At 64.4% G+C, this 46,811-nt stretch carries 57 protein-coding genes, 2 tRNA genes and 1 pseudogene (1 of these 60 only partly in view); 44 read left to right on the plus strand and 16 right to left on the minus strand.

From position 1 onward, the window contains the following. On the minus strand, nt 1-549 hold the 5' portion of the coding sequence (gene phnF / locus IVB13_RS25310; protein WP_018453077.1) for a phosphonate metabolism transcriptional regulator PhnF. It extends 183 nt beyond the left edge of the window; the window shows 549 of its 732 coding nt (coding positions 1-549); its start codon is at nt 547-549; the stop codon falls past the left edge of the window. 118 nt (nt 550-667) lie between these two features. Between phnF and phnG the strand changes: the two genes are divergently transcribed. The 9 genes from phnG to IVB13_RS25355 are packed head-to-tail and all read left to right on the plus strand — an operon-like array spanning nt 668 to nt 7,665. After that, nucleotides 668-1,132 carry a phosphonate C-P lyase system protein PhnG gene (phnG, locus tag IVB13_RS25315; protein ID WP_018453078.1) on the plus strand — a complete coding sequence of 155 codons (465 nt, stop codon included), beginning with the start codon at nt 668-670 and terminating at the stop codon, nt 1,130-1,132. Between the two features lie 4 nt (nt 1,133-1,136). Then, nucleotides 1,137-1,745, plus strand: a complete 609-nt coding sequence (gene phnH, locus IVB13_RS25320) for a phosphonate C-P lyase system protein PhnH (protein ID WP_018453079.1) — start codon at nt 1,137-1,139, stop codon at nt 1,743-1,745. 2 nt (nt 1,746-1,747) lie between these two features. After that, nucleotides 1,748-2,851 (plus strand): carbon-phosphorus lyase complex subunit PhnI, encoded by a 1,104-nt coding sequence (locus IVB13_RS25325; protein ID WP_018453080.1) that lies wholly within the window; start codon nt 1,748-1,750, stop codon nt 2,849-2,851. Beyond that, nucleotides 2,848-3,744, plus strand: a complete 897-nt coding sequence (locus tag IVB13_RS25330) for an alpha-D-ribose 1-methylphosphonate 5-phosphate C-P-lyase PhnJ (protein ID WP_018453081.1) — start codon at nt 2,848-2,850, stop codon at nt 3,742-3,744. The genes IVB13_RS25325 and IVB13_RS25330 overlap by 4 nt, the downstream gene beginning before the upstream one ends. Continuing rightward, entirely contained in the window at nt 3,737-4,534 is a 798-nt protein-coding gene (gene phnK / locus IVB13_RS25335) for a phosphonate C-P lyase system protein PhnK (RefSeq protein WP_018453082.1), read from the plus strand. The genes IVB13_RS25330 and phnK overlap by 8 nt, the downstream gene beginning before the upstream one ends. Nucleotides 4,535-4,573: 39 nt before the next feature. Further along, complete coding sequence (gene phnL / locus IVB13_RS25340) at nt 4,574-5,272, plus strand: phosphonate C-P lyase system protein PhnL (protein WP_018453083.1); 699 nt, start codon at nt 4,574-4,576, stop codon at nt 5,270-5,272. A gap of 11 nt (nt 5,273-5,283) precedes the next feature. After that, entirely contained in the window at nt 5,284-6,438 is a 1,155-nt protein-coding gene (locus IVB13_RS25345) for an alpha-D-ribose 1-methylphosphonate 5-triphosphate diphosphatase (RefSeq protein ID WP_247299237.1), read from the plus strand. Next, nucleotides 6,435-7,031, plus strand: coding sequence for a phosphonate metabolism protein/1,5-bisphosphokinase (PRPP-forming) PhnN (gene phnN / locus IVB13_RS25350; protein ID WP_018453085.1), 597 nt, complete (start codon nt 6,435-6,437; stop codon nt 7,029-7,031). The genes IVB13_RS25345 and phnN overlap by 4 nt, the downstream gene beginning before the upstream one ends. Nucleotides 7,032-7,053: 22 nt before the next feature. After that, nucleotides 7,054-7,665, plus strand: a complete 612-nt coding sequence (locus IVB13_RS25355) for a pyridoxamine 5'-phosphate oxidase family protein (RefSeq protein WP_247299239.1) — start codon at nt 7,054-7,056, stop codon at nt 7,663-7,665. Between the two features lie 326 nt (nt 7,666-7,991). Here the strand turns inward: IVB13_RS25355 and IVB13_RS25360 are convergent, their stop codons facing one another. Continuing rightward, nucleotides 7,992-8,165 (minus strand): hypothetical protein, encoded by a 174-nt coding sequence (locus IVB13_RS25360; RefSeq protein ID WP_247299241.1) that lies wholly within the window; start codon nt 8,163-8,165, stop codon nt 7,992-7,994. Between IVB13_RS25360 and IVB13_RS25365 the strand changes: the two genes are divergently transcribed. Beyond that, a complete protein-coding gene (locus IVB13_RS25365; protein ID WP_018453086.1) occupies nt 8,164-8,367 on the plus strand; it encodes a hypothetical protein in 204 nt (67 codons plus the stop codon). The genes IVB13_RS25360 and IVB13_RS25365 overlap by 2 nt on opposite strands. Here the strand turns inward: IVB13_RS25365 and IVB13_RS25370 are convergent, their stop codons facing one another. The 4 genes from IVB13_RS25370 to IVB13_RS25385 form a co-directional block, all read right to left on the minus strand. Then, complete coding sequence (locus IVB13_RS25370; protein WP_247490864.1) at nt 8,368-8,871, minus strand: DUF6496 domain-containing protein; 504 nt, start codon at nt 8,869-8,871, stop codon at nt 8,368-8,370. A gap of 67 nt (nt 8,872-8,938) precedes the next feature. Then, nucleotides 8,939-9,721, minus strand: a complete 783-nt coding sequence (locus IVB13_RS25375; RefSeq protein ID WP_018453088.1) for an alpha/beta hydrolase — start codon at nt 9,719-9,721, stop codon at nt 8,939-8,941. Between the two features lie 4 nt (nt 9,722-9,725). Next, nucleotides 9,726-11,021 (minus strand): O-acetylhomoserine aminocarboxypropyltransferase, encoded by a 1,296-nt coding sequence (locus IVB13_RS25380; protein WP_018453089.1) that lies wholly within the window; start codon nt 11,019-11,021, stop codon nt 9,726-9,728. 81 nt (nt 11,022-11,102) lie between these two features. Next, nucleotides 11,103-11,903 carry an IclR family transcriptional regulator gene (locus IVB13_RS25385; protein WP_247490866.1) on the minus strand — a complete coding sequence of 267 codons (801 nt, stop codon included), beginning with the start codon at nt 11,901-11,903 and terminating at the stop codon, nt 11,103-11,105. Nucleotides 11,904-12,034: 131 nt separating this feature from the next. Between IVB13_RS25385 and IVB13_RS25390 the strand changes: the two genes are divergently transcribed. Genes IVB13_RS25390 through IVB13_RS25415 form a run of 6 tightly spaced genes read left to right on the plus strand, consistent with a single transcriptional unit; the run spans nt 12,035 to nt 16,640 of the window. Continuing rightward, a complete protein-coding gene (locus IVB13_RS25390; protein WP_026232459.1) occupies nt 12,035-13,000 on the plus strand; it encodes a tripartite tricarboxylate transporter substrate binding protein in 966 nt (321 codons plus the stop codon). A gap of 3 nt (nt 13,001-13,003) precedes the next feature. After that, the gene (locus IVB13_RS25395) at nt 13,004-13,621 is read left to right on the plus strand and encodes a flavin reductase family protein (RefSeq protein WP_018453091.1); all 618 of its coding nucleotides are present in this window, start codon (nt 13,004-13,006) and stop codon (nt 13,619-13,621) included. Between the two features lie 44 nt (nt 13,622-13,665). After that, on the plus strand, nt 13,666-14,526 hold the full coding sequence (locus IVB13_RS25400) for a fumarylacetoacetate hydrolase family protein (RefSeq protein WP_247490867.1): 861 nt from the start codon (nt 13,666-13,668) through the stop codon (nt 14,524-14,526). Nucleotides 14,527-14,529: 3 nt separating this feature from the next. Beyond that, a complete protein-coding gene (gene hpaH, locus IVB13_RS25405) occupies nt 14,530-15,333 on the plus strand; it encodes a 2-oxo-hept-4-ene-1,7-dioate hydratase (protein WP_018453093.1) in 804 nt (267 codons plus the stop codon). A gap of 25 nt (nt 15,334-15,358) precedes the next feature. After that, nucleotides 15,359-15,751 (plus strand): RidA family protein, encoded by a 393-nt coding sequence (locus IVB13_RS25410; RefSeq protein ID WP_018453094.1) that lies wholly within the window; start codon nt 15,359-15,361, stop codon nt 15,749-15,751. 13 nt (nt 15,752-15,764) lie between these two features. Beyond that, nucleotides 15,765-16,640 (plus strand): amidohydrolase family protein, encoded by an 876-nt coding sequence (locus tag IVB13_RS25415; RefSeq protein ID WP_018453095.1) that lies wholly within the window; start codon nt 15,765-15,767, stop codon nt 16,638-16,640. 54 nt (nt 16,641-16,694) lie between these two features. Here IVB13_RS25415 and IVB13_RS25420 read toward each other — a convergent pair whose 3' ends face one another. Continuing rightward, nucleotides 16,695-17,690 (minus strand): LLM class flavin-dependent oxidoreductase, encoded by a 996-nt coding sequence (locus tag IVB13_RS25420; RefSeq protein WP_026232460.1) that lies wholly within the window; start codon nt 17,688-17,690, stop codon nt 16,695-16,697. A gap of 232 nt (nt 17,691-17,922) precedes the next feature. Here IVB13_RS25420 and IVB13_RS25425 point away from each other — a divergent pair, with 232 nt between their 5' ends. From IVB13_RS25425 to IVB13_RS25445, 5 genes are all read left to right on the plus strand, one after another. Further along, a complete protein-coding gene (locus tag IVB13_RS25425) occupies nt 17,923-18,345 on the plus strand; it encodes an MgtC/SapB family protein (protein ID WP_018453097.1) in 423 nt (140 codons plus the stop codon). 135 nt (nt 18,346-18,480) lie between these two features. After that, nucleotides 18,481-18,984 carry a twin-arginine translocation pathway signal gene (locus IVB13_RS25430; protein ID WP_018453098.1) on the plus strand — a complete coding sequence of 168 codons (504 nt, stop codon included), beginning with the start codon at nt 18,481-18,483 and terminating at the stop codon, nt 18,982-18,984. Nucleotides 18,985-18,995: 11 nt separating this feature from the next. After that, nucleotides 18,996-19,625 carry a ferric reductase-like transmembrane domain-containing protein gene (locus tag IVB13_RS25435; protein WP_026232461.1) on the plus strand — a complete coding sequence of 210 codons (630 nt, stop codon included), beginning with the start codon at nt 18,996-18,998 and terminating at the stop codon, nt 19,623-19,625. Nucleotides 19,626-19,820: 195 nt separating this feature from the next. Beyond that, a complete protein-coding gene (locus tag IVB13_RS25440) occupies nt 19,821-20,297 on the plus strand; it encodes a cyclic nucleotide-binding domain-containing protein (RefSeq protein ID WP_018453100.1) in 477 nt (158 codons plus the stop codon). Between the two features lie 132 nt (nt 20,298-20,429). After that, nucleotides 20,430-20,759 carry a hypothetical protein gene (locus tag IVB13_RS25445; RefSeq protein WP_085361134.1) on the plus strand — a complete coding sequence of 110 codons (330 nt, stop codon included), beginning with the start codon at nt 20,430-20,432 and terminating at the stop codon, nt 20,757-20,759. A gap of 212 nt (nt 20,760-20,971) precedes the next feature. On the opposite strand, the gene IVB13_RS25450 is transcribed toward IVB13_RS25445, so the two are convergent. Next, nucleotides 20,972-21,922, minus strand: coding sequence for a LysR family transcriptional regulator (locus tag IVB13_RS25450; RefSeq protein WP_018453102.1), 951 nt, complete (start codon nt 21,920-21,922; stop codon nt 20,972-20,974). 76 nt (nt 21,923-21,998) lie between these two features. Between IVB13_RS25450 and IVB13_RS25455 the strand changes: the two genes are divergently transcribed. Further along, complete coding sequence (locus IVB13_RS25455; RefSeq protein WP_026232462.1) at nt 21,999-22,553, plus strand: DUF4440 domain-containing protein; 555 nt, start codon at nt 21,999-22,001, stop codon at nt 22,551-22,553. An 824-nt stretch (nt 22,554-23,377) separates the two neighbouring features. On the opposite strand, the gene IVB13_RS25460 is transcribed toward IVB13_RS25455, so the two are convergent. Beyond that, nucleotides 23,378-23,452: transfer RNA gene (locus tag IVB13_RS25460), tRNA-Thr, on the minus strand. Nucleotides 23,453-23,768: 316 nt separating this feature from the next. On the opposite strand from IVB13_RS25460, the gene IVB13_RS25465 reads away from it, so the two are divergent. The 14 genes from IVB13_RS25465 (at nt 23,769) to IVB13_RS25530 (ending at nt 33,384) form a co-directional block, all read left to right on the plus strand. Then, nucleotides 23,769-23,981, plus strand: a complete 213-nt coding sequence (locus IVB13_RS25465; RefSeq protein ID WP_018453104.1) for a hypothetical protein — start codon at nt 23,769-23,771, stop codon at nt 23,979-23,981. 26 nt (nt 23,982-24,007) lie between these two features. Beyond that, the gene (locus tag IVB13_RS25470; protein WP_018453105.1) at nt 24,008-25,714 is read left to right on the plus strand and encodes an FAD-dependent oxidoreductase; all 1,707 of its coding nucleotides are present in this window, start codon (nt 24,008-24,010) and stop codon (nt 25,712-25,714) included. A gap of 237 nt (nt 25,715-25,951) precedes the next feature. After that, nucleotides 25,952-26,260, plus strand: coding sequence for an EthD family reductase (locus IVB13_RS25475; protein ID WP_007615494.1), 309 nt, complete (start codon nt 25,952-25,954; stop codon nt 26,258-26,260). Nucleotides 26,261-26,484: 224 nt separating this feature from the next. Continuing rightward, nucleotides 26,485-26,994 carry a hypothetical protein gene (locus tag IVB13_RS25480; protein WP_247490869.1) on the plus strand — a complete coding sequence of 170 codons (510 nt, stop codon included), beginning with the start codon at nt 26,485-26,487 and terminating at the stop codon, nt 26,992-26,994. Between the two features lie 19 nt (nt 26,995-27,013). Further along, nucleotides 27,014-27,838, plus strand: coding sequence for an alpha/beta hydrolase (locus IVB13_RS25485; RefSeq protein WP_018453107.1), 825 nt, complete (start codon nt 27,014-27,016; stop codon nt 27,836-27,838). Between the two features lie 134 nt (nt 27,839-27,972). Then, the gene (locus IVB13_RS25490) at nt 27,973-28,632 is read left to right on the plus strand and encodes an NAD(P)H-binding protein (protein ID WP_018453108.1); all 660 of its coding nucleotides are present in this window, start codon (nt 27,973-27,975) and stop codon (nt 28,630-28,632) included. 81 nt (nt 28,633-28,713) lie between these two features. Next, nucleotides 28,714-29,151 carry a DUF2948 family protein gene (locus IVB13_RS25495; protein WP_026232464.1) on the plus strand — a complete coding sequence of 146 codons (438 nt, stop codon included), beginning with the start codon at nt 28,714-28,716 and terminating at the stop codon, nt 29,149-29,151. Nucleotides 29,152-29,303: 152 nt separating this feature from the next. After that, nucleotides 29,304-30,599, plus strand: coding sequence for a histidinol dehydrogenase (gene hisD, locus IVB13_RS25500; protein WP_018453110.1), 1,296 nt, complete (start codon nt 29,304-29,306; stop codon nt 30,597-30,599). Then, a complete protein-coding gene (locus IVB13_RS25505; protein ID WP_018453111.1) occupies nt 30,596-31,093 on the plus strand; it encodes a UPF0262 family protein in 498 nt (165 codons plus the stop codon). Before hisD ends, IVB13_RS25505 begins: the two co-directional genes overlap by 4 nt. A gap of 5 nt (nt 31,094-31,098) precedes the next feature. After that, entirely contained in the window at nt 31,099-31,566 is a 468-nt protein-coding gene (locus tag IVB13_RS25510; protein WP_018453112.1) for a low molecular weight phosphatase family protein, read from the plus strand. A gap of 156 nt (nt 31,567-31,722) precedes the next feature. After that, nucleotides 31,723-32,352: a Maf-like protein gene (locus IVB13_RS25515; RefSeq protein WP_007597557.1), complete on the plus strand. Its 630-nt coding sequence runs from the start codon at nt 31,723-31,725 to the stop codon at nt 32,350-32,352. Nucleotides 32,353-32,507: 155 nt separating this feature from the next. Continuing rightward, entirely contained in the window at nt 32,508-32,690 is a 183-nt protein-coding gene (gene yacG, locus IVB13_RS25520) for a DNA gyrase inhibitor YacG (protein WP_007597555.1), read from the plus strand. Nucleotides 32,691-32,875: 185 nt separating this feature from the next. Then, nucleotides 32,876-32,951: transfer RNA gene (locus IVB13_RS25525), tRNA-Phe, on the plus strand. Between the two features lie 184 nt (nt 32,952-33,135). Then, nucleotides 33,136-33,384: a hypothetical protein gene (locus IVB13_RS25530; protein ID WP_007615460.1), complete on the plus strand. Its 249-nt coding sequence runs from the start codon at nt 33,136-33,138 to the stop codon at nt 33,382-33,384. Nucleotides 33,385-33,397: 13 nt separating this feature from the next. On the opposite strand, the gene IVB13_RS25535 is transcribed toward IVB13_RS25530, so the two are convergent. After that, the gene (locus IVB13_RS25535) at nt 33,398-34,540 is read right to left on the minus strand and encodes a helix-turn-helix transcriptional regulator (protein ID WP_018453114.1); all 1,143 of its coding nucleotides are present in this window, start codon (nt 34,538-34,540) and stop codon (nt 33,398-33,400) included. Between the two features lie 625 nt (nt 34,541-35,165). On the opposite strand from IVB13_RS25535, the gene IVB13_RS25540 reads away from it, so the two are divergent. The 3 genes from IVB13_RS25540 to IVB13_RS25550 are packed head-to-tail and all read left to right on the plus strand — an operon-like array spanning nt 35,166 to nt 37,852. Then, nucleotides 35,166-35,840, plus strand: a complete 675-nt coding sequence (locus IVB13_RS25540) for a heme-binding beta-barrel domain-containing protein (protein WP_018453115.1) — start codon at nt 35,166-35,168, stop codon at nt 35,838-35,840. Between the two features lie 19 nt (nt 35,841-35,859). After that, nucleotides 35,860-36,570, plus strand: coding sequence for a dihydrofolate reductase family protein (locus IVB13_RS25545; protein ID WP_026232465.1), 711 nt, complete (start codon nt 35,860-35,862; stop codon nt 36,568-36,570). 10 nt (nt 36,571-36,580) lie between these two features. Then, nucleotides 36,581-37,852, plus strand: coding sequence for an NAD(P)/FAD-dependent oxidoreductase (locus IVB13_RS25550; RefSeq protein WP_018453117.1), 1,272 nt, complete (start codon nt 36,581-36,583; stop codon nt 37,850-37,852). Between the two features lie 58 nt (nt 37,853-37,910). On the opposite strand, the gene IVB13_RS25555 is transcribed toward IVB13_RS25550, so the two are convergent. Next, nucleotides 37,911-38,231 carry a hypothetical protein gene (locus IVB13_RS25555; RefSeq protein ID WP_247490871.1) on the minus strand — a complete coding sequence of 107 codons (321 nt, stop codon included), beginning with the start codon at nt 38,229-38,231 and terminating at the stop codon, nt 37,911-37,913. Between the two features lie 270 nt (nt 38,232-38,501). Here IVB13_RS25555 and IVB13_RS25560 point away from each other — a divergent pair. Further along, nucleotides 38,502-38,635 (plus strand): annotated as a pseudogene (locus IVB13_RS25560) (oleate hydratase); the annotation flags it as partial. 32 nt (nt 38,636-38,667) lie between these two features. Here IVB13_RS25560 and IVB13_RS25565 read toward each other — a convergent pair. The 4 genes from IVB13_RS25565 to IVB13_RS25580 all read right to left on the minus strand — a co-directional run bounded on the left by IVB13_RS25565 (nt 38,668) and on the right by IVB13_RS25580 (nt 42,498). Next, nucleotides 38,668-39,258 (minus strand): hypothetical protein, encoded by a 591-nt coding sequence (locus tag IVB13_RS25565; RefSeq protein WP_018453119.1) that lies wholly within the window; start codon nt 39,256-39,258, stop codon nt 38,668-38,670. A gap of 196 nt (nt 39,259-39,454) precedes the next feature. Next, a complete protein-coding gene (locus IVB13_RS25570; RefSeq protein WP_247490873.1) occupies nt 39,455-40,768 on the minus strand; it encodes a tetratricopeptide repeat protein in 1,314 nt (437 codons plus the stop codon). A 13-nt stretch (nt 40,769-40,781) separates the two neighbouring features. After that, complete coding sequence (locus IVB13_RS25575; protein ID WP_018453120.1) at nt 40,782-41,792, minus strand: aldo/keto reductase; 1,011 nt, start codon at nt 41,790-41,792, stop codon at nt 40,782-40,784. A 280-nt stretch (nt 41,793-42,072) separates the two neighbouring features. Further along, nucleotides 42,073-42,498: a PaaI family thioesterase gene (locus IVB13_RS25580; RefSeq protein WP_026232466.1), complete on the minus strand. Its 426-nt coding sequence runs from the start codon at nt 42,496-42,498 to the stop codon at nt 42,073-42,075. A gap of 66 nt (nt 42,499-42,564) precedes the next feature. On the opposite strand from IVB13_RS25580, the gene IVB13_RS25585 reads away from it, so the two are divergent. After that, nucleotides 42,565-43,194, plus strand: coding sequence for a CoA pyrophosphatase (locus IVB13_RS25585; RefSeq protein WP_018453122.1), 630 nt, complete (start codon nt 42,565-42,567; stop codon nt 43,192-43,194). 70 nt (nt 43,195-43,264) lie between these two features. After that, the gene (locus IVB13_RS25590) at nt 43,265-44,479 is read left to right on the plus strand and encodes a hypothetical protein (RefSeq protein WP_247490875.1); all 1,215 of its coding nucleotides are present in this window, start codon (nt 43,265-43,267) and stop codon (nt 44,477-44,479) included. 159 nt (nt 44,480-44,638) lie between these two features. Here IVB13_RS25590 and IVB13_RS25595 read toward each other — a convergent pair whose 3' ends face one another. Next, nucleotides 44,639-44,941: a hypothetical protein gene (locus IVB13_RS25595; protein WP_026232467.1), complete on the minus strand. Its 303-nt coding sequence runs from the start codon at nt 44,939-44,941 to the stop codon at nt 44,639-44,641. Nucleotides 44,942-45,135: 194 nt separating this feature from the next. Here IVB13_RS25595 and IVB13_RS25600 point away from each other — a divergent pair, with 194 nt between their 5' ends. After that, on the plus strand, nt 45,136-45,615 hold the full coding sequence (locus IVB13_RS25600) for a hypothetical protein (RefSeq protein WP_018453125.1): 480 nt from the start codon (nt 45,136-45,138) through the stop codon (nt 45,613-45,615). A gap of 162 nt (nt 45,616-45,777) precedes the next feature. Beyond that, nucleotides 45,778-46,725 carry a TAXI family TRAP transporter solute-binding subunit gene (locus tag IVB13_RS25605; RefSeq protein ID WP_018453126.1) on the plus strand — a complete coding sequence of 316 codons (948 nt, stop codon included), beginning with the start codon at nt 45,778-45,780 and terminating at the stop codon, nt 46,723-46,725. Nucleotides 46,726-46,811 lie beyond the last annotated feature (86 nt).

Below are 46,811 nucleotides of genomic sequence, written 5' to 3' on the forward strand. Positions count from 1 at the left end.
GCGGCGATAGTCCCGGACGCCGTAATGCTCGAGCAATTTCGTCATCGAGCGGGTCGCGGCAAAGACGTCGCCCGCAGCGGGGAATAGCTGTGCCGATAGCCACGTCGTGGAGACACAGATCGGCGTGCGGTCGGCGAGGCGCATCGCCTCGATCCGGACCAGCGGTGCGCCGGTCTTGAGGCCAAGCTCCCGCGCGAGTTCGCGGGTCGCAACGTCAGCGGACGCCTCGATCAGCCGGCCATGCGGTTCGCGGCCGTCCGCGCCGACGATCTCGGAGAAACGGGTCCGCGAGCGCAGTGGATAAGCGAGCTTCTGCGCCTCGACATAGGTTCCGCTGCCGCGTTCTGCCCGCACGATGCCGCGCTCGGCAAGCGCGGCCAGCGCGCGTCGCACGGTGTGGCGGTTGACGCGATAGGTTTCGGCGATCTCCACCTCGCCCGGCAGCTTGTCGCCCGCCGCAAAGCGGCCGTCGGCGATGCCGCGCTCGATGCCGTCGGCAACGAGGCGCCACAACGCGACGCCGGAGGAGGCTGTGTCCTGCATGCTCATGTGGCCGGGAAGCTACTCCAGAAATCACGCCTTTGTCACGAAACAGTCATGGCGCTCCCGTATCAAGTTGTCTAGTATCATAGACAACTTGGATTCGGCAAGTTCTGCAGAGAAGTCGGTGGATGCGGTGACCCAGCACAATAATCAGCAAGCCCAGCGCAAGGCCGCAATGTCCGTGCTGGCGCACGCGGAGGCGGGCGAGATCGCCGCTCGCCTCCACGCTCTCGCTTTGCCGGCGCATCAGGATCTGCGCGCGCCGGAAAACGGCCTCGTCATGCTGCGCGGCCGGGTCGGCGGCGATGGTGCGCCGTTCAACCTCGGTGAAGCCACGGTGTCGCGCGCCGCGGTGCGGCTTGCGAGCGGCGAGGTCGGTTTCGGCTACACGCTCGGCCGCGACGGCGAGAAGGCGCGGCTGATCGCGCTGTGCGATGCCCTGGTGCAGTCCAGCGATTTCGGCGCCGCGGTGGAGCGGGACATTATCGCGCCGTTGCGTGAGCAGCTGATGGTCAGGCGCAAGCAGGTGGCGGCCCAGACCGCCGCGACGAAGGTTGATTTCTACACCATGGTGCGCGGTGAGGGGTGAGATCATGACCACGATTGCGGAACTGCCGCCGGGGTTCGCCGATAAGGTCTTGTCGGCGCAATCGACCTTTCGCTCGGTCATGGACGCGATGGCGCGGCCGGGATCGGTGCAGCGCATCGTGCCGACATCAGGAGCGCCTCGTGTGATGATGCGCGGGACGGCCGCGATCGCGCTGACGCTGTTCGATCACGACACGCCGCTCTGGCTCGATGCGCGCATGCATGAGACTTCCGACGTCGTGAAATGGCTGAAATTCCATACTGGTGCGCCGGTGGTGCAGGATTCTTCCATCGCCAGCTTCGCGCTGATCAGCGACGGCGGGGCGCTGCCTTCGCTGGAGCGCTTCGCGCTCGGCACCAGCGAATATCCGGATCGGTCGACCACGTTGATCCTGCAGGTCGAGAGTCTCGATTCGGGACGCAGCTTCGAGCTGCGCGGGCCCGGCATCGACGGCGTCGCCACGCTCCAGGCGTCGATCAAGCCGTTCGACGTGTTCGAGCGACTTCGTATTAACGAGGCGCTGTTTCCGCGCGGTATCGATGTGGTGCTGGTCGCCGATGACGCCATGGTTGCGATCCCGCGCACCACGCGTATCGTGAGCAGGGGAAGCTAAGCATGTATGTCGCAGTCAAAGGCGGCGAACGCGCCATCGAGAACGCCCATCGCCTGCTCGCCAGTGCGCGGCGTGGCGACCAAAGCGTTCCGGAAATCTCGCTCGACCAGATCTCCGAGCAGCTTGGTCTCGCCGTGGACCGCGTCATGAGCGAAGGCTCGCTCTATGACCGCGAGCTCGCGGCGCTCGCCATCAAGCAGGCGCGCGGCGATCTGATCGAGGCGATCTTCCTGGTCCGCGCCTTCCGCGCGACGCTGCCCCGCTTCGGCGCCAGCGAGCCGGTCGAGACCGGCGCGATGCGGATACGGCGGCGGGTGTCCTCGACCTTCAAGGACATTCCCGGCGGCCAGATCCTCGGCCCGACCTTCGACTATACCCACCGCCTGCTCGATCCCTCGCTCGCCGAGGGCTTTGTGCCGGAGACACCGGCGACGGCCGAAGCATCGTCTGCGCCAACCCCGCGGGTGACCGACATCCTCGGCCGCGACGGGCTGATCGAATCCTCGCCTCAGGCTGAGGACGGCGCCAGCGTCGGCGATCTCACTCGCGAGCCGCTCAATTTTCCCGCCGATCGTGACCTGCGCCTGCAAAATCTCGCGCGTGGCGACGAAGGTTTTCTGCTGGCGATGGGCTATTCCACCCAGCGCGGCTACGGCCGCAACCATCCCTTCGCCGGCGAGATTCGCTTCGGTGAGGTCGAGGTTGAATTCTCCGCGGAAGACGTCGGCTTCGCCGTGCCGCTCGGCTCGATCGAGCTCACCGAGTGTCAGATGGTCAATCAGTTCAAGGGCTCCGCGACGGAGGCGCCGTGCTTCACCCGCGGCTATGGCCTCGCCTTCGGCCAGAGCGAGCGCAAGACGATGTCGATGGCGCTGGTCGACCGCGCGTTGCGTGCGCGCGAGCTCGGCGAAGAGGCACTCGCCCCCGCGCAAGACGAAGAATTCGTGATGTCGCATTCGGACAACGTCCAGGCTACCGGCTTCGTCGAGCATCTGAAGCTACCGCATTATGTCGACTTCCAGTCTGAGCTCGGCCTGTTGCGCAAGCTGCGGAAGGAATTCACTGAGGCCAATGCGCCCGATGCCATGAAGGAGGCCGCGGAATGAACGCGCCCGCCTACAATTTCGCTTATCTCGACGAACAGACCAAGCGGATGATCCGCCGCGCGATCCTCAAGGCGATCGCGATCCCCGGCTATCAGGTGCCGTTCGCCAGCCGTGAAATGCCGATGCCCTATGGCTGGGGCACCGGCGGCGTGCAGGTGACGGCCGCGATCCTCGGGCCCGAGGACGTGCTGAAGGTGATCGACCAGGGCTCCGACGACACCACCAATGCGATCTCGATCAGGAAGTTCTTTGCCAAGACCGCCGGCGTCGCCACGACGACGGCGACGATCGATGCGACCGTGATCCAGACCCGCCACCGCATTCCGGAGACGTCGCTACACGCAAATCAGGTGCTGGTCTACCAGGTGCCGATCCCGGAGCCGCTGCGCTTCCTCGAGGCGCGCGAGACGGAGACGCGGCGCATGCACGCGCTCGCCGAATACGGCCTGATGCATGTGAAGCTCTACGAGGACATCGCCCGCTTCGGCCACATCGCGACGGCTTACGCCTATCCGGTGAAGATCAATGCGCGCTACGTGATGGACCCGTCGCCGACGCCCAAATTCGACAATCCCAAGATGGACAATTGCCCGGCGCTGCAACTGTTCGGCGCCGGCCGCGAGAAGCGCATCTATGCGATCCCGCCCTATACGCAAGTTGTGTCGCTCGACTTCGAGGACCATCCCTTCGAGCCGTACCGCTTCAACGCGCCGTGCGCGTTGTGCGCCGCTGAAAATTCCTACCTCGACGAGATCGTGACCGACGACAAGGGCGGGCGCATGTTCGTCTGCTCCGACACCGATTATTGCGAGGGACGTCAGGCCGCCGGCCATCACGGCAGCCTCAGCGCCGCGCCGTACAAGGACAAGGCGCAGGAGGCATCGAATGGCTGATCAAGACATGCTCGAGAACGACGAGCCGCTGCTGGTCGCAAAATCCCTCAGTAAGTCCTATGGCCGGATCGCCGCGTGCCGCGACGTGTCCTTTGCGCTCTACCCCGGCGAGGTGCTGGCGATCGTCGGCGAATCCGGCTCGGGCAAATCGACGCTGCTGCAGCTGCTGTCGGGTCAGCTCGCGGCCAGCGGCGGTGAGGTGTCCTACCGGATGCGCGATGGCGTCACCCGCGATCTCACCACGCTGGGCGAGGCCGAGCGGCGCTTCCTGTTTCGTACCGATTGGGGCTTCGTTCATCAGGATCCCGCGCAGGGGCTGCGCATGACCGTCTCGGCCGGCGCCAATGTCGGCGAGCGGCTGATGGCGGTGGGGTGGAATCACTACGGCCGCATCCGCGATACCGCGTCGGACTGGCTGACTCGCGTCGAGATCGACATCGCGCGCATCGACGATGCGCCGCGGACCTATTCCGGCGGCATGCGCCAGCGGCTCCAGATCGCCCGCAACCTCGTCACCGAGCCGCGGCTGGTGTTCATGGACGAGCCGACCGGCGGCCTCGATGTTTCCGTGCAAGCCCGTCTGCTCGACCTCGTGCGCAGCCTGGTCGCGGAGCTGCATCTCGCGGTCATCATCGTCACCCATGATCTCGCGGTCGCGCGCCTGCTGTCGCATCGGGTCATGGTCATGAAGGGCGGCCGAGTCATCGAGACCGGCCTCACCGATCAGGTGCTCGACGACCCCCGCGAGCCCTATACCCAGCTGCTCGTCTCCTCGATCCTGCCGCCATGAGCCTTCCAACGTAATGAGCCTTGCAAGAAGAGTTCTCCAATGACCGCCATGATCGACATCGCCGACGCCAACAAGACCTTCACGATGCACCTGCAAGGTGGCATCGAGCTGCCCGTGGTGCGCGGCGTGACCTTTCACGTCAATCCCGGCGAATGCGTCGTGCTGTCGGGGCCATCAGGCGCCGGAAAATCGTCGATCCTGAAGATGATCTTCGGCAATTATCGTTGCGATTCCGGCCGGATCGGCATCCACCATCGCGGCGCGCTGGTCGATCTCGCCACCGCCGAGCCGCGGCAGGTTCTCAACATCCGCCGCGCGACCATTGGCTATGTCAGCCAGTTCTTGCGCGCGGTGCCGCGCGTCGCGACCCTCGACGTGGTCGCCGAGCCGCTGATCGTCAACGGCCTGGCGCGCGCGGAGGCGCAAGCCCGTGCTGGCGAACTGTTGCATCGCCTCAACATCCCCGAGCGGCTCTGGCAGCTTCCGCCCGCGACCTTTTCCGGCGGCGAGCAGCAGCGCGTCAACATCGCGCGCGGCTTCATCTCGGATCTGCCGATCCTGCTGCTCGACGAGCCGACCGCGTCGCTCGACGCCGCCAACCGCGCCGTCGTGGTCGGGCTGGTAGCCGAAAAGAAGCGCCAGGGCGTCGCCATGGTCGCCATTGTCCATGACGACGAAATCCGTCATCAGATTGCCGACCGCACCGTCGACGTCACCAGCTTCGCCGCCGCGGCCTGAAGGAAATGGACATGAACGCCAAGAAGGACATCGTGATCGCCAACGCCAGGATCGTGCTGGCGGAACGGGTGATCGAGCAGGGCTGGCTTGCCCTCGCCGATGGACGCATTGCCGAGATCGGCGAGGGCAGGGCGCCCGCGGGGGCAGAGGATGCCGGCGGCGATCTGATCATGCCCGGCTTGATCGAGCTCCACACCGATCACCTCGAGGCGCATTACGTGCCGCGACCAAAAGTGTTCTGGAATCCAGTCGCCGCCGTCGTCTCCTATGACGGCCAGCTCGCGACATCAGGCATCACGACGGTGTTCGACTCGCTCCGGGTCTGGCGCGAGGATGGCGCCGAGGAAGTCGACGGCCGCGCCGGCACGCTTGCCGCCGCAATCACGACCGCTCGCGATGCTGACCTGCTCCGCGCCGATCACTTCCTGCATCTGCGCTGCGAAATCCCGATGCCGAGCGTGGTCGAGGAGGCCAGGGAGCTGATCGACCGTCCCGACGTGCGGCTGATGTCGCTGATGGACCACACCCCCGGCCAGCGCCAGTTCCGGGACGAAGGCAAGCTGCGCGACTATTATCGCGGTAAGGGCGGCGGCAAGACCGACGCCGAGCTCGACGAGCTGTTCGCGAAGCGCTTCGAATATCAGAAGGCCTATGCCGCGACCAACATGCGCGAGATCGTGGCGCTGGCCCACAAGTACAAGATCCCGCTGGCGAGCCATGACGACACCACTGAGGAGAACGTCGTGGACGCCGTGCGCGATGGCGTTTCGGTGGCGGAATTTCCGACCACGCTGGAGGCCGCGCGCGGCCTGCACGAGGCCGGCATCGACATCCTGATGGGCGCGCCGAACGTCGTGCGCGGCGGCTCGCATTCCGGCAATATCGCCGCGGTCGATCTCGCCCGCGAGGGCCTGCTCGACATCCTGTCGTCGGACTACATCCCCTCGAGCCTTCTGATGGCCGCGCTGCACTTGCCCGAGCACGTGCCCGCCATCACTCTTCCGGCGGCGATCCGCACCGTGACGAAGGCGCCCGCGGAGGCAGTCGGCCTGTCCGACCGCGGCGAGATCGCGATCGGCAAGCGTGCCGATCTGATCCGCGTGCATGTCGCGGGCCGCGTCCCCGCGGTCCGCAGCGTCTGGCGCGAAGGAAGCCGTGTCGCATGAGCGAGGCCGTCACCGTGGCGGGAAAGACAACGGGTGCGATCGGGCCCGGGCGGCTCGTGCTCGTGGTCGGTCCCAGCGGTGCCGGCAAGGACACGCTGCTGCGGCTGGCGCGGGCAGCCTGCATCGAGGATCACGACATCGTCTTCCCGCGCCGTGTCGTGACGCGGGAATCCTCGGCCGACGAAGACAATATTGCGGTGAGCCCTGACGAATTCCGTCGGGCGCGCGAGCATGGCGAATTCGCCGTGCATTGGGAGGCGCATGGGCATTGTTACGCGCTGCCGCTCGACCTCAACGACGATATTCGTGCCGGACGCGCCGTCGTGGCCAATGTTTCGCGCACGGTGATCGGCGTGCTGCGCCAGACCTATGCAAACGTCGTGGTGGTCGCGATCACGGCGCCTCCGGATGTGCTGGCGCAGCGGCTTGCCGCTCGCGCCCGGCACAGCGACGGCAATATCGCGGAACGGCTGACGCGCAGCGTCGACGACGCATCGACTCAGGCCGACGTCACCATCCTCAACGCCGGCAGCGCTGAGTATCACGGCCGCCAGCTTCTGCGCGTGATCAGGAACCAGGGCTGGCACGAATAGCCCGCACAACAAGGAGACTGGAATGTCGGTGATCGAAACGGTCGAGCAGCTGGAGGCCATCTACGGCGTCACCAACGACGCATCGATCGTGAAAGTCGCCGACCACGTCACCCCGCTCTATCGCGTCTTCATCGAAAAGGCGCCGTTCGCCGCGCTCGCTACCATCGGACCCGAGGGGATCGACTGCTCGCCGCGCGGCGATCTCTCCGGCTTCGTCCGCATTCATGACCCGAAGACGCTGATGCTGCCGGATCGCCGCGGCAACAACCGGGTCGATTCCTTGCGCAACATCGTGCGCGATCCCAGGGTATCGCTGATGTTCCTGATCCCCGGCTCCGGAAATGCGGTTCGGGCCAATGGCCGGGCGCATCTGTCCATCGATTCCGAATTGCTGGCCTCGTTCAAGGTCGACGGCAAGGCGCCGCGCAGCGTCATGGTGATGACGGTCGACGAAATTTACTTCCAGTGCGCCCGCGCCATCGTCCGCTCCGATCTCTGGAATCCCGACAAGCGCATCGACCCCAAGACGCTGCCGACGCCCGGCCAGATCCTCGCCGAGATGAGCGAGAACAAGGTCGGCGGCGCGGAGTATGATCGCGCCTGGCCGGAGCGTGCGGCCGCGACGATGTGGTGAGTTCGTTCTTCCCCTCTCCCCTTGCGGGAGAGGGTGGCTCGCCGCGTAGCGGCGAGACGGGTGAGGTCTCTCTCCGCGTGCGACTCTCTTGAGGATTCGCGGAGGCAAACCCCTCATCCGGCGCTTCGCGCCACCTTCTCCCGCAAGGGGAGAAGGAAGAACCCATCGCGAGATGAATTCGTTTGTCGGCGCTCGCACCCGGAGACGCGCCCCTGCGCGCTCATCGCAATTATGGATAGACATTTCATTGACCGTTCGCGCTAAACGCTCGATATTCGACGCATCGACACTGCTCCTTCGAGCCGAAGCCGCGATATGAGAACCGATCACCCGCGCAGTAACAATGACATGCATGCGTGCATGACGCGCCGCTGTTTCTCGGCGGCCACCGGCGCATGTTGTTGTTGCTGACCGCCGCCTCCTAGCAGCACCTCACCCAGCAAATCCCAAGAAGCAAATCCAAAGACAGGAACGCCGAGACCCGGCGGACGAGCAGTCATGTCCCGAACTCAATCGAATGCCTACGTCATCGAGATCCACGACCGCGCCGCCGGCATCGTCACGAGGGATACGCGCGGCTTCCGCTTCTTCTCCTCCGAGCGTCTGTTCGACAGCCTCGAAGGCCGCCAGTTCCGCTCGGCGCGCGAGGCGGAGCGCGCCGCCCGTGCGGTATTCTCCGAGCGGGGCCGGCGCGCGAACTGATCAGCTCCAGCGGCGCGCCCTGGTGCGTGCCGCCTTCTTTGCGGCGCTGGAGCGGGCCTTGGCGCCCTTGGTGCGGCTCGCCTTGCGCGCGGCGGCTGAACGCGACGCGGCCGTTCGCCGGCTCGCGGCACGTTTGCCCTGCTTCGACAGTGCACTGCGCGAGGCGGTCGAGCGCGGCTCCTTCTTCAAAACCTTTTCGACTGCTTGCGACACGCGCGGCCGGCGCTTCGGGGTGCGCTTGCCCTGACCGACCTCGTAGGCATATTTGGCGCTGCGTCGCGTCGATTTCTTGACGCTTTCCTTGCGCGGTGGCGGCAGATCGATGCCGGCGCGGCGCGCTTCGGAGAGACCGATGGCAATGGCCTGCTTCGTCGAGCGGGCGCCATGCTTGCCCTTGCGGATCTTGTCGATCTGGTCCTTGACGAATTCGCCGGCCTGCGTGCTTGCCGATTTACCGGCACGCTTGTCTTGCCTGGCTTTGCGAATGACTTCCTGTCTTGGCATGGGTCCTGTTCCCTCGATCTTCACAGGGATATCTGACCGCAACGCGCAAGATGGATGATTGATCCTGTCAGTTCCGGAGCGCAGCCAACAACTCATCCGGGCGTTCGGCCATGATCATGTGGCCCGCGCCGGGCACCACGACGGTCTTCGCATGCGGGATCGCGGCGGCAAGTGCCTTGCCGGCCTTCACCGGCGTCATCATGTCCCGTTCGCCGAGGATGAGCGTCGTGGGCACCTTCACGCTTGCGGCTGCTTGCAGCGCATTCGCGTAAGCATTGCAGGCCGACAAATCCCGGAACAGCACGCCCGGCTCGCAGTGTTTCAATACGGCCTGCGCCCCGCCATGCATCCACAGGCCCGGTGCGAGGCTGCCACCGAGCTCGGCGTTGAAGCCGAGGCCCCAGATCGAGACCATGTCGTTTGCATCCTGCGAATTGGCTTCGGCCGCCTTCAGCAGATCCGGGCCGACCGTCATGGTCGCGGCCGTGCCGATCAGGCTGAGCGCGGAAACCTTGTCGGGGTGACGTGCGGCCGTCTCCAGCGAGATCAGCGAGCCCATGGAATGGCCGATCAGATGCGCTTTCGTCACTCCGGCCGCATTGAGCAGGGCCGCCGTCCAGTCGGCCATCTCGGCGATGCTGCCGAGCGAAGGTCCGGGCGAGCGGCCGTGGCCGGGCAGATCCGGCGCCAGCACGCCAAAGCCATGATGGGCGAACCAGCGCGTGTGCAGCGCCCAGGTCGAATGATCGAAGCCGGCGCCGTGGAGGAAGGCGACCGCGGGCAGGGATCTGTCGAAGTCGCGGCCGCCGGTTGCGACCAGCACCTCGGCGCCGTTGACGGAGAGCTTCATGGTGTCAGACCTTTTGCGAGATGCGCAGCGCTTGGGTGAGATCGTCGACGATGTCGCTTGCGGTCTCGATGCCGACCGAGAGTCGCACCAGCTCCTCGCCGATGCCGGAGGCCTTGAGCTGCTCGGCGTCCATCTGCTGGTGTGTGGTCGAGGCGGGGTGGATCACCAGCGTCTTGGCGTCGCCGACATTGGCGAGATGGCTGATCATGCGCAGCGATTCGATGAACTTGCGGCCGGCGGGCCGCCCGCCCTTGATGCCGAAGGAGACGATCGAGCCGGCGCCGCGCGGCAGCAATTGTTTTGCGAGCTGGTAGTCCGCATGATCTTCCAGCGAGGGATGCAGCACCCAATCCACGGCCTTGTTGGACTTCAGTGCTTCCAGCACGAGCTGGGTGTTTTGCATATGGCGGTCCATGCGCACCCCGAGCGTCTCGACGCCCTGCAACAGCTGGAACGCGTTGGTCGGGGATAGACAAGCGCCGAAATCGCGCAGGCCTTCGGTACGCGCGCGCATGATGAAGGCGGCGGTGCCGAACTGCTCGTCGAAGACGATGCCGTGATAGCCGCCATAGGGCTCGGTCAGCACGCCGAATTTTCCGGATGAGCGCCAGTCAAAACGACCGCCGTCGACGATGGCGCCGCCGATCGCGATGCCGTGGCCGCCGATCCATTTGGTCGCCGAATGCATGACGATGTCGGCGCCGAGCTCGATCGGACGGCTGAGATAGGGCGTGGCAAAGGTGTTGTCGATCAGCAGCGGAATCTTCGCGTCATGCGCGATCGAAGCGACTTTCGGAATGTCCAGCACCTCGAGCCCGGGATTGCCGATGGTCTCGCCGATCATCAGCTTCGTGTTCGGCTTGATCGCCGCGCGGAACGCGTCGAGATCGCGCGGCTTGACGAACGTTGTGGTGATGCCGAAGCGCGGCAGCGTGTGCGCCAGCAAATTGATGGTGCCGCCATAGAGCGAGCTCGATGCCACGATATGGTCGCCGGCGTTCAGAAGCGTGGCGATGGCCAGATGCAGCGCCGCCATGCCGCTCGCGGTGCAGATCGCGCCGACGCCGCCTTCCAGCGCCGCAAGCCGTTCTTCCAGCACGCCGGTGGTCGGATTGGAGATGCGCGTATAGATGTGGCCGGCGCGTTCGAGATTGAACAGCGCGGCGGCGTGATCGGAATCCTGGAACACGTAGGACGTGGTCTGGTAGATCGGCACCGCGCGGGCGCCGGTCGCGGGATCCGGATGCTGGCCCGCATGCAGGCTCAGGGTCTCGAAGGCAGGCGGTTTTGGCGCGGGCATGCGGGGCCTCGTTGCTCGGTCGGCGGAGGCGGCTCTTGTGCCATAAAATGGCGCGCTGCGTCAGCCCATTGACAGCGTTGTCTAACCCCGGATCGCCTGCTCGATGATCCGCGCCTCCCGCAGCAGGATCTCCGCGACCTCCTGTTCGCGTCGTGGGCCGAGCCTGGTGCGAACGGCGGAGACGGTCATCGCGGCAGCGGGACGGCCGTCCGGGGTCTCGATCCAGGTCGAGATCGACTTCGTACCCTGCACGAGACCAATTTCCCTCATGCCGTATCCCAGCCGTCTTGCGGCGGTGACCTGGCCCAGCACCGTCGCAACATCGGTCCGGTAGGCCTCCAGTCTCTTCTCGTTGGCTGCGACGATTTTTCGCGCGTCCTGCGCCGGCATCGCGGCGAGGATGGCGACGCCTGCGCTGGAGACGCCGAGCGGTCGGCGCGCGCCGACCTCGATCGACAGCACCTGGATCGGATAGACGCCAATCCGGCGATCAACGCACAGCGTGTCGTTGCCGGTCCGCACCGTCAGGAACAGCGTGTCGCCGATCTCGGCCGAGGCGCGTTGCAGCGACGGATTTGCCGCGATCAGCAGCCGCGACGGCCGAGGCCGTGCGAGCGTGAGCTCCGGCACCTGGTTGCCGATCGCGTAGCGGCCGGTCCGGTCATGCCGTTCGACGATGCCTTCCTCGATCAGCACGTGGACGATGCGGTGCACGGTCGGGCGGGTGAGGCCGGTCGCCCGCACCACCTCGGCCAGCAGCACGCCGTCTTCGCGGCCTGCGGCAAGGATGCGCAGCACCGCGAGCGCGCGCCGGATCGCCTGCGCGCCCTGTCGCGGTCCCGTGATGCGGCGGGTGGATTTCGCGGAAGTCGTCTTGTCCATAATATGGACGAGAACGCCACAATTCACTCGACAGGTAAAGCGCCCATCTGGAGATTGCGCTCCGAATCGACATGCCGTGTACGACGTCAGGCAAATCGACGTAAAATTGGAAGCGCCGCCGGGAGGTTAACATGCGATTAATCTGGATTGCCCTAGCTGCCGCAGCGGCGATGTTGACGGGACCGGCGTCGGGCCAGCAATGGCCGGCGCGCAACGTCAAGCTGATCGTGCCCTATCCGGCCGGCGGCAATGTCGATAGCGCCGCGCGCATCATCGCGGACAAGCTCCAGGAAAAGCTCGGCCAGCCCTTCATCATCGAGAACAAGGCGGGCGCCGGCGGCATGATCGCGGGCGAGGCGTTCGCGAAATCCGCGCCCGACGGCTACACGCTGTTCGTCGGCGCCAACGGCCCGGTGCTGTTCGCGACCGAAATCAACAAGCGCGACGCCTACAATTGGAAGAAGGACTTCCTGCCGATCACGACGATCTCGATGACGTCGTTGGTGCTCGAGGTGCATCCGTCGGTGCAGGCGACCACCTTCAAGGAATTCATCGACCTCGCCAAGCGCGAGCCGGGCAAGCTGACGATGGCCTCGCCCGGCCCCGGCACCACCAATCATCTGCTCAGCGAGCTGATGCAGTCCAGCCTCGACCTGCAATGGGTCACCGCGCATTATCGCGGCAATGCGCCTGCCGTCAACGATCTCTTGGGCGGGCAGGTGCAGTTCGCGTTCGACCAGCTCACGGTCAGCCTGCAGCACATCAAGGCCGGTCTGTTCCGGGCGCTGGCCGTCACCAGCCCGCACCGCCTGAAGTCGCTGCCCGACGTGCCGACCTTCGCCGAGCTTGGTTACAAGGATTTTGACGGCCAGACCTTCACCGGCCTGTTCGCACCGGCAGGCACGCCGGCGCCCGTGATCGACAAGCTGCACGAGGCACTGACCGCGATCCTGAAGGACCCCGCCGTGGTCGACAAGTTCGAGAAGCTCGGCGGTGAAGCCGTCGCGATGACGCCCGACGAATTCAAGGCCTATCTCGCGCGCGAGGACGCCAAATGGATTCCGATCGTGCGCAAGGCCAACATCAAGGCGGATTGATCGATGCGGATCGACCCCAGCGAGCTCGGCGCCGAGCGCATCTACCGGCTGATGACCGGCATCGTGGTGCCGCGTCCGATCGCCTGGGTGACGAGCCTGTCGCGCGCAGGCGTGCTCAACCTCGCGCCGTTCAGCGCCTTCACCTTCGTCTCGCAGAAGCCGCCGATGCTCGCGATCAGCGTCGGCCGCAAGGGCGCGGACTACAAGGACACCGCGCATAACATCCTCGATACCGAGGAATACGTGATCCACATCGCCGATACCCCGCTGATGCAGGCGGTGCACGACTCATCGGTCGAGCATCCGCCCGAGATCAGCGAGGTCGCGGAGCTCGGCCTTGAGACGCTCCCGAGCGAGCGCATCAAGGTGCCGCGGCTCAGCGTTGCACCCGTTGCGATGGAGTGCCGCTTTCGGCAGTGCCTCGAATTCGGCGACGCCCGCAGCCGTCTCATCGTGGGCGAAGTCGTGATGTTCCACCTCCGCGACGGCCTCGTGAACGACGGCAAGGTCGAAACCGTCGCGCTCGATCCGATCGCGCGCATCGGCGGGCCGCGCTACGCCCGGCTCGGCGAGATCGTGACGCTGCACGGCGTGTTCCAGACTCCCAAATCGAAAGACTGAGCGCGCCGCCCCCGCGCGCGCCCCAAGACCATTGGAGAACGACCATGCGACTCCTAAGCTATCTCGTGGACGGAGAGCCGCGCTACGGTGCCGTCATGGAAGGCGGCGTCGTTGATCTGACCCGGCGGATCGGCCGCGACTTCTCCGATGTCAGGGCGCTGATCGCAGCCAACGCGCTGGCCGACGCGCAGGAAGCCGTCGCCGGACAAAAGCCGGACTACGCGCTGGAAGAGCTCGTGCTGCTTCCGCCGGTGCTGGCGCCGGAAAAGCTCTGGTGCATCGGAGTCAATTACGCCGAGCGCAATGCGGAGTATAAGGACAGCTCTGACCTGCCCAAATATCCCAGTCTGTTCGTGCGCAGCATGTCCTCGATGACGGGCTCAGGCCAGCCGCTGGAGAAGCCTCACGTCTCCGAGCAGCTCGACTATGAAGGCGAGCTCGTCATCGTGATTGGCCAGGGCGGCCGCCACATTCCGCGCGAAAAGGCCTGGGCGCACATCTTCGGCATGACGCTGTGCAACGAGGGCACGATCCGCGACTGGCTCCGCCACGGCAAGTTCAACGTCACGCAGGGCAAGAATTTCGACCGCTCCGGCAGCATCGGTCCGTGGATCGTCACCGCGGACGAGCTCGATCCGCGCGGGCCTCATGACATCGTCACGCGCGTCAACGGCGAGGTGCGGCAGCAGGACACCACCGAGCGGCTGATGTTCCCGTTCGATTTCCTGATCTCCTATCTCTCGACCTTCGCAACCCTCAAGCCCGGCGACATGATCGTGACGGGCACGCCGACCGGCGCCGGCGCCCACTTCGACCCGCCGCGCTGGCTCAAAGTCGGTGACGTCGTCGAGGTCGAATCCAGCCGCATCGGCGTGCTGCGCAACACCGTCGCGGCGGAGCAATAGGTCATGCTGGATACTGCCACGATCGAACGTCTTGCCACGCGGCTCGACGAAGCCGAACGCACCAAGACGCTGATCACGATGTTTTCGAAAGACCATCCCGATTTCAGCATCGAGGATGCCTATGCCGTTCAGCGCGCCTGGACCAGACTCCAGCTCGGACGCGGCCGGGTCATCAAGGGCCACAAGATCGGCCTGACCTCGAAAGCGATGCAGAACGCGGTCGGCATTTCCGAACCCGATTACGGCGTGCTGTTCGCCGACATGTTCTATGCCGACGCCACGCCGATTCCGTTCGACCGCTTCCAGGCGCCGCGAATCGAGGTCGAGCTCGCCTTCGTGCTGAAGGCGCCGCTGCGCGGGCCCGATTGCACCATCTTCGACGTGCTCAACGCCACCGACTACGTCACCCCGGCGCTGGAGATCCTGGAGACGCGCATGCACCGCGTCGATCCCGAAACGGGCAAGGCGCGAAAGGTCATGGACACGATCTCGGACAACGCGGCGAACGCCGCGCTGGTGCTTGGCGGCCGGCCTTTCCGTCCGATGGACGCGGACATGCGCTGGATAGGCGCGCTGTTGTTCCGCAACGGCGAGGTCGAGGAAACCGGGCTTGCCGCCGGCGTGCTCAACCATCCCGCCAACGGCATTGCCTGGCTCGCCAACCGCCTCGCGCCGCATGACGAGCATCTGGCCGCCGGCGAGGTGGTGCTGGCGGGATCGTTCACGCGTCCGGTCGACATTCGCCGCGGCGACACGTTTCATGCCGATTATGGCGCGTTCGGCTCGGTGTCGTGCCAGTTCGTCTGAATCAACACATGAAAGGGAGCGCATCATGACCGGTCACACGCGGCGCAAGAGCATCCATATCGGCGGCTTCAAGCATGCCAACCCGATTCCGAACGCCTGCCGCATCGGCAATCTCGTGATGTCGGGCGTCATTCTCGGCCGCGATGCGACTGGTGCGATGCCCGAGAGCCTGGAGGCGCAATGTGCCAACATGTTCGCGCATATGAAGGCGACGGTCGAGGCTGCCGGCGGCACCACCGACGACATCATCAAGATGACGGTGTGGCTGAAGGACCGTACGCAGCGTGGCCCGGTCAATGTCGAGTGGCTGAAGATGTTTCCGGACGAGCATTCGCGCCCGGCGCGCCACGCGCTGCCGATGGACAACATGGACGGCGGCGCGCTGGTGCAGTGCGACTTCACCGCCGTAATCGACTGAGGGAGTTTTGCGCATGCCGACCTATCTTCCGTTCGACCCGAACCCGCGCCGCCCGGTCAAGGGGCCGCCGCCCAAATCCCTCGACAGCCAGTTTCACGTGCTCGGCCCCCTCGACAAATATCCGGAGCGTCCCGGTGCTGCCTATCGGATGCCGACCGCGACCTGGGAGGCGGCGCTGCGCGTGCACAAGACGCTCGGCATCGAGCGCGGCATCATCGTGCAGACCACGACGTATGGCGCCGACCATGCCGTCGTGCTCGACGGTCTCGCCGCGATGGGCCCGAACTATCGCGGCTGCGCCAACGCGCTGGTGTTCGCCGAGGCGAACGATTCGTATCTTGCCAAGCTGCATGATGCTGGGGTCCGCGGCGCGCGCTTCAGCTTCCGCCAGGAGCTCGGCGCTGTGCTGTCGGATGCCGATTTTGCCCGCGCGATTGCGCGCATCCGCGAGCTCGGCTGGTACGTCAAGATCCAGCCCGAGAAGGACGGCATCGTCTCCAGCGTCGCCAAATACGAGAATCTCGACGTGCCCGTGCTGATCGACCACATGGCACGGCCCGATCCTGAAGCCGGCAGGAACGATCCGAACCTGCGCAAGATGCTGGAGCTGCTCGGCAAGGGCAATTTCTGGGTGATGCTGTCGCTCGGCGAGAAGTCCTCGAAGCTCGGGCCGCCCTACGACGACGTCATCCCGATCGCGCGTGCCTATATCGAGGCAGCAGTCGACCGCTGCGTCTGGGCCAGCGACTGGCCGCACCCGGTCTCGGTCAAGCAGCCGCCCAACGACGCCGATCTGCTGGAGTTGATGTACCGCTACGCGCCCGACCAGTCGACGCTGGAGAAGATCCTGGTGCACAATCCGGCCAAGCTGTTCGGCTTTCCGGATTAGGGCGCTCACGGCCTGCCACGAGCGCAGCTTCACCGTCGCAACAATCGCACCCGCTCACCCCGCCAACCGGTCCCTTACCCCGGCTGCGATCTCGAACGAGCGCAGCCGTGCGGCGTGGTCGTAGATCTGCCCCGTCGTCATCAGCTCGTCCGCGCCGGTGTCGGCGATCAGCGCCTTCAGCTTCGCTTCGACCATGTCAGGCGTGCCGACCGCCGAGCACGACAGCGACTGGCCGACCATCGCCTTCTCGGCTGGCGACCACAGCGCGTCCATGTCGTCGACCGGCGGCGGCAGCGGGCCGGGCGTGCCGCGGCGCAGATTGATGAACTGCTGCTGCAGCGAGGAGAACATGCGCTGCGCGTCCGCGTCGCTGTCGGCGGCGAACACGTTGACGCCGACCATCGCATAGGGCTTGTCGAGCTGCGTCGAGGGTTCGAACCGCGCCCGATACTCCCGCAGCGCCGGCATCATCATTTGCGGTGCGAAGTGTGAAGCGAACGCGAACGGCAGGCCGAGCATCCCTGCGAGCTGCGCGCCAAAGGTGCTGGATCCCAGGATCCACAGCGGCACCTTCGTCCCCATGCCCGGCACGGCCCGGATGGCCTGGTTCGGCTGCACGTCGCCGAGCAGCGCCTGCAACTCCAGCACGTCCTGCGGAAAGTTTTCCGAACTCGTCGCGAGGTCGCGCCGCAGGGCGCGTGCGGTAAATTGGTCGGTGCCCGGTGCCCGCCCGAGCCCGAGATCGATCCGCCCGGGATAGAGCGAAGCCAGCGTGCCGAACTGCTCGGCGATGACGAGCGGCGAATGGTTCGGCAGCATGATCCCGCCGGACCCGACCCGGATCGTCTTCGTCCCGCCCGCGATATGCCCGATCACCACCGACGTCGCCGCGCTCGCGATCCCCGTCATGTTGTGATGCTCGGCCAGCCAGAACCGCTTGTATCCCCAGCCCTCCGCATGCTGCGCGAGATCGAGCGAATTGCGGAACGCTTGTGACGCATCGCCGCCTTGGCGGATGGGCGCGAGGTCGAGCACGGAGAAGGGGATCATGGAAGGGTCCGGATGGAGCGTGCGGTGGTAACGTGGACTCGACATGTAGGAGCCGGTCGCAGGAATACCAGCCGAAACGATCATGGTGCTGCGCCGGCGGCTCCATCGCGCGGAGACGGGGCCATCGCTGCGCTGCATGCGGCAAATTCGCCTGTATGGAAACCGCGGGCCGCATTGCCGCGTTGCCGGCCGGTTTGATCAACGGCGACGATTTTCATTTCGGGGGCTTTCTTTGGACAGATTCAACATTGGTGTTCATGTCGTTGCGCTGGCTGCGGCCTTCGCACTCGCCGTTCCCATTGGCTGGGACCGCGAGAAGCGGGCGCGAAGCGCGGGCTTGCGCACCTTTCCACTGGTCGCAATGGCAAGCTGCGGCTTCGTGCAGGCCAGCGAAAGCCTGCTCGTGCATTCGCCTGACGGAATGGCGAAGGTGATCGAGGGCCTCATCACCGGCATCGGCTTCATCGGCGGTGGCGCAATTCTCAAGCAGGGGAATTCGGTGCAGGGGACCGCGACGGCCGCGAGCCTCTGGGCGACCGGCGCCATCGGCGTCTCCGTCGGGCTCGGCGCTTTTGATGTCGCGGTGACGGTCGCCGTATTCACGTTCCTGACGCTTCGCTTGTTGACGCTGGTCAAGGAAGAAGACGATCACTGATGCATGTGCGAGCGGCCTGCACCCCGTTCACAACAACGTCATCGCGACCCGCTGCGTCCCCCGGCCCAACTGTGCGTCTGGCGCGTTTTCTTGTACACTCACTGAGCCTTTGGACGCTCGCCAGGAGGAACCGACATGACCACGGTCGTACTCAATCGCCGGAGCCTCCTCGCCGCGGGCGGCTCGATCCTCGCAACCGGGCTCTTGGCGACCGGCGTCCCCGGCCTGCTGTTGCCTGCACGCGCGGACGGCCTCGCACCGACCGAGACGATGTCTGGCGGGGCGAACAACTACCGCAAGGGCGCGGCGATCGTGGAGCGGATCGGAAAGGGTGGCTTCTGGATGAGCGGCACCGTGCGCCGCGCCGGCGACGGGACTCCCTTGGCCGGGCAGCGCATCCAGATCTGGGCGCACACGGTCGAAGGCCAGGAGCACGAGCCGCAGAGTCATGGCGCCACGCTCACCGACAAGGACGGCAAGTTCCGGCTCGAAATGCCGCAGATCATTCCCATCTTCGGCCAGCCGCATGGCCACCTCGCCTATGACAGCGGTGAATTCAAAACCGTCTTCCTGCGGCCGATAATGCGGAGCGCAAAGGAAACCAGCCTCGAGGCGCACTTCGTCCTGCAGCCGGCCTGATCGCATTGGAGATGAAGGGGCGGAGATCGGCCCGGGCGCCCCTGATCTGGATCGCCCTTGCCTTGGCCATCGGCGTGCCGATCGCGCTCGCTGCGGGAAGCGAACAGCTCACATGGCGCGGCCCGGTCTACATCCTCGCCGGCTTCGCTGGCATCATTGCGCTCGGTCTCGTGCTCGCTCAGCCCCTGCTGATCGGCGGATATCTGCCGGGACTGTCGGCCTATCGCGGCCGGCGCGCCCACCACTGGATCGGCGGCACGCTGGCTCTGGCGGTGGTGATCCACGTCGCCGGCCTCTGGATCACCAGCCCGCCCGACATGATCGACGCCCTGACTTATACGTCACCGACACCGTTCTCCCCCTTCGGCGTGACCGCCATGTGGGCCATCTTCATTGTTGCGCTCCTGGCTCTGCTGCGCCGGCGGCTGGGATTGCGGTTGCGCACGTGGCGCATCGTCCATATTCCCCTCGCGATCGTCATCGTCGCAGGCAGCGTCGCCCATTGCCTGCTGATCGAGGGGACGATGGAGACGATCTCGAAGGCTGCGCTTTGCGCAGCTGTGCTGGCGGCGACCGTCAAGGTGATGGTTGATCTCTGGAGAAGGCGGACGTTGCGCGATAGCAGCATTGCGCGGCCGTAAGCGTAGGGTGGGCAAAGGCGCGTAGCGCCGTGCCCACCATCTATCTATCAATGGTGGTTGGTGGGCACGCTTCGCTTCGCCCAGCCTACGAGCTCCGAAACTTTCGCTGACCCCCTTGTTCCAACACGTTCGGCGTCGTTACCGCTGGTATCGGCTCCGCTTGCCCGGGAAGGCGGTCAAGATTATCCTCGCGCGATGGCCGTCAGTGTCCCCGACCTGAGAGCATTCCTGCTCGCCACACCGTTCTTCGGCGGTATCCCGGATCAAAGTCTCGACCTCCTGATGTCGATGCTGGTTGAGTGCCGATTTGATACCGGAGCAACCGTCGTGACGGAGGGCGAGCCCGGACGCTCGCTGTTCATCGTCAAATCCGGCCGGCTGGCGGTGAGCAAGCGGGCGAATGCGGGCAACGTCATCCCGATTTCCGTTCTGGAGCCCGGCGATTTCTTCGGTGAGATGACGCTGATTGAAATGCAAAATCGATCCGCCACGGTGGTCGCGGAGAGTCCGACCGTGCTTTACGAGCTGACCGCCCAGAAGCTCTACGCTTGCTACAAGGCCGATATCCACACCTATGTGATCGTCCTGCAAAACATCAATCGCGAGCTATGCCGACGGCTGCGCCGTTCAGACGATCGGTTAGCGGGGCATCAGGTGGGTGACGAGAGTTGACATGCGTAGCATGGGTAGAGCGAAGCGAAACCCATCATGTCTCGTCACCGCGCAAATCTTCCATGGATTTTCGTTTCGCTGTACCCATCCTACGAACTCCCCGGCACCGTAGGCTTCGAATAGGAAACTAACATGGCTCAAGCCGGAGATAATGGACGGTTCGCGGCGTTCAAGCACCACGCCAAGGTGCACTCCTTCAGAGTCAGCACTGCTTTTCTGACTTGGATTCTGCTCGGCGCGACGCTCTTTTACAAGCCTGAGTGGGTCCGATGGGCCCTGCGAACAGGCACGCACGCTATTGAAGCTGTCGGCGATGCGCTTCCTGGTTATTGGGGCGCTCAGGCCGAAATTGTCTTGCGCGAACTCGGTGGTTTCCTTTGGATCCAGATCACGGCCGCGATCCTGTTTGTCCGGTTCGTGTTCTGGCTGATCGGGGCCTCGTGGCGACGTGGTCGGCGGTAGATCCAGTCAGCTCGCGTAGGATGGGTAGAGCACTTGCGAAACCCATCATGCTTCGTCACCGAGCAATGCTATGCAATTCCTGGCCAAAACTGACTGGAGCTCTCGCTCGGGCGATGCCCGCAAGTGACCCCGAAGCGGCGGTCGCGGGGAAGTTGAGGTTCGCTAAGGCCCCACAGGCCTAAAATGTGCTTTAAGGAATATAAGAGACATCCTCAGCTGAGGGAGCCAACCTCAGCGGCGATTTCTTCCGTCAACCACGCAATGCCCGCATCCATCATTGCTGCCTTGGTCGTAATGGCCATGATTGCATCGGACTTCCGCTTCAAAGGAAGCTCAACCAATTGCAGCGCGAAACGAGCCGCGTATCTCTCGACGAGACGGCGCGGCAATGTTGCTATCAAGTCCGAGTTTGAAATTTGCGTGAGTGCCATCATAAAGGTGGGCACGGTCAGGACAATGCGGCGCTGGAGGCCGCGCTTCTCCAGGAGTTGGTCGACAAAACCTCGCGGATCGCCGTCGAGCGACACAAGAAGATGCTGTGCTCTGCAGAATGCAGCAATCGTTGGTGCGCGGGCGAATCCGTTTCCCTTGCGCATTGCGACCACGAAACACTCATCGTAAAGCTTTCTTGCCTGGAAGCGGGTTGGCACTGTGCCCAGGGGCAGGATGGCCAAGTCGATTTCGCGCTTCTCCAGCTTCTCCAGGCTTGACCGCCAAGGGTGCTCCACAGCGCTTGCATGCCTCCCTGGCATCAGATGGATCAAGCTCAGGTCGGCACGGGGTGCCTTTCTCCTGAGCCGCCCCGCAAATGGTCCCATCACCGTGTCCATGATCGCATCAGGAGCGCCAATGGAAAAACGGCGGCTACTTGTAGTCGCGTCGAAGGGCGTAGCTGAAGCAAATACGCGCCCTACGCGAGAAAGGATATCTGCTACTGGCTCGCCGAGTTCCAGCGCACGCTCCGTCGGCACAACACCCTTCGGCGTCCGTAAGAACAGGGGGTCATTAAATAGATGCCGTAGCCGCCCAAGTGAATGACTTACGGCAGAAGGGGTGATGTTCAAGCGGCTAGCCGCTCGCGCCACGTGGCTCTCCTCCAGCACAGTGTGGAAGACCAGCAGCAAGTTAAGATCGACTTTTGACAAGGAAATGTGGTTCAGCATATTGCTGAGGTTATATCACTGGATTCATGTCTCTGAAAGCTCCATGGATTGCGCAACGTTAGCCACAGGAGCTGAAATGACCAAACACCATGCAAACTGGCCAGGAACGCTGTCACGGCGGTCCGCGATCACGACAGTCGCTGCGGCATCGTTGACCCCTCGATTTTGCGCTAGTGTGGCTGCCAGTGACGACGTCGCTCACCTTATCGAGCGCGCCGCTGCGAAAAACGCGGCCTTCATGCGCGGGGACATGGATCGTTGGCTGGCCCTTGTTCGCATCGCCAGTGACTTCACGTTAATGCAACCATTCGGCGGCCCAACTAGCCACGGGTTCGACGCAAGTCCTGAACGTTTGGCGAAGCTATCCCAGTTTTTCAAGAACGGTGAGACGACCTTGGAGGTCGTGCAAACCTATGCATCGGACAAGCTGGTCGTTCTCGTCATGGTCGAGCGGCAATATGCCGAAGTCGGGAGCTTACCAAAACAAGACTGGTCGCTCCGAGTTACGGAAATCTATCGCAAGGACGGTTCTGAATGGCAGTTAGTCCATCGCCACGCAGACCCGCTGGTTCATGGCGTTACGTTGCAGGAGGCGGCGACGATTGCTCGCGGCGGACGTAAGGATGAATGACCGCGGCAACTGGCGTCTTATCAGAAGAAGGATCGATTGCGCCGAAGACTGCATTACATGCAGGTCCACTTCCCCTTTTGGCCCCATAGCGGAAGTCTGCTCGACGTCGGCTTGTATCCCCTTCCATAGGTTGGGCGATATACGTGCTTAGGCGCGCGCTAGGCAGGCAAATCTGACCCGTCGGGCAAAACACCTCTCTCCTGCAAAATCTCGTCAACCCTCCCCCACAAAAATATTCCACTTTACCGAAATTCGGAATCGCAGTATCAATCCGCCATCCCGGTCCAGGGAGAGGGGCGATCGTCCGTCGTAACGTGCGTGGGTCGGGGGGCGGTGGACGCGGCAGTGTCGGGCACGCGAAGGCGGAACCAGGGCGAGATGAACCTCGTGAGGTCCTGTTGCGTGCGGACGAACGGCGCCTGTGTCCGGCGAGCCTCTTGGCGAAGCCGGATCGCTGCGTACGGCAAAATCGTGTGGTCCTGGCCGTCGTTGCTACGGTCAAGCCTTGCGGAGATGGATCGAGGCTCAACCGGGTCTCAATGCATCGTCAATTCGCAAGGCGACGGTGACAAAAAGGAACTCGTCGCCGGGGAGAGCGCGGCATAAGCCGTCAACCCACTGCGCAGGGAAGGCCGAGTGTTCGGCGTCACCTGTATGCTGCTGTGCGGTCTTTTTGCGCTACATTTTCGCGCAGCGGACCGCGGGTGCTAAGCCGGCACCCGGTCTTCCCTGCGCCTCTTCACAGAGGAGGGTCAAGGTAGAAGCAAAACTCGGGCATCTCATGCCGCGAGAAGGCTGTTTCATGTGTGATTTGAGCGAGGGAATGGTGCTGCCAGACAGGATTGAACTGTCGACCTCTCCATTACCAATGGAGTGCTCTACCACTGAGCTACGGCAGCATGTGCTGGGATAAGAATCGGCCGCCACGAGGGGCCTACCAAGCGGGCCGATATCTGCCACAAGGCCCCCTCCTGTGCAAGCTTGCTAGCTCCGCCAAAGCGATAAAATCGGGTCGATATCGGGGCCAAAATGCCTGTTCTGGCGCGAAACGGCCGACTTTCCGCGGAATAGGTTCCGATATCCCCACCCAACTGGCCAGTTGCCCGATACGCCGGATTCGATCCATTTCGATTTTCGCACGATCGGATCGCGCGGGCCTCTTGAGCCGCCTTATTCCTCGGGCATGTTATCGCCGATCGCTGTAATGGACCGGTGATGGCAGACGAGAACGACAAGAGCACGAAGCAGGACTCCAGACAGGCGAGGGCGTTCCGCGACGACCGGCTCAAATCGGCGCTGCGCGAAAACCTGAAGCGGCGGAAGATGCAGGCGCGCGAACGCGCCGCAAGCACCGACCCCTCGCAGAATGAAGATGGTTCCCTAGATGAGGGGGCCGCCGGCGAGATAGCCGGCAAGACCGGCGACTAGAATTTTTGGAGTGCATGGACGTGGCAATGGGGCAGGACGAATCGCAACGACCCGAGAGTGACGCGCAGATGTCGCGGTTCACCCGCCCTGAACAGACCTTTCCGGCGCTGACACCAGCCGAGATCGGGCGTGTCAGGCATTTCGGCGAGGTCCGCAACTATGCCGATGGGGAATTCCTGTTCGAGACCGGTAAGCCGGGACCCGGCATGTTCGTCGTGCTCAAGGGCCACGTCGCCATCACCCAGCGCGACGGCCTCGGCCATGTCACGCCGTTGATCGATCAGGGGCCGGGGCAATTTTTGGCCGAGCTGAGCCAGCTCTCCGGACGGCCGGCGCTGGTCGACGGCCGCGCCGAAGGCGATGTCGAGACGCTGCTGTTGCCGCCGGAGCGGCTGCGCGCGCTGCTGGTCGCCGAGGCCGAACTCGGCGAGCGCATCATGCGCGCGCTGATCCTGCGCCGGGTCAATCTGCTCCAGGGCGGCGTCGGCGGCGTGGTGCTGATCGGTCCGTCGCATTCGGCAGGCGTGGTGCGGTTGCAGGGCTTCCTCACCCGCAACGGCCAGCCGCATCATCTGCTCGATCCCGCGCGCGATCGCGACGCCGCCGACGTCATCGCGCGTTATTCGCCCAAGCCGGACGACTGGCCGCTGGTCGTCACACCCGATGGTGCGGTGCTGCGCAATCCCGGCGAAACCGAGCTTGCGCGCGCGATCGGCATGATCGGCGGTCCGCGCAACGACCGTATCTACGACGTCGCGATCGTCGGCTCGGGGCCAGCCGGGCTCGCCACGGCCGTGTATGCCGCGTCCGAAGGCCTCTCCGTCGCCGTGCTCGACACCCGCGCCTTCGGCGGCCAGGCCGGCGCCAGCGCGCGCATCGAAAACTATCTGGGCTTTCCGACCGGCATTTCCGGCCAGGCCCTGACCGCGCGCGCCTTCAACCAGGCACAAAAGTTCGGCGCGGAAATCATGATCCCGGTGACGGTGAAGTCGCTCGACTGCACGCGCAAGGACGGCGCGTTCTCGGTGGCGCTTGACGGCTGCGATCCCCTGCATTCGCGCGCGGTGGTGGTCGCAAGCGGCGCACGCTATCGCCGGCCCGAGATCGAGAACCTCGACAAGTTCGAAGGCCGTGGCGTCTGGTATTGGGCCTCGCCGGTCGAGGCGAAGCTCTGCGCCGGCGAGGAAGTGGCGCTGGTCGGCGCCGGAAACTCGGCGGGGCAGGCCGCTGTGTTCCTGTCGGGGCACGCCAAAAAAGTGCTGATGATCATCCGCGGCGGCGGTCTCGGCGCCAGCATGTCGCGCTATCTCATCGAGCGCATCGAAGCCACGCCGAACATCGAACTGATGTTCAACACCGAGATCACGGCGCTCGAAGGCGACGAGGCCTCGCTGCTGCGGCGCATCCGCTGGAAGAGCCGGCTCTCGGCCGACGAGGATTTCGCCGACATCCGCAATCTCTTCCTGTTCGTCGGCGCCGATCCCGCCACCAGCTGGCTCGACGGCTGCGGCATCACGCTCGATCGCGGCGGCTTCGTCGTCACAGGCGCGCAGTCCGAGCAGAACCAGGGCCGGCTGGTTGCGCCGCTGGAGACGTCGGTGCCCGGCGTGTACGCCGTCGGCGACGTCCGCTCCGGCTCGGTCAAGCGCGTCGGCGGCGCCATCGGCGAAGGCGCCCAGGTCGTGGCCTCCCTGCACGGCTTCCTCGGCGACGCCGCAAAACCGGCGCTTTAGTCAAGGACAAGGCAAGTAAATGGCAAGTCGAATGAGGCTTGCCATCTTGCGGTGTGATGCCTGACTATCTCCTCATCCTGAGGAGCGCGCATTGCGCGCGTCTCGAAGGATGAAGGCCCAGCTGCCGAAGCCGGGCCTGCATGGTTCGCGCGGCGATGCGCAAGCATAGTCCGCAGGGGCGCTCGCGCGCCTCCTCACCATGAGGATCGACAAAGAAGCGCTTAACGGGAGGACTAAATGGCTGAAATCGTCGTGCTGTATAAAACGCCCACGGATGCTGCGGCCTTCGACAAATACTATGCCGAGACCCATATTCCGCTCGCCAAGAAACTTCCAGGCTTGAAGAAGTACGCCATCAGCAAGGGGCCGGTCGGCTCCCCCGCTGGACCTTCCGGAATCCATCTCGTCGCCATTCTCACCTTCGACAGCACAGCCGACATCCAGGCGGCATTCGCTAGCCCGGAAGGCAAGGCGACCGGTGCCGACGTGCCGAAATTCGCCAGTGGCGGCGCCGACCTGTTGATCTTCGACACCAAGGAAGTGTGAACCGCGATTCGACTTCGTCGACTCGTAGCCCCGGATTTCGCTTCGCTCCATCCGGGCTACAACTGCCGTCGTTTGTGACAGCGGTGCAAATAATTCAGCCATGCGTTTTCTATTCGCACGACGACGCATGGCTGCGCACGCATGTGTGACGCCAGCGCGTGTGGCAATTCGATGAGGACCGTAATATCAATCCCGACCTCAATATGGAGAGTAGGAGAGATGTCATGGTTCTTGGGTTGAGCTTGCCCGCCTTCACGCTGGTTCATGTCATCATCAGCCTGATCGGCATCGCCGCCGGCCTTGTCGTGATGTTCGGCCTGCTCGGCTCGAAGCCGATGCTGCGCCTCACCACGATTTTCTTAGCGTTCACGATCCTCACCAGCGCCACCGGCTTCCTGTTTCCGTTCAAGGAGCTGCTGCCGTCGCATATCATCGGCATCATCTCGCTGGTCCTGCTCGCGATCGCCTGCGTCGCGCTCTACGGCATGAAGCTCGCTGGGGTGTGGCGCCCGGTCTACATCGTGACCGCGATGATCTCGCTCTATTTCAACGTCTTCGTGCTGGTGATCCAGTCGTTCCTGAAGGTGCCGGCGCTCGCCGCGCTCGCTCCCGCCGTGGCGCCGGCGCCGCCCGGAGGTCCGGTGTTCGCCGTGGTGCAGGGCCTCGTGCTGGTGTTCTTCGTGGTGTTCACCATCGGCGCCTGGCGCCGCTTCAAGCCGATGGCGGTCGCCTGAACATACAAGGAGCCTAGCAATGCCCACCATCACCACCAAGGACGGCGTCGAGATCTTCTACAAGGACTGGGGAAGTGGCCAGCCGATCGTGTTCAGTCACGGCTGGCCGCTGTCGGCTGACGACTGGGACGCGCAGATGATGTTCTTCGTCACGCGCGGCTATCGCGTCATCGCGCATGACCGTCGCGGCCATGGCCGTTCGTCGCAGGTCGCCGACGGCCACGACATGGATCATTATGCCGATGATCTCGCAGCCGTGACGGCCCATCTCGATCTCAAGAACGCGATCCATGTCGGCCACTCCACCGGCGGCGGCGAAGTCGTGCATTACATCGCGCGCCATGGCGAGAGCCGGGTGGCGAAGGCCGCGATCCTCTCCGCAGTGCCGCCGCTGATGCTGAAGACGGAGGCTAATCCCGGCGGCCTGCCCAAGAGCGTGTTCGACGATTTCCAGGTGCAGCTCGCTGCCGGCCGCGCCAGCTTCTACCGCGACATCGCGGCCGGCCCCTTCTATGGCTACAACCGTCCCGGCGCAAAGCCGTCGGAAGCGGTGATCCAGAACTGGTGGCGCCAGGGCATGATGGGCGGCGCGAAAGCCCATTACGACGGCATCGTCGCGTTCTCGCAGACCGACTTCACCGAGGATCTGAAGAAGATCAATGTGCCGGTGCTGGTGATGCACGGCGACGACGACCAGATCGTGCCCTTCGCCGATTCCGCGCCGCTGTCGGCCAAGCTCTTGAAGAACGGCACGCTGAAGACCTACAAGGGTTTCCCGCACGGCATGCCGACGACGCACGCCGAGACCATCAACGCGGACCTGCTTGCGTTCTTCAAGGGGTGAGCGGCCTCAGTCCACGCGCGGACCGATCTGATTTCGAACCGGCCGGGTGCGAACACGTTCCAGTCGCGTGTGAGCCGGTGGTTGCAGCCTTTCATTAGTCAGTCTGCCGCGGAAGGCGCGCTGCGGGGATCCCGATGCAGATCATCATCTTCGGCGCGACCGGCATGGTCGGGCAGGGCGTCTTGCGCGAATGCCTGATCGATGCCCGCATCGATCGCGTGCTCGTGGTCGGCCGCAGCCCGACCGGCGTGCGCCACGCCAAGCTCACCGAGATCACACACGGCGAGTTCACGGACTACTCGGCGATCGAAGCGCAGCTCACCGGCTTCGATGCCTGCTTCTTCTGCCTCGGCGTCTCCTCGATCGGCATGAGCGAGGAGCGCTACCGCCATCTGACCTATGACATCACGCTCGCAGCGGCGACCGCGCTGGCACGGCTCAATCCGCAGATGACATTCGTCTATGTCACGGGCGCCGGCACTGATTCCACCGAGCAGGGTTCGCGGATGTGGGCGCGGATCAAGGGCAAGACCGAGAACGACCTGCTCAAGCTGCCATTCAAGGCGGCCTACATGTTCCGGCCCGGTGCGATCCAACCGCTCCACGGTGCCCGCTCCAAGACTGCGTGGGTGCAGGCCGTGTATGCAGCAAGTTGGCCGCTGTGGTCGGTGCTGCGCCGGCTCTCGCCGCGGCTCGTTACCTCGACCGAGCAGATCGGCCGCGCCATGATCCGGGTTGCGCGGGAGGGGTATCCGCGAAAGGTGCTGGAGATGGAGGATATCAATAGCCTCTAGTCCCGTAGGGCATTAGTTCTAGGGAAATTTCGCCGCCCGCGCGCGTTGAGCCCTATCCGCCCGAAGGAGAAAGCGCCGTCGATGTCTCCCCAGCTCAAACTGATCGCACTCGACGCCGACGACCTCTCCGTAATCTCGGCCCACGTCCAGGACGCCCGCGTGCAGCCCTCGGACATCATCTGGCGGCAAAGTGAAAAGCGGCTGGTCGTCGGCATGAGCCGGTTGGACTGGGAGCAGACGCTGGACGGCGAAGCCGAGCCGCGCAGGCTGGTGGCGGCTCTCCGGTTCGACCGCGTGCTCGCCTGCAAGTCGCGCGACATCGACCTCGACGCGCCGGACACTGTCCTGGACCTTGTCGGCATCGAATTCCACGGCCAGGACGCCCCCGGCGGGAGCGCCCTGCTGCTGTTTGCCCAAGGCGGCGCCATCCGCCTCGACGTCGAATGCCTGGAATGCGAGCTGACTGATCTGGGGGCGGATCAGCTGGGGACGGGGTTGGAGGCTGAAGGCGAGGGGTGAGGTGGCATGCCAACGCCACGCCTTCCGGTTTCGCCAGGACGACGCCGGAGGGGAGCGGCCCGGCTCAAGGGTTGACGCAGCTTCCCCGCCGCGCCATTGAGCAGGGGCCTGGTGAGCCAAACCGCGCCCCCAAAAACCAGTTAGAAGCCAAGATGCCCGTTCGTCTCGACCGCAGCAGCGCCGATTTTGACCAGCGATTCGGGGCCTTCCTCGCCGCCAAGCGCGAGGCCTCGGCCGATGTCGAGGCGGCCGCGCGTGCCATCGTCGACGACGTGGCGAAGCGGGGCGATGCCGCCTTGCTCGAGGCCACGGCAAAGTTCGACCGGTTGACGCTCGATGCATCCGACCTGCGCGTCACCGCCGCCGAGATCGAGGCCGCGGTGAAAGCCTGTGATGCAGCGACGCTGGATGCGCTCAAGCTCGCGCGCGATCGCATCGAGACCTATCACCGCCGCCAACTGCCGAAGGACGAGCGCTTCACCGATCAGCTCGGCGTCGAGCTCGGCTGGCGCTACACCGCGATCGAATCCGCCGGCCTCTACGTGCCCGGCGGCACCGCGGCCTATCCGTCCTCGGTGCTGATGAATGCGGTGCCGGCAAAGGTCGCCGGCGTGACGCGTCTCGTCATGGTGGTGCCCTCGCCCGACGGCAAGCTCAATCCGCTGGTGCTGGCGGCGGCAAAGCTTGGTGGCGTCACCGAGATCTATCGCGTCGGCGGTGCGCAGGCGGTGGCCGCGCTCGCCCATGGCACCGCGACGATCGCGCCCGTCGCCAAGATCGTCGGCCCCGGCAATGCATATGTCGCCGCGGCAAAGCGGCTGGTCTTCGGCAAGGTCGGCATCGACATGATCGCGGGTCCCTCCGAGGTGCTCGTCATCGCCGATGACACCGGCAATGCCGACTGGATTGCCGCCGACCTGCTGGCCCAGGCTGAGCACGATGCCAGCGCGCAGTCGATCCTGATTACCGATTCCGCGCGCCTTGCCGCCGATGTCGAAAAAGCCGTCGAGGCGCAGTTGAAGACGCTGCCGCGCGCCGTAATCGCCAGCGCCTCGTGGGCCGATTTCGGCGCCATCATCATGGTGAAGAACCTCAACGACGCCATTCCGCTCGCGGATGCGATTGCCGCCGAACATCTCGAGATCATGACGCAAGATCCCGACGCGCTCGCCGCAAAAATCCGCAACGCCGGCGCCGTGTTCCTCGGGCCGCATACGCCGGAGGCGATCGGGGACTATGTCGGCGGCTCCAACCATGTGCTGCCGACGGCGCGCTCGGCACGATTCTCGTCGGGGCTCTCGGTGCACGATTTCCTCAAGCGCACCTCGATCCTGAAATGCGGCCCGGATCAGCTGCGTGCGCTGGGACCAGCCGCGATGATTCTCGGCAAGGCGGAGGGGCTAGATGCCCATTCGCGCTCGATTGGATTGCGCCTCAATTTGTCATGACCCAGCCGCCCGAACAGGACGACTCGACCAATCGCATCGTCGGCGTCACGCTCGACGAGGACTCGATCGGCCGTTCCGGGCCTGACATCGAGCATGAGCGCGCGATCGCGATCTACGATTTGATCGAGCAGAACCTGTTCGCGCCGGAGGGCGCCGACGGGAAGGGGCCGTTCACGCTGCATATCGGGATCACCGGCAGCCGGCTGATGTTCGACATCCGTCGCGAGGACGGCACGCCCGTGGTCGCGCATCTGTTGTCGCTGACGCCGTTCCGGCGGATCGTGAAGGACTATTTCATGATCTGCGACAGCTACTATCAGGCGATCCGCACAGCGACGCCGGACAAGATCGAGGCCATCGACATGGGCCGCCGCGGCATCCATGACGAGGGCTCGCGCACGCTGCAGGAGCGGCTGAAGGGCAAGGTGCGGGTCGATTTCGAGACCTCGCGCCGGCTGTTCACGCTCATTACCGTTCTGCACTGGAAGGGTTAAGCGCGATGGCGGGTCCGCCACGCGCACGCGATCCGCAATCGGTGCTGTTCGCTTGCGCCATGAACAGCGTGCGCTCGCCGATGGCCGAGAGCCTGCTGCGGCACATGTTTCCGCAAGGGCTCTACGTGAAATCGGCCGGCGCCAGGCGCGGCGAACTCGATCCGTTCGCGGTGTCCGTGATGGCCGAGCTCGGCCAGGACATCTCCGCCCACAAGCCTCAGACCTTCGAGGAACTGGAGGATTGGGAGGGGTTGAATTTCGACCTGATCATCACGCTGTCGCCGGAGGCGCATCACAAGGCGCTGGAGCTGACCCGCACGCTTGCCGCCGACGTCGAGTATTGGCCGACGCATGATCCCACCACCATGGAAGGCAGCCGCGACCAGAAGTTGGCTGCCTATCGCGACGTCTGCGACCAGCTCCTGCTGCGCATCCGCCGGCGGTTTTCGAAGGTGGGCGCGGCGAACGGGTAGCATTCGGCGCCCGTAACACCCGCGTCACAGACTGCAGGCACACGCATCCTGTACCCGTCGAATCAGTAAAGTCCGGGTTCCCGGGTTGTGAAATCAGCCCCCGTCCGATAGGTTCCGCGCGCAATTCACCCCCTGCTTCATTCCCCAAATCACCTGATGCTCGGCCGCCCCAAATTCGTTCTCGCCTCCGGTTCGCCGCGGCGCCTGTCGCTGCTCAACCAGGCCGGCATCGAGCCGGACGCGCTCCGGCCCGCCGACGTCGACGAGACGCCGAAGCGGGGCGAGCTGCCGCGCGCCTGCGCCAACCGGCTCGCGCGGGCCAAGGCGGATGCGGCGCTCAAATCGGTGCAGCTTGACGACGAGCTGCGCGGCGCCTTCATCCTCTCCGCCGACACGGTGGTGGCGGTCGGCCGCCGCATCTTGCCCAAAGCCAACCTCGTCGACGAGGCCGCGCAGTGCCTGCGGCTGCTGTCGGGTCGCAACCACCGCGTCTACACCGCGATCACCCTGGTGACGCCGCGCGAGGCCTTCCGCCAGCGCCTGGTCGAGACCCGCGTCCGCTTCAAGCGCCTCTCGGAGGACGACATTCAGGCCTATATCGGCTCCGGCGAATGGCGCGGCAAAGCCGGCGGCTACGCGGTGCAGGGCATCGCCGGCTCCTTCGTGGTCAAGATGGTGGGGTCCTACACCAACGTGGTCGGCCTGCCGCTCTACGAGACCACCACGCTGCTGGGCGGCGAAGGTTTCCCGATCCGCTTCGGCTGGCTCAACGCCACCGCCGTCTGAGCCGAAAAGCCGCTCCTGCAAAAATCGCGAAAACAACCCCATGCACAGTAGAATTGCCCCGCGGAAATCTGGCCGGGACGCCTGCGCTTCCGCCGGAGGAACCCCTTTGGCGACGGGCTCTTGAACTCTCTCACCTCGTGTAAGCTGAGCACCCTATGGACGACCAGGTGAAAAAGCCCGCAAGCCCCCTCAAAACCTGTCCGATCTGCGGCAAGCCGCAGTCCGAGGCCACCCGCCCGTTCTGCTCCTCGCGCTGCCGCGACGTCGATCTGAACCGCTGGCTGAAAGGCTCCTATGTCATTCCCGGCCGGGATGACGAGGCAGACGGAGAGGAATAACCCTGTTCTATCAAGCATTTAAATTGTAGATGCACCGCTACGCGGCGTTGCCTCCGAGCCACGTCCTGCCTTGTGCACAGCCGGGCCACGCCCCGCGAAGCCATCGGCGAAGCGTGGGTGGACAGGCAGCCTTCAGCCCACTATAAACCGCCCGCTCGATGGGCTTTGGCCCCTCTTTGGAGCACGCCCAGGTAGCTCAGTTGGTAGAGCATGCGACTGAAAATCGCAGTGTCGGTGGTTCGATTCCGCCCCTGGGCACCATTTTCGCTCTCCACGGGCAACATCTTGCCCAGCGCCAAGCCTTGAGCGCCAAGCCTTGACCAGCCGGCTCGCGCAGCAATCCGTTCCGGAACCAGATCGCGCCCGCCGTTGCTGGCACTCTGCTTGCTCAGCCAGGACCAAAGTCTGGCCTTGGAAGAGAGGCCGTTTCAGGTTGAGGCAAGTGATGCAAGAAATGTCCCGTTCTGGTGCTGCCGGCGAACTCCGGCTCGATGCGTTGGTCGCCGATTTGTGGTGGCGCGTTAGACTCATCAACACCGACATTCTCGAGGAAGAGGCGAGAGCAGGGGTGTTTGACGTGCTTCAGCCGACCTATCCGCTTCTTGCGCTGAATCTTCGCGCGCGACGCGACAATTTGGTCTCGACGATCGGCGTGCTCGAGCAGCGTGCGCGATCAACGTCGGAAGCGGCTTGAGCGCGGTCTTCTGTTACACCGGGAACGTCAGCGATTTCGCGAGCCTGACCAGATCGACCTGGCGCCGGCAGCCCGTCTTTTCGAAGACGTGAATGAGATGGCTCTTCACGGTGCTGACGGAAACGCGGAGCAAGGCCGAGATTGCGTCTCGTGTGTGTCCCTCGCAGATGAGCTCGAAGATGCGAATCTCGGCCGGCGTCAGGTCATAGAGCTGGTTGAGCGCATCGTGAAGCAATCGCGGCGGCCCGGAGGCTGACGTCACGAACACGGCGGCAGCGGCGCTCTGGATCAGACCGGATCGTGTGTGGCTGCGTCGCAGCGGCAGAACGTGGATGACGAGAGGCTCACCGCTTTGGCGAGGGATCGGGATGCCGATGCCTTTTTGCCCGAGCGTCGCCTCGTCCTTTGCCGCCTGCGCGACGGCTGATTGCAATGTGGCCGTGCTCGCCGCGGATTGAACCGCGATCCTGCCATGCCTTGCCACGATCGGATCGCCGGCCGCGAGCATCGCCGCGGCTGCGGCGTTGGTGTGAACGATCTTCGAATCCTCGTCGGCCAGGACGACGCCCACCGTCAGGGCCTCCACCGTCGCCGCGAATGTGTTGGCTTCCACCGCCTTCATGTCGAACAGATTGCTGATCGTCACGGCGCGGCGGATGTGAGGCGCCAGAAGGCGCAATCCGTCGACCTGCGCATCGTCGATCCGGCCTGCCGACTCATGCTGGCTGAATATCGCATTTCCAACCATCGTCCTGTCGCGAACGAGGCCGACGGCAACGGCGTCGAACAGGCCCCTGGGCATGGCCCATTCGCGATAGTAGCGGTTGCTGGAAATAACGTCCGGCCGGACGGCTTGGGATTGAACGACCGGCTCGCCGAGCGGGTATTGCCGAATGCGTTCGGCGCCGCCCCAGAGCTCGATGATGTCGGGGCCGTAGCCGACCCCGTTCTGGGCCATCTGGGCCAGGTCGGACCCGGAGACCGCATTGACGACGGCCTTCATGTTGGTGAGGCTGGCGACCGAGAGCGCGCCGGTGGCAAAGCCGAACTGGGCGCAGATCTGATCTAGAACTTCGGTCCAGCCTTCCGGCGCGATCACACAATCATAGACACTGCCGATGAGGTCCGAGAACTTCTCGACCGAAGCCTGCTGCATTCCAAACCACTCACTTGAAAATAACGGACGTCACGTGAACGCTAGTTTAGGAGTGGCTTCGTCGCCTATGGTGTATTTCACAATCCTGAGGTGATCTTATCATCGTGATTCCGTGGCGCAAACGGGAACACCGAACACAAATGCTTATGACGCTCTCCTGGGCGGCTGCCATGATTTTCACGAATTACGGAACGTCAACGCCTTGGCTGCATAAGCCCGACGCTCGGGTGTCTGATTAAAACTGCGGCAGATTCGACGTCGATTGCAAAATCTACCTTGTTGTCAGGTAGCTCGCAGTGATCCACCAAGCGAAAGGCAGAACTCCATGCACAACTCCATCCAGCGATCGCATTGGCGACGTGGTTACACCCTCGAGCGCGACGACGCATCGTCTGCGACCATCGCGACCAGCCCATCGTGGGCGACCATCGCAATCAACCCATCGTCCGGGACCACCGCCACTAAGCGTCCTGGCGACGGAGCCGAACTGAGGAGGTTCGGCTCCGCTTCGCGTCATGCATCGTCTGCGCGTGGCGCCTATGTCCATTCGCGATTGTGAGGCTGGAGAACGAGCCACGCCCGCGCTCTCATGCTATTGCTGCCTCGCAACGACGCGAGGACACCCATGCTCCCCCTTCCCGCCGATATCTTCACCGAGCCCGAGGACGTCTCGCCCGACGGACTTGCCAATCTCGGCCCGCTCCGCCGTCTCGCCGGTGTCTGGCAGGCCGACAAGGGTATCGACATCAATCCGAAGGCCGAGGGGCCGGAGCGGCGGACCTTCATCGAGCGCATCCGGATGGACCCGATCGATCCGCAGGCCAACGGGCCGCAGCTGCTCTATGGGCTGCGGTATCACATCCACATCAACACGCCCGAGGAAGACATCACCTTCCACGACCAGGTCGGCTACTGGTTGTGGGAGCCCGCGACCGGGTTGATCATGCAGACGCTGGCGATTCCGCGCGGGCAGGTGCTGCTGGCGTCGGGCAAGGCCGGGCCGGGCGACAAGGAGATCTCCGTGACCGCCAAGCGCGGCGACACCGCTTACGGGATCTGCTCGACTGATTTTCTGGAACAAGCGTTCCGCACCGATGCTTACCGCTGCGACATCACCTTCAACGACGACGGCAGTTGGACCTATCTGATCCAGACCGAGTTGTTCGTGCACGGCGCGCCGTTCAACCATCGCGACACCAACACGCTGAAACTCATCGCGCCGCCAAAGCTCAATCCCCTCGCTTTGATCGTGAACGATCGCGCCACGGGGAATGAGAAGGGCAATGAGCCGGCTGCCTGAGCGCGGCCCGGAGATACGCATGAAGCCTTACGTCATCTGCCTGATGCATTCGAGTCTGGACGGCCGCACCCATCCGAGCCGCTGGCGCCCGAAGGGGGCAGGAACGGACTGGTTCGAGAAGATCCACGACGAGCTCGGCGGCGACGCCTGGGTGATCGGCCGCATCACCGGCTCGGAGTTCGCCAAGGGCGATGCCTATCCCACGACGGCGGACGCGAAATTTCCGCGCGAAAACTGGTTTGTGCGACGCGACGCGAAAACCTATGGCGTCGTGCTCGATGCGCAGGGCAAGATCGGCTGGGGCCGCTCCGATATCGGCGGCGATCCGATCGTCGTCGTGTTGACCGAGAGCGTCGCCGATTCGCATCTCGCGGGGCTCCGCGGCGAGGGCGTGTCCTATATCTTTGCCGGCAAGTCCGAGATCGACCTCGCGCTGACGCTGGACATCCTCAACCGCGAGCTCGGCGTGAAGCGCCTGCTGGTGGAGGGCGGCGGTGTCGCCAACGGCGCGTTCCTGCGTGCCGGCCTGATCGACGAGTTCAACCTGATCCTCAGTCCCGCGATCGACGGTGCCAAGGGCGCGCCCTTCGTGTTCGATTCCACGGACTCGGACGGCGACCGGCGCGCACCGCTGAGCGCGATGACGCTGGAGAGCACGCGGGATCTCGGTGGCGGCGTCCTGCTGCTGCGTTATCTGATCCAGAACGATCCGCAGGCCGTGGGCAAGTAACAGCACCGAGATGTCGGCAACATCCGAGCATATCGTCATTGTCGGTGCCGGCGCGGCCGGTCTGATGGCGGCGCGCGAGCTGGCGCGCGCGGGCAGGACCGTGACAATCCTGGAGGCGCGCGAGCGCTGCGGCGGCCGCATCCACCCGCTGCCTGCTTCGGAGTTCGGCTACCCCGCCGACGGCGGCGCCGAATTCGTCCACGGCGAGGCGCCGGTCACGCGCGCGTTGCTGCGTGAAGCCGGGCTGTCCCTACAGGAGATCGAGGGCGAGCGATGGGGCTTTGACGGCGCTGACATCGTGCGCGAGGATCGCCACGATCCGCATCAGGCTGAGCTGCACGCCGTGGTCCGGGAATTGAACGACGACCTCACTGTCGCCGATTTCCTGCGCCGGCATTTTGCCGGGGATGAGCATGCGCGGCTGCGCCATTCGATCGAGCGAATGGTTGAGGGCTATGATGCGGCCGATCCCGAGTCCGCCTCCACGCTGGCGCTGCGCGAGGAATGGATGGCTGGCGGGCACTCTCCGCAGGCGCGCATCAAGGGCGGCTATGGTGGGATGATCGACTTCCTGGCAGCCGAGTGCCGCAAGCTTGGCGTGACGTTTCGCTTCGGCTGCGTGGTGTCGGCGATCGAGGAGGAGGGCGGCGCGATCGTCGTTCGCTGTGTCGGCGGCGACGTGCAGGGCTGCGATCGCGTGATCATCACCGTTCCGTTGCCGTTGTTGCGCGAGATCGGGCTGCCGAGCCGCGCGCGCGCGAAGGCGGCGGCGGCCGACGATATCGGCTTCGGTAACGTGATAAAAATCCTGCTGCGCTTCAGGCGGCCATGGTGGCGTGAGCGCAAGGAAGAGCTCGCGGACATGGCCTTCCTTTTGTCCGACCAGGCCATCCCGGTGTGGTGGACGCAATATCCGAACCGGCATCCCGTGCTGACCGGATGGTTCGGCGGCCCGCGCACGGCAGCGCTGTCGCGTCTCGACCCGCAAGCGCTGATCGATACCGGGCTCGATTCGCTTGCGATCGTCTTTGGCCTGTCGGGCCAGGACCTCGCACGCGAACTCGTCATCGCGGTCGCGACAAACTGGGCGCACGATCCCTACGCCCGCGGCGCTTATTCCTGGGCGACGCCGCGAACGCGCGAGGCGCAAACGATCCTTGCGCGCGCCGACGGTCCGGTGCTGTTCTCCGGCGAGGCGCTCTATCGCGGAGCCGACATGGGTACAGTCGAAGCGGCGCTGGCGAGCGGTCAACAGACGGCGGGGATAATCTTGCGGGAATAGGCTGACGAGCAAAGAAAGGCCCGCGTTTCGCGAGCCCTTCGTCTTGCTGCCTTTCGTCTTACCAGCGGCTGCCGCCGAAGCCGAACGTCACGCTGGGACCGCCGCCGCCGTAATATCCGTACGGTCCACCGCCGTAATAGCCGTGGTGCCGCGGATAATAGCCGTAGCTCCGGTAGTGCGGACGATGAAATCCGTGATGGTGGTGAGGACGCCAGTGATGGCGATAGCCGTGATGGTGGTGCCTGTGCTGCGCGCTGATATCGGTTAACTGGGCGGCTGGCGCGTTCTGTTTCGCACTTGAATGATTGGCCGCGTTCGCCGCGGATCCGCCGACAAGCGCCGCAGCACCGACGGCCATCGCGACAAAGAGATACTTCATGTCATCACTCCGGTTGAATGTCGTGTGACAACACATGGTCATCCGGCACGTTCCGGCCAGTGCGGGCGTCGAAACGACGCAGTTACATTGGTCCGGTTCGCGCGGCTGCGTGCGTCTCTTGAGATCTATTGTCGCATCACCGGCGTGATCGCAACTCTGCCATCACTCTGCCGCGAATGACGCAATCACGTCATCGGTGGTGACGATGCGCGCGAATTCGTCGGTGAGCAATCTCGGCTTCGACACACAGCTGGTGCGCGGCCATCTGAATTCGACCCTGGCGTCTTCGAGGATGCGATCTGCATTCCCTGCCGCATGCCCTACATCACCAGCATGTTCATGCCGCGCAGCGCGGCCGACCGCTGCCGGTGCCCAGGAATTCCGTCAATCTCGCCTTCTTCGCGACGCTGGAAAGGCGTTCACGTAACGGATGGAGCTATTTGAACGGATCCTGGATCGACGGCGCCGACTGCCTGATGCGGCGCACGCTCACCGGCGTGCCGTCGGAGACGAACAGGAGTTCGTACTTCCGGCCCTCGCTGTCGGTCGCGGAGCAGGTGACGTCGTTCACCTTCTTGGCGGCGAAATTGCCGGTCTGGCGGCAGAGGCCGGTGGAGGTCTGCTCGGCCGGCACCGGCAGCCCGTCGACCTTGGGGCGGTCCTTGGAGTTGAGCAGCATGCGGTCGATCGGCAGCTCGTAGGAATTGTCGTCGGCGCGCTTGCCGTTCTCGCCGGAGAACGACACGACGTGATTGTCATCAGCGGGATCGTCGACCGCGACCGTGAAATTGACCCGGCCCTTGTCACCATGAGCGTAGGCGACCGTCTTGCAGGGGAAGGTGCGGCCGGCAACCTTCAACGTCTTGCAGTGGCCGGACATCAGCGCCAGCAAGTCGATAAAGGCGGTCTGTTGCCCGGGCGGATTGTTGACGGGAATCGGCGCGGAAGACTCGGCAAAACAAGGGCTTGCCAAGAGGACCAAGGTGGCGACGAGGGCAGCAGCGAGGATGGGGCGGCAGAGGCGCATCGGAAGGCTCACATGCCAGGGAACGACCGAAAAGTCCCGTCGGATAACCAGCGAACCGTAAATTGGTTGCGATCCCGTTTGTTCTGCCGGACTCGTCTGAAATACCACCGCGCCACCCCAACGGCAATTCGCCCATATCGCCCAACCCATTCCCGGCCAGCACTTGCCGTCAGGCCGGTGTTTTTTTCGTGGCGGGCTACCCCATAGCCGCCCGCCAGCGCGTATCGCGCAAGGATGGGCGGCGGTGCAGGCGGGCGTCGAGCAGGGCGCGGGCGCGCGGCAGGTCGCCGCTGCGCATGAGGGCAACGACAAAAGTGTCCTCGATCAACTCGCGCTGGGCGTGGCTGCCGCCGAGACGCACGACCTCGTCGAGGACCGGCGCGAGCATTTGCACGCATGCCGCGTAATCCTCGTCCGCAAAGGCTGCCAGCGCGCGGCAGACCGCCGGCACGACGGGGCCGGCCGGCAGCTTGCCATCGGCGAGCCGCTGCTCGATCGCGGTCAACCGCGCGACAAGCGCCTCGCGATTTTGCGTTGCGGCTGCGAACAGTGCCATGTGGATATCGGCGAAGGGCAGGCTCGATTTCGGAAACAGTCTTTGCGCGGTGGCATCGGCTTCGACCCAGAGCGCTCTCGGCACGACGTGGCCGTAAGCCGACAGGCGCCAGAGCAGTGACGCACCGTCGGTGACGAGATTGAGCGGCGGCGCCTGTGTGGCCTTTGGCTGCAGCACATCGGCATAGATCGCGAGCGCCCGCGCGGCATCGCCATGCTCCAGCGCGCCGAGCGCCTGATGCCAGCGGATGTGGCCGTGCAAGATCCCGGCGCGGTCGTAACAGGGGATCCAGTCGTCGACGAGCCGGTCGGCCGCTTCGATCGAACCGTCCTCGAACATCGCATGCAGCACGGCGTGCACGGCATGGGCATTCTGCCGGCGCAGCTCGAAGCCGCGCTCGGTGACACCGCGGCCGCGACTGACATTGCCGTTCTCGGTCATCGCCCAGCCGTACATGGTGAGGAACCACCAATCCTCGCCATAGTCATGCGCGACGCGCTCGCACAGCTCCTGCCGGGCGCGGTCGTGATCGGCCATGCCGGAGAACGCGAACAGGCCGAAGGCGCCGAGCGGCAGCGACAGCACCAATGCATTGCGCGGCCACGCCTCGACGTGCTTCATCGTCGCCGCGATTGCCTCGGGCAGCCGGCCCTCAATTGAAAGCGCCAGCGTCTCGACATGCGAACGCTCGCGTTCCGTGCCGCGTGTCGCCACGAGCTCACGGGCGAGTGCCGCCTTCTGCCGTGCCAGATCGCCTTGCTGATAGAAGCCATGCAGGCGGGCGCGGGCGATATGGGCCAGCGCAAAATCCGGATCGGCCGCAATCGCGCACTCCAAGGTTTCCGCCGTGCCGGTCCAGCCCGCGAGCATGAGGTCGACGCCTTCGCGATAAGCGGACGCCGCCTTGGGCGAAGAGGTAGAGAGCGGCAGGCCGTAGCGATCTTCGAGGGCCATTCTTGTCTCCGGCTCAGGCCGTCCGCGCGCGACGTCCTTCAATCGGATAGGCCGGGTCGTTGTAGCCTGGCGTCGAGGGATGACCCGGCACGACCAGTCTGTCGATCAGCGCCTCGTCCTCGGCGGTGAAGCGATAGTCGAGCGCGCCGGTATAGCCGTCCCATTGCTCCTCGGTGCGCGGGCCGGCAACGATCGAGGAGACAAAGGCGGAGTTCAGCACCCAGGCGACCGCGAACTGGCCTGCGGTGATGCCATTTTTCTCGGCGTGGGCCTTGATCTCCTGCGCCAGCTGGAGCGATTCCGGCCGCCATTCGGTCTGCATCATGCGGGTGTCATTGCGGCCCGCGCGCGTCTCCTTGTCGGGAGCCGCGTCGGGCGTGTATTTGCCGGTCAGCACGCCGCGCGCCAGGGGGCTATAGGGCACGATGCCGAGGCCGTAATAGGAGCAGGCCGGGAAGTGCTCGACTTCGGGCATGCGATTCATGGCGTTGTAATAGGGTTGGCTCACCGCGGGCCGGTCGATGCCGAGCCGGTCGCAGATGTTGCAGATTTCGGCGACGCGCCAGGCGCGGTAGTTCGAGACGCCGAAATAGCGCACCTTGCCGGCGCGGATCAAATCGCCCATCGCGCGCACCGTCTCCTCCAGCGGCGTCGAATGGTCTTCCTTGTGCAGATAATAGATGTCGATGTGGTCGGTGCCGAGCCGCTTCAGGCTCTCATCCGCCGCTTGCAAGACCCAGCGTCGCGACAGGCCGACACGGTTGGGATCGTCGCCCATGGGATTGGCGAGTTTCGTGGCCAGCACCCAGGCGTGACGGTTGTTGCCGATGGCGCGTCCCACGACCTGTTCGGATGCGCCCTTGGAATAGGCGTCGGCGGTGTCGATGAAATTGACCCCGGCCTCGTGCGCCTTCGCGATGATCCGCTTTGAGGTGGCTTCATCGGTCGGCCCGCCGAACATCATGGTGCCCAAGCAGATCGGCGACACTTTCAGGCCGCTGCGGCCGAGTTGGCGGTATTGCATGGGCGCGTCCTTGCTGCTTCTTCTGGCGACAGCATAACCGTCTCACTCCGTCATTGCGAGCGCAGCGAAGCAATCCAGAGATGCGTCTGCGGCGGCAGTCTGGATTGCTTCGCTGCGCTCGCAATGACGCGGTTGGCGGAGATGCTTGCTACGCTCTCAGCTGTCATCGCCCGGCTTGACCGGGCGATCCAGTATTCCGAGAGGGCTGTAGTTCAATCGAGAAGCCGCGGCGTACTGGATTCCCCGCCTGCGCGGGGAATGACAGCGGTGGGTATCGCTCCTACCCCGGCCCCTTCAAGATCTTGAACACACCATTGGCCATCACCACGCAGCGGCCGTCCACCGTCACCTCGGTGCTCATGAAGATCAGGCTGCGGGTCGAGCGCACCACGCGCGGGCGGGAGATCAGGATGTCGCCGATCTGGCCGGCTTCGACGAAATGTGTGTCGAGCTGCACCGTCGCCATGAACTCCTTGCCCGAGACATAGCGGGCAGTCATGCCGCAGGTACGGTCCGCGAACGTCATCATCACGCCGCCCTGGACCATGCCGCGGCGATTGTGGTGCTTGTCCTCGGTCGCAAGTGCGAATTCGTACTGGCCGTCGACCTTGCGCTCCCACAATGGGCCGATCAGGTGCATGAAGCCCGTGGTCTCCAGGATGGTCCAGCCGTCTGCTTTCAGCCTCGCGGCGGTCTTGTTGGTCATGTCGTCCATTTCCTGAGCGGGTCGTGCGATCTCGTTTCATCGGGGCCGGACGTGGTGTAGTCAAGCATGATGAGACCGTTCGACGATGCCACACGGCGGAATATCGCGGCTGCCTGTGCGGCCTTCACGCGGCTGCCGGAGGATGAGGCGCCGGCGGCGTTGAAGCGTGCCGCTGTGGTGATTGCGCTGACCGCAGCCAGCGAGCGCGATGACACGGCGTTCCTGCTCACGCTGCGCGCATCGCATCTGCGCGCCCATCGCGGCCAATGGGCTCTTCCCGGCGGACGCTGCGATGCCGGCGAGACGCCGGTCCAGGCGGCACTGCGCGAGCTCGACGAGGAGCTTGGCCTGCGCCTCACCGGCGCGGAGGTGCTCGGCACGCTCGATGACTATCCGACCCGCTCCGGTTATCTGATCACGCCGGTCGTGGTCTGGGCCGCCGATAGTGCCGCGATCAAACCAAACCCGGACGAGGTCGCCTCCGTCCATCGCATCGCGCTTGCGACGGTCGAGCGCGCCGACGCCTTCGATTTCGTCGCGATCCCCGAGAGCACGCGCCGTGTGATCCGTTTCCATCATCAGTCGAGCTTGATTCACGCACCGACGGCGGCCCTGATCTACCAGTTCCGCGAAGTGCTGGCAGGACGGCACACCCGCGTCACCGAGCTGGAACAGCCGGTATTCGCCTGGAAATGATGCGAGGGGCGAAAACGAGGTAAACGGCGCGTTAACGTGACAGTTACCGGATGCCTGCTAAGAGGGCAGCATGCATCAATCGATTCGAAATGCCGTGAGACTGGTTCCACTCGCGCTCATCCTGCTCGCGCCTGCCGTGCGCGGCGGCGAATCCGACGCGCTGCCGCCGGCCGTCCGCAATGCCAATGCCCAGCTGTTGTCGCAGTTCTTTGCGCAAGGCGGCGTGTCGCCCGCCGTGCTGGAATATCGCCGCAAGCTGCAGGAGTATCAGGCGGCGCGCGCGGCCTTTGACGAGGAAGCCGGCGCCTATTGGAGTCAGATCTCCGAGAAGCGGAAAGGCCGTAATGCCAAGCGGCGCAGCGGGCAGCAGGTCACGCTCGACGATTACGTGCTGGAGCATCCGCCGCTCTATAACGGGCCGAAACGGCCGGTGAATCCGGAGCCGGAGGAAACCCCGGACCGCCCGACGAAAAAGCCGATCCCGGTGGTCGCCGATCTGCTGCGCGCGGCGCAGGAGCTTTATCAGTTCACGCCACAGCGGCCGGCCAACGAAGTCGAATTCAAGCGCGTCTATGCACGCTACGCGCTGGCCTCGGGGCTGACGCGCGAGCAGGCGGTGCGGGTCTACGCGTTCGAGACCGGCGGCACCGGCAGTTACGACGTGCAGGCGGGAATCGAACATGGCGGCAAGCGCGCCATTTCGACCGCGATGGGCTACAACCAGCTGCTGACGACCAACAGCGTCGAGCTGCTGGCCGAGCAAGGCCATGAATTCATCCGCGCTCTCTCTGACAAGGTGGCGCGGACCTCAGGCCCGGCGCGTCAGTCGCTCGAGCACAAGCTCACTGTGCTCAAGAAAATGGTGGCGCACGCCAAGTCGGTGCCCGACACCTGGTCGGAGCACGAGAAGATCGGCAACACCGCGCAGGGCTGGGCCATGCATGCCATGGTGCTCGACATCGATATCGGGCCGATGCTGCAGACTCACAAGCTGCTCACCTCGGTGCTGTTCGCGCGTGCCAAGGGCTACAACCGCCCGCTCAGCGCGGCCGAGCTCGAGATGATGAACCTCACCGGCGACGGCACCGGCCTCGACATGGTGACAATGCCGCAGGTAATGCGCGAGCAGGTGCCGACTTCGAACTTCTTCCAGCGCGGCGGCTACGAGCGTAACCCGGTCGCGATCCGCCACAACACGGTGGCGAAGCTGCTGGCGGTGACGGATACGAGGATGGACAGCAACAGCAACAACGCCGGCGCGCGCGAGCTGGCGGGGGCGTTTTAGGCGGCGTCGTCCGGCGAAGGCCGGGACCCATTACCACAGGGCATAGTTTGGGAGGACGGTCGTTCGGTACTGCGGCCGTACGCAATCGAGGGATCACGCGGTATGGGTCGCGGCCTTCGCCGGGACGACAGCAGTGTGTGGCGTCGCCGCGACCTCGCCCTACTGATCCGACCCGAACTTGAACTTGCCGTCGCCTTCCAGATACGGGCCGCTGCGCATGTAGAGCTGGCCGTTGTGGCCGAGGAAGAACAGCGTGCCCTTCGGCACCTTCTTGGCGCCCTTCAGAAGTTCGCCGGCATTGCTGGTGCCCATCTTGTAGGAGAAGGTCTTGCCGTCCTTGTCATAGGCGTAGCCGGTGTCGGGCTTGAGCTCCCAAGGTGTTGCAGCGGTCTGCGCCAATGCGGGTGCAGCGAACGCGCCGAGCACGGCCGTCACCAAAAATATCCTTGTCGAAAATGCCATCACCCTATCCTCCCCATCGAGGCTCCCGGCTTGAACAAATCACGAACGGCGCTTCCAGGTCAATTTGCGAAAGCGCCGCAGCGCATCACGTCTTGCCGAGCAGTTTGTGATTTTCCCTTCGTCCCCGCGCGACTATGTTCCGCTTTCCGTCTAGAACGCAATTCGACAAAAACATTGGGTAGGGGATGATTCGAATGAACCTCGTCATTAAAGCTTGCTGGGCCGCCGGCCTGTTGCTGACGGTGCTCGCGCCGGCCGCCCGTGCCGATGATTACCAGCTCAGCCACAACCAGAGGATCTCGTGCAGCCGCGGCCTGGCCCCGGGCAAGCTGAACACCGCGACCTGCAAGTCATACACCTACCTCTTCAACACCAAGACCTCGGAATATTTCCGTTGTCAGGTCTCGCTGGCGCTGACCCGGGACAACAAGGAAGTCATCAACGTCCAGACCGACGGCGGCTGTACCAAGAAGCCGCGCATCTTCGACACCGACGGCCATTACGATTTCGACGCGACCGAGACCGAGCCGCCGAACACCAATTCGTTCTTCGGCCCCGGCGGCTACTCGGTGTGGGCCGCCGACGTCGGCGCGCAGAAGGTGCGCGGCTGCATCATCATCTCCTCCGGCCTCGGCTCCGACATCTCCAAATGCCTGGACATGACCTTCCAGTGAGGGGCTGACCAGACCTGGCTGCGCCACCTCGCCGCACCTGGCGAGTTCCCCAAAAATCGAACCAGCACAGCCATTTACTGCAGTCCTGTTTTGACTTTTGGATGGGTTGACCCGCCCCCCTCATCCGGCCAACTTCCGGCCGGTTTGGGGAGTAGAAAGATCATGAAACGAACGATTTTCGGCGTGGCCGCGGCTCTTGCTCTGGCGGCCTCGGCACCTTGCGCGCAGGCGCAATCCTTTATCAATGTGCTGACCGGTGGCACCTCCGGCGTCTACTATCCGCTCGGGGTCGCGATCGGGAAGATCTACGGCGACAAGATTCCTAACGTGAAGACGCAGGTGCAGGCCACCAAGGCGTCGGTCGAGAATCTGATCCTGCTCCAGCAGGGTCGCGGCGAGATCGCGTTCACGCTGGGTGACTCGCTGAAAGCGGCCTGGGATGGCGACGAGGAAGCAGGCTTCAAGTCCAAGCTCGACAAGCTGCGCACGATCGGCGCGATCTATCCGAACTACATCCAGATCGTCGCGACTGCCGAGAGCGGCATCAAGACGCTTGCGGATCTCAAGGGCAAGAGCCTGTCGGTCGGCGCGCCGAAATCGGGCACGGAGCTGAATTCGCGCGCCATCCTGGCGGCGGCCGGCATGAGCTACAAGGATCTTGGCAAGGTCGAGTATCTGCCGTTTGCCGAATCCGTCGACCTCATGAAGAACCGCCAGCTCGGCGCGACGCTGCAATCGGCCGGGCTCGGCGTGGCCTCGCTGAAGGATCTGTCGACCTCGAGCCCGATCGTGGTGGTGTCGGTGCCGAAGGAGACCGTCGACAAGATCGGCCTGCCCTTCATCGCGGCGACCATTCCCGCCAACACCTACACCGGGCAGGACAAGGACGTGCCGACTGCGGCGGTGGTCAACTACCTCGTCACCAGCTCGGCGGTGTCGGACGATCTCGCCTACCAGATGACAAAACTGGTCTACGAGTCGCTGCCCGAACTCGCCAACGCGCATGCGGCCGGCAAGGAGATCAAGCTCGAGACGGCCGCCAGCGGCAGCCCGGTTCCGCTGCACCCCGGCGCGATCCGCTATTACAAGGAAAAGGGGCTGATCAAGTAACGTCGGCCTCGTTATCGGACGTCATGGCCGGGCTTGTCCCGGCCATCCACGTTCTAAGGCCAGGCGAGAAAGATCGTGGATGCCCG

The sequence above is a fragment of the Bradyrhizobium sp. 17 genome (assembly GCF_023073515.1).
Classification (GTDB): Bacteria; Pseudomonadota; Alphaproteobacteria; order Rhizobiales; family Xanthobacteraceae; genus Bradyrhizobium; species Bradyrhizobium canariense_D.

Coding starts and splice junctions, on each gene's coding strand:
- phnH (WP_018453079.1), top strand. CDS start 1,137: ATGACCACGATTGCGGAACTGCCGCCGGGGTTCGCCGATAAGGTCTTG.
- IVB13_RS25325 (WP_018453080.1), top strand. CDS start 1,748: ATGTATGTCGCAGTCAAAGGCGGCGAACGCGCCATCGAGAACGCCCAT.
- IVB13_RS25330 (WP_018453081.1), top strand. CDS start 2,848: ATGAACGCGCCCGCCTACAATTTCGCTTATCTCGACGAACAGACCAAG.
- phnK (WP_018453082.1), top strand. CDS start 3,737: ATGGCTGATCAAGACATGCTCGAGAACGACGAGCCGCTGCTGGTCGCA.
- phnL (WP_018453083.1), top strand. CDS start 4,574: ATGACCGCCATGATCGACATCGCCGACGCCAACAAGACCTTCACGATG.
- IVB13_RS25345 (WP_247299237.1), top strand. CDS start 5,284: ATGAACGCCAAGAAGGACATCGTGATCGCCAACGCCAGGATCGTGCTG.
- phnN (WP_018453085.1), top strand. CDS start 6,435: ATGAGCGAGGCCGTCACCGTGGCGGGAAAGACAACGGGTGCGATCGGG.
- IVB13_RS25355 (WP_247299239.1), top strand. CDS start 7,054: ATGTCGGTGATCGAAACGGTCGAGCAGCTGGAGGCCATCTACGGCGTC.
- IVB13_RS25365 (WP_018453086.1), top strand. CDS start 8,164: ATGTCCCGAACTCAATCGAATGCCTACGTCATCGAGATCCACGACCGC.
- IVB13_RS25360 (WP_247299241.1), bottom strand. CDS start 8,165: ATGACTGCTCGTCCGCCGGGTCTCGGCGTTCCTGTCTTTGGATTTGCT.
- IVB13_RS25370 (WP_247490864.1), bottom strand. CDS start 8,871: ATGCCAAGACAGGAAGTCATTCGCAAAGCCAGGCAAGACAAGCGTGCC.
- IVB13_RS25375 (WP_018453088.1), bottom strand. CDS start 9,721: ATGAAGCTCTCCGTCAACGGCGCCGAGGTGCTGGTCGCAACCGGCGGC.
- IVB13_RS25380 (WP_018453089.1), bottom strand. CDS start 11,021: ATGCCCGCGCCAAAACCGCCTGCCTTCGAGACCCTGAGCCTGCATGCG.
- IVB13_RS25385 (WP_247490866.1), bottom strand. CDS start 11,903: ATGGACAAGACGACTTCCGCGAAATCCACCCGCCGCATCACGGGACCG.
- IVB13_RS25390 (WP_026232459.1), top strand. CDS start 12,035: ATGCGATTAATCTGGATTGCCCTAGCTGCCGCAGCGGCGATGTTGACG.
- IVB13_RS25395 (WP_018453091.1), top strand. CDS start 13,004: ATGCGGATCGACCCCAGCGAGCTCGGCGCCGAGCGCATCTACCGGCTG.
- IVB13_RS25400 (WP_247490867.1), top strand. CDS start 13,666: ATGCGACTCCTAAGCTATCTCGTGGACGGAGAGCCGCGCTACGGTGCC.
- hpaH (WP_018453093.1), top strand. CDS start 14,530: ATGCTGGATACTGCCACGATCGAACGTCTTGCCACGCGGCTCGACGAA.
- IVB13_RS25410 (WP_018453094.1), top strand. CDS start 15,359: ATGACCGGTCACACGCGGCGCAAGAGCATCCATATCGGCGGCTTCAAG.
- IVB13_RS25415 (WP_018453095.1), top strand. CDS start 15,765: ATGCCGACCTATCTTCCGTTCGACCCGAACCCGCGCCGCCCGGTCAAG.
- IVB13_RS25420 (WP_026232460.1), bottom strand. CDS start 17,690: ATGATCCCCTTCTCCGTGCTCGACCTCGCGCCCATCCGCCAAGGCGGC.
- IVB13_RS25430 (WP_018453098.1), top strand. CDS start 18,481: ATGACCACGGTCGTACTCAATCGCCGGAGCCTCCTCGCCGCGGGCGGC.
- IVB13_RS25435 (WP_026232461.1), top strand. CDS start 18,996: ATGAAGGGGCGGAGATCGGCCCGGGCGCCCCTGATCTGGATCGCCCTT.
- IVB13_RS25440 (WP_018453100.1), top strand. CDS start 19,821: ATGGCCGTCAGTGTCCCCGACCTGAGAGCATTCCTGCTCGCCACACCG.
- IVB13_RS25445 (WP_085361134.1), top strand. CDS start 20,430: ATGGCTCAAGCCGGAGATAATGGACGGTTCGCGGCGTTCAAGCACCAC.
- IVB13_RS25450 (WP_018453102.1), bottom strand. CDS start 21,922: ATGCTGAACCACATTTCCTTGTCAAAAGTCGATCTTAACTTGCTGCTG.
- IVB13_RS25455 (WP_026232462.1), top strand. CDS start 21,999: ATGACCAAACACCATGCAAACTGGCCAGGAACGCTGTCACGGCGGTCC.
- IVB13_RS25465 (WP_018453104.1), top strand. CDS start 23,769: ATGGCAGACGAGAACGACAAGAGCACGAAGCAGGACTCCAGACAGGCG.
- IVB13_RS25470 (WP_018453105.1), top strand. CDS start 24,008: ATGGGGCAGGACGAATCGCAACGACCCGAGAGTGACGCGCAGATGTCG.
- IVB13_RS25475 (WP_007615494.1), top strand. CDS start 25,952: ATGGCTGAAATCGTCGTGCTGTATAAAACGCCCACGGATGCTGCGGCC.
- IVB13_RS25480 (WP_247490869.1), top strand. CDS start 26,485: ATGGTTCTTGGGTTGAGCTTGCCCGCCTTCACGCTGGTTCATGTCATC.
- IVB13_RS25485 (WP_018453107.1), top strand. CDS start 27,014: ATGCCCACCATCACCACCAAGGACGGCGTCGAGATCTTCTACAAGGAC.
- IVB13_RS25490 (WP_018453108.1), top strand. CDS start 27,973: ATGCAGATCATCATCTTCGGCGCGACCGGCATGGTCGGGCAGGGCGTC.
- IVB13_RS25495 (WP_026232464.1), top strand. CDS start 28,714: ATGTCTCCCCAGCTCAAACTGATCGCACTCGACGCCGACGACCTCTCC.
- hisD (WP_018453110.1), top strand. CDS start 29,304: ATGCCCGTTCGTCTCGACCGCAGCAGCGCCGATTTTGACCAGCGATTC.
- IVB13_RS25505 (WP_018453111.1), top strand. CDS start 30,596: ATGACCCAGCCGCCCGAACAGGACGACTCGACCAATCGCATCGTCGGC.
- IVB13_RS25510 (WP_018453112.1), top strand. CDS start 31,099: ATGGCGGGTCCGCCACGCGCACGCGATCCGCAATCGGTGCTGTTCGCT.
- IVB13_RS25515 (WP_007597557.1), top strand. CDS start 31,723: ATGCTCGGCCGCCCCAAATTCGTTCTCGCCTCCGGTTCGCCGCGGCGC.
- yacG (WP_007597555.1), top strand. CDS start 32,508: ATGGACGACCAGGTGAAAAAGCCCGCAAGCCCCCTCAAAACCTGTCCG.
- IVB13_RS25530 (WP_007615460.1), top strand. CDS start 33,136: ATGCAAGAAATGTCCCGTTCTGGTGCTGCCGGCGAACTCCGGCTCGAT.
- IVB13_RS25535 (WP_018453114.1), bottom strand. CDS start 34,540: ATGCAGCAGGCTTCGGTCGAGAAGTTCTCGGACCTCATCGGCAGTGTC.
- IVB13_RS25540 (WP_018453115.1), top strand. CDS start 35,166: ATGCTCCCCCTTCCCGCCGATATCTTCACCGAGCCCGAGGACGTCTCG.
- IVB13_RS25545 (WP_026232465.1), top strand. CDS start 35,860: ATGAAGCCTTACGTCATCTGCCTGATGCATTCGAGTCTGGACGGCCGC.
- IVB13_RS25550 (WP_018453117.1), top strand. CDS start 36,581: ATGTCGGCAACATCCGAGCATATCGTCATTGTCGGTGCCGGCGCGGCC.
- IVB13_RS25555 (WP_247490871.1), bottom strand. CDS start 38,231: ATGAAGTATCTCTTTGTCGCGATGGCCGTCGGTGCTGCGGCGCTTGTC.
- IVB13_RS25565 (WP_018453119.1), bottom strand. CDS start 39,258: ATGCGCCTCTGCCGCCCCATCCTCGCTGCTGCCCTCGTCGCCACCTTG.
- IVB13_RS25570 (WP_247490873.1), bottom strand. CDS start 40,768: ATGGCCCTCGAAGATCGCTACGGCCTGCCGCTCTCTACCTCTTCGCCC.
- IVB13_RS25575 (WP_018453120.1), bottom strand. CDS start 41,792: ATGCAATACCGCCAACTCGGCCGCAGCGGCCTGAAAGTGTCGCCGATC.
- IVB13_RS25580 (WP_026232466.1), bottom strand. CDS start 42,498: ATGACCAACAAGACCGCCGCGAGGCTGAAAGCAGACGGCTGGACCATC.
- IVB13_RS25585 (WP_018453122.1), top strand. CDS start 42,565: ATGATGAGACCGTTCGACGATGCCACACGGCGGAATATCGCGGCTGCC.
- IVB13_RS25590 (WP_247490875.1), top strand. CDS start 43,265: ATGCATCAATCGATTCGAAATGCCGTGAGACTGGTTCCACTCGCGCTC.
- IVB13_RS25595 (WP_026232467.1), bottom strand. CDS start 44,941: ATGGCATTTTCGACAAGGATATTTTTGGTGACGGCCGTGCTCGGCGCG.
- IVB13_RS25600 (WP_018453125.1), top strand. CDS start 45,136: ATGAACCTCGTCATTAAAGCTTGCTGGGCCGCCGGCCTGTTGCTGACG.
- IVB13_RS25605 (WP_018453126.1), top strand. CDS start 45,778: ATGAAACGAACGATTTTCGGCGTGGCCGCGGCTCTTGCTCTGGCGGCC.